Source organism: Metabacillus malikii (assembly GCF_030813355.1).
Classification (GTDB): Bacteria; Bacillota; Bacilli; order Bacillales; family Bacillaceae; genus Metabacillus; species Metabacillus malikii.
On sequence record NZ_JAUSUD010000014.1, the window covers coordinates 1 to 57,671 of the forward strand.

Annotated in this window: 52 protein-coding genes (1 of these 52 running past the window's edge); 40 read left to right on the plus strand and 12 right to left on the minus strand. The window is 35.3% G+C overall.

From position 1 onward, the window contains the following. Positions 1 to 598: 598 nt before the first annotated feature. From J2S19_RS13705 to J2S19_RS13715, 3 genes are read right to left on the minus strand one after another with little or no spacing between them, the layout of a single operon-like run. Positions 599 to 2,593 (minus strand): ABC transporter permease, encoded by a 1,995-nt coding sequence (locus tag J2S19_RS13705; protein ID WP_307342936.1) that lies wholly within the window; start codon positions 2,591 to 2,593, stop codon positions 599 to 601. Then, on the minus strand, positions 2,568 to 3,470 hold the full coding sequence (locus J2S19_RS13710) for an ABC transporter ATP-binding protein (protein ID WP_307342939.1): 903 nt from the start codon (positions 3,468 to 3,470) through the stop codon (positions 2,568 to 2,570). Before J2S19_RS13710 ends, J2S19_RS13705 begins: the two co-directional genes overlap by 26 nt. 26 nt (positions 3,471 to 3,496) lie before the next feature. Next, the gene (locus tag J2S19_RS13715) at positions 3,497 to 3,877 is read right to left on the minus strand and encodes a GntR family transcriptional regulator (protein ID WP_307342942.1); all 381 of its coding nucleotides are present in this window, start codon (positions 3,875 to 3,877) and stop codon (positions 3,497 to 3,499) included. A gap of 186 nt (positions 3,878 to 4,063) precedes the next feature. Here J2S19_RS13715 and J2S19_RS13720 point away from each other — a divergent pair, with 186 nt between their 5' ends. Next, positions 4,064 to 5,956, plus strand: a complete 1,893-nt coding sequence (locus J2S19_RS13720; RefSeq protein ID WP_307342945.1) for an ABC-F family ATP-binding cassette domain-containing protein — start codon at positions 4,064 to 4,066, stop codon at positions 5,954 to 5,956. 116 nt (positions 5,957 to 6,072) lie between these two features. On the opposite strand, the gene J2S19_RS13725 is transcribed toward J2S19_RS13720, so the two are convergent. Next, positions 6,073 to 6,762: a Pr6Pr family membrane protein gene (locus J2S19_RS13725; protein ID WP_307342948.1), complete on the minus strand. Its 690-nt coding sequence runs from the start codon at positions 6,760 to 6,762 to the stop codon at positions 6,073 to 6,075. A gap of 567 nt (positions 6,763 to 7,329) precedes the next feature. Between J2S19_RS13725 and J2S19_RS23840 the strand changes: the two genes are divergently transcribed. The 4 genes from J2S19_RS23840 to J2S19_RS13740 all read left to right on the plus strand — a co-directional run bounded on the left by J2S19_RS23840 (position 7,330) and on the right by J2S19_RS13740 (position 9,544). Continuing rightward, positions 7,330 to 7,770 carry a DUF421 domain-containing protein gene (locus tag J2S19_RS23840; RefSeq protein WP_503128647.1) on the plus strand — a complete coding sequence of 147 codons (441 nt, stop codon included), beginning with the start codon at positions 7,330 to 7,332 and terminating at the stop codon, positions 7,768 to 7,770. After that, positions 7,764 to 8,024, plus strand: coding sequence for a YetF domain-containing protein (locus J2S19_RS23845; RefSeq protein ID WP_503128648.1), 261 nt, complete (start codon positions 7,764 to 7,766; stop codon positions 8,022 to 8,024). The genes J2S19_RS23840 and J2S19_RS23845 overlap by 7 nt, the downstream gene beginning before the upstream one ends. Positions 8,025 to 8,259: 235 nt before the next feature. Next, positions 8,260 to 9,006 (plus strand): TerC family protein, encoded by a 747-nt coding sequence (locus tag J2S19_RS13735; protein ID WP_307342950.1) that lies wholly within the window; start codon positions 8,260 to 8,262, stop codon positions 9,004 to 9,006. A gap of 124 nt (positions 9,007 to 9,130) precedes the next feature. Beyond that, complete coding sequence (locus J2S19_RS13740; protein ID WP_307342953.1) at positions 9,131 to 9,544, plus strand: DUF4275 family protein; 414 nt, start codon at positions 9,131 to 9,133, stop codon at positions 9,542 to 9,544. Positions 9,545 to 9,651: 107 nt separating this feature from the next. On the opposite strand, the gene J2S19_RS13745 is transcribed toward J2S19_RS13740, so the two are convergent. Beyond that, entirely contained in the window at positions 9,652 to 10,920 is a 1,269-nt protein-coding gene (locus J2S19_RS13745) for an MDR family MFS transporter (protein ID WP_307342955.1), read from the minus strand. A gap of 207 nt (positions 10,921 to 11,127) precedes the next feature. Here J2S19_RS13745 and J2S19_RS13750 point away from each other — a divergent pair, with 207 nt between their 5' ends. Then, on the plus strand, positions 11,128 to 12,063 hold the full coding sequence (locus tag J2S19_RS13750; RefSeq protein WP_307342958.1) for an alpha/beta hydrolase: 936 nt from the start codon (positions 11,128 to 11,130) through the stop codon (positions 12,061 to 12,063). A gap of 88 nt (positions 12,064 to 12,151) precedes the next feature. On the opposite strand, the gene J2S19_RS13755 is transcribed toward J2S19_RS13750, so the two are convergent. The 3 genes from J2S19_RS13755 to J2S19_RS13765 all read right to left on the minus strand — a co-directional run bounded on the left by J2S19_RS13755 (position 12,152) and on the right by J2S19_RS13765 (position 14,044). After that, positions 12,152 to 12,310: a hypothetical protein gene (locus J2S19_RS13755; protein WP_307342961.1), complete on the minus strand. Its 159-nt coding sequence runs from the start codon at positions 12,308 to 12,310 to the stop codon at positions 12,152 to 12,154. 60 nt (positions 12,311 to 12,370) lie between these two features. Continuing rightward, positions 12,371 to 12,595: a DUF1128 domain-containing protein gene (locus J2S19_RS13760; RefSeq protein ID WP_307343279.1), complete on the minus strand. Its 225-nt coding sequence runs from the start codon at positions 12,593 to 12,595 to the stop codon at positions 12,371 to 12,373. 96 nt (positions 12,596 to 12,691) lie between these two features. Continuing rightward, the gene (locus J2S19_RS13765) at positions 12,692 to 14,044 is read right to left on the minus strand and encodes an alanine/glycine:cation symporter family protein (RefSeq protein WP_307342964.1); all 1,353 of its coding nucleotides are present in this window, start codon (positions 14,042 to 14,044) and stop codon (positions 12,692 to 12,694) included. A 300-nt stretch (positions 14,045 to 14,344) separates the two neighbouring features. On the opposite strand from J2S19_RS13765, the gene J2S19_RS13770 reads away from it, so the two are divergent. From J2S19_RS13770 to J2S19_RS13835, 14 genes are all read left to right on the plus strand, one after another. Further along, positions 14,345 to 14,815 carry a low molecular weight protein-tyrosine-phosphatase gene (locus J2S19_RS13770; RefSeq protein WP_307342967.1) on the plus strand — a complete coding sequence of 157 codons (471 nt, stop codon included), beginning with the start codon at positions 14,345 to 14,347 and terminating at the stop codon, positions 14,813 to 14,815. A gap of 13 nt (positions 14,816 to 14,828) precedes the next feature. Then, entirely contained in the window at positions 14,829 to 15,146 is a 318-nt protein-coding gene (locus J2S19_RS13775) for a YtxH domain-containing protein (protein WP_307342970.1), read from the plus strand. Positions 15,147 to 15,173: 27 nt separating this feature from the next. Beyond that, positions 15,174 to 15,986: a YihY/virulence factor BrkB family protein gene (locus J2S19_RS13780; protein WP_307342974.1), complete on the plus strand. Its 813-nt coding sequence runs from the start codon at positions 15,174 to 15,176 to the stop codon at positions 15,984 to 15,986. An 843-nt stretch (positions 15,987 to 16,829) separates the two neighbouring features. After that, positions 16,830 to 17,360 (plus strand): stage II sporulation protein M, encoded by a 531-nt coding sequence (locus tag J2S19_RS13785; protein ID WP_307342977.1) that lies wholly within the window; start codon positions 16,830 to 16,832, stop codon positions 17,358 to 17,360. A gap of 46 nt (positions 17,361 to 17,406) precedes the next feature. Further along, the gene (locus J2S19_RS13790; RefSeq protein ID WP_442405993.1) at positions 17,407 to 17,943 is read left to right on the plus strand and encodes an ABC transporter ATP-binding protein; all 537 of its coding nucleotides are present in this window, start codon (positions 17,407 to 17,409) and stop codon (positions 17,941 to 17,943) included. After that, entirely contained in the window at positions 17,921 to 19,207 is a 1,287-nt protein-coding gene (locus J2S19_RS13795; protein ID WP_307342983.1) for a hypothetical protein, read from the plus strand. The genes J2S19_RS13790 and J2S19_RS13795 overlap by 23 nt, the downstream gene beginning before the upstream one ends. A 41-nt stretch (positions 19,208 to 19,248) precedes the next feature. Then, positions 19,249 to 19,737 carry a hypothetical protein gene (locus J2S19_RS13800; protein WP_307342985.1) on the plus strand — a complete coding sequence of 163 codons (489 nt, stop codon included), beginning with the start codon at positions 19,249 to 19,251 and terminating at the stop codon, positions 19,735 to 19,737. Between the two features lie 100 nt (positions 19,738 to 19,837). Then, positions 19,838 to 20,173, plus strand: a complete 336-nt coding sequence (locus J2S19_RS13805) for a hypothetical protein (RefSeq protein ID WP_307342988.1) — start codon at positions 19,838 to 19,840, stop codon at positions 20,171 to 20,173. 22 nt (positions 20,174 to 20,195) lie between these two features. Then, positions 20,196 to 20,693 carry a hypothetical protein gene (locus J2S19_RS13810; RefSeq protein ID WP_307342991.1) on the plus strand — a complete coding sequence of 166 codons (498 nt, stop codon included), beginning with the start codon at positions 20,196 to 20,198 and terminating at the stop codon, positions 20,691 to 20,693. An 18-nt stretch (positions 20,694 to 20,711) separates the two neighbouring features. Continuing rightward, positions 20,712 to 22,082, plus strand: a complete 1,371-nt coding sequence (locus tag J2S19_RS13815) for a V-type ATP synthase subunit I domain-containing protein (RefSeq protein WP_307342994.1) — start codon at positions 20,712 to 20,714, stop codon at positions 22,080 to 22,082. Then, positions 22,083 to 22,754, plus strand: coding sequence for an ABC transporter ATP-binding protein (locus J2S19_RS13820; RefSeq protein ID WP_307342997.1), 672 nt, complete (start codon positions 22,083 to 22,085; stop codon positions 22,752 to 22,754). Next, on the plus strand, positions 22,738 to 23,865 hold the full coding sequence (locus tag J2S19_RS13825) for an ABC transporter permease (protein ID WP_307343000.1): 1,128 nt from the start codon (positions 22,738 to 22,740) through the stop codon (positions 23,863 to 23,865). Before J2S19_RS13820 ends, J2S19_RS13825 begins: the two co-directional genes overlap by 17 nt. A 38-nt stretch (positions 23,866 to 23,903) precedes the next feature. Further along, on the plus strand, positions 23,904 to 24,146 hold the full coding sequence (locus J2S19_RS13830) for a hypothetical protein (protein ID WP_307343003.1): 243 nt from the start codon (positions 23,904 to 23,906) through the stop codon (positions 24,144 to 24,146). 609 nt (positions 24,147 to 24,755) lie between these two features. Next, positions 24,756 to 25,550 (plus strand): YfkD famly protein, encoded by a 795-nt coding sequence (locus J2S19_RS13835; RefSeq protein WP_307343006.1) that lies wholly within the window; start codon positions 24,756 to 24,758, stop codon positions 25,548 to 25,550. A gap of 80 nt (positions 25,551 to 25,630) precedes the next feature. Here the strand turns inward: J2S19_RS13835 and yfkAB are convergent, their stop codons facing one another. Next, positions 25,631 to 26,752 (minus strand): radical SAM/CxCxxxxC motif protein YfkAB, encoded by a 1,122-nt coding sequence (gene yfkAB, locus J2S19_RS13840; RefSeq protein ID WP_307343009.1) that lies wholly within the window; start codon positions 26,750 to 26,752, stop codon positions 25,631 to 25,633. A 153-nt stretch (positions 26,753 to 26,905) separates the two neighbouring features. Here yfkAB and J2S19_RS13845 point away from each other — a divergent pair, with 153 nt between their 5' ends. From J2S19_RS13845 to J2S19_RS13900, 12 genes are all read left to right on the plus strand, one after another. Continuing rightward, positions 26,906 to 27,103, plus strand: a complete 198-nt coding sequence (locus J2S19_RS13845; protein WP_307343012.1) for an SE1561 family protein — start codon at positions 26,906 to 26,908, stop codon at positions 27,101 to 27,103. A 186-nt stretch (positions 27,104 to 27,289) separates the two neighbouring features. Further along, positions 27,290 to 28,828 (plus strand): fumarate hydratase, encoded by a 1,539-nt coding sequence (locus tag J2S19_RS13850; protein WP_307343015.1) that lies wholly within the window; start codon positions 27,290 to 27,292, stop codon positions 28,826 to 28,828. Between the two features lie 414 nt (positions 28,829 to 29,242). After that, on the plus strand, positions 29,243 to 32,296 hold the full coding sequence (locus tag J2S19_RS13855; RefSeq protein WP_307343018.1) for an efflux RND transporter permease subunit: 3,054 nt from the start codon (positions 29,243 to 29,245) through the stop codon (positions 32,294 to 32,296). A 149-nt stretch (positions 32,297 to 32,445) separates the two neighbouring features. After that, positions 32,446 to 33,246: a delta-lactam-biosynthetic de-N-acetylase gene (gene pdaA, locus J2S19_RS13860; RefSeq protein ID WP_370875150.1), complete on the plus strand. Its 801-nt coding sequence runs from the start codon at positions 32,446 to 32,448 to the stop codon at positions 33,244 to 33,246. A gap of 328 nt (positions 33,247 to 33,574) precedes the next feature. Next, positions 33,575 to 34,441, plus strand: a complete 867-nt coding sequence (locus J2S19_RS13865; RefSeq protein ID WP_307343021.1) for a DNA-3-methyladenine glycosylase family protein — start codon at positions 33,575 to 33,577, stop codon at positions 34,439 to 34,441. Positions 34,442 to 34,887: 446 nt separating this feature from the next. Continuing rightward, positions 34,888 to 38,139: an arabinan endo-1,5-alpha-L-arabinosidase AbnB gene (gene abnB, locus J2S19_RS13870; protein WP_307343024.1), complete on the plus strand. Its 3,252-nt coding sequence runs from the start codon at positions 34,888 to 34,890 to the stop codon at positions 38,137 to 38,139. A 142-nt stretch (positions 38,140 to 38,281) separates the two neighbouring features. Further along, positions 38,282 to 39,673: a 23S rRNA (uracil(1939)-C(5))-methyltransferase RlmD gene (gene rlmD / locus J2S19_RS13875; protein ID WP_307343028.1), complete on the plus strand. Its 1,392-nt coding sequence runs from the start codon at positions 38,282 to 38,284 to the stop codon at positions 39,671 to 39,673. Between the two features lie 61 nt (positions 39,674 to 39,734). Further along, on the plus strand, positions 39,735 to 41,333 hold the full coding sequence (locus J2S19_RS13880; RefSeq protein ID WP_307343031.1) for a xylulokinase: 1,599 nt from the start codon (positions 39,735 to 39,737) through the stop codon (positions 41,331 to 41,333). A gap of 343 nt (positions 41,334 to 41,676) precedes the next feature. Further along, positions 41,677 to 42,591, plus strand: a complete 915-nt coding sequence (locus J2S19_RS13885; RefSeq protein ID WP_307343034.1) for a sensor domain-containing diguanylate cyclase — start codon at positions 41,677 to 41,679, stop codon at positions 42,589 to 42,591. Positions 42,592 to 42,873: 282 nt separating this feature from the next. Continuing rightward, positions 42,874 to 43,995, plus strand: coding sequence for an SGNH/GDSL hydrolase family protein (locus tag J2S19_RS13890; protein ID WP_307343037.1), 1,122 nt, complete (start codon positions 42,874 to 42,876; stop codon positions 43,993 to 43,995). A 157-nt stretch (positions 43,996 to 44,152) separates the two neighbouring features. Then, a complete protein-coding gene (locus J2S19_RS13895; protein WP_307343041.1) occupies positions 44,153 to 44,869 on the plus strand; it encodes a hypothetical protein in 717 nt (238 codons plus the stop codon). 1 nt (position 44,870) lies between these two features. Next, entirely contained in the window at positions 44,871 to 45,560 is a 690-nt protein-coding gene (locus tag J2S19_RS13900) for a hypothetical protein (RefSeq protein ID WP_307343043.1), read from the plus strand. An 869-nt stretch (positions 45,561 to 46,429) separates the two neighbouring features. On the opposite strand, the gene J2S19_RS13905 is transcribed toward J2S19_RS13900, so the two are convergent. Further along, on the minus strand, positions 46,430 to 47,335 hold the full coding sequence (locus J2S19_RS13905) for a nuclease-related domain-containing protein (protein WP_307343046.1): 906 nt from the start codon (positions 47,333 to 47,335) through the stop codon (positions 46,430 to 46,432). A gap of 122 nt (positions 47,336 to 47,457) precedes the next feature. On the opposite strand from J2S19_RS13905, the gene J2S19_RS13910 reads away from it, so the two are divergent. From J2S19_RS13910 to J2S19_RS13930, 5 genes are all read left to right on the plus strand, one after another. After that, positions 47,458 to 48,396: a coiled-coil domain-containing protein gene (locus J2S19_RS13910; RefSeq protein ID WP_307343049.1), complete on the plus strand. Its 939-nt coding sequence runs from the start codon at positions 47,458 to 47,460 to the stop codon at positions 48,394 to 48,396. A 183-nt stretch (positions 48,397 to 48,579) separates the two neighbouring features. Beyond that, entirely contained in the window at positions 48,580 to 49,425 is an 846-nt protein-coding gene (locus J2S19_RS13915; protein WP_307343051.1) for an NAD-dependent epimerase/dehydratase family protein, read from the plus strand. Positions 49,426 to 49,842: 417 nt separating this feature from the next. Further along, positions 49,843 to 50,313 (plus strand): MarR family winged helix-turn-helix transcriptional regulator, encoded by a 471-nt coding sequence (locus J2S19_RS13920; protein ID WP_307343053.1) that lies wholly within the window; start codon positions 49,843 to 49,845, stop codon positions 50,311 to 50,313. 19 nt (positions 50,314 to 50,332) lie between these two features. Beyond that, entirely contained in the window at positions 50,333 to 52,057 is a 1,725-nt protein-coding gene (locus J2S19_RS13925; protein WP_307343057.1) for an ABC transporter ATP-binding protein, read from the plus strand. Further along, complete coding sequence (locus tag J2S19_RS13930) at positions 52,054 to 53,919, plus strand: ABC transporter ATP-binding protein (protein ID WP_307343060.1); 1,866 nt, start codon at positions 52,054 to 52,056, stop codon at positions 53,917 to 53,919. Before J2S19_RS13925 ends, J2S19_RS13930 begins: the two co-directional genes overlap by 4 nt. Before the next feature lie 194 nt (positions 53,920 to 54,113). Here the strand turns inward: J2S19_RS13930 and J2S19_RS13935 are convergent, their stop codons facing one another. Together J2S19_RS13935 and J2S19_RS13940 are read right to left on the minus strand one after the other, a co-directional pair. Next, positions 54,114 to 54,410, minus strand: coding sequence for a hypothetical protein (locus tag J2S19_RS13935; RefSeq protein WP_307343064.1), 297 nt, complete (start codon positions 54,408 to 54,410; stop codon positions 54,114 to 54,116). A gap of 304 nt (positions 54,411 to 54,714) precedes the next feature. Further along, positions 54,715 to 54,846: a DUF4023 domain-containing protein gene (locus tag J2S19_RS13940; RefSeq protein WP_307343067.1), complete on the minus strand. Its 132-nt coding sequence runs from the start codon at positions 54,844 to 54,846 to the stop codon at positions 54,715 to 54,717. Positions 54,847 to 55,426: 580 nt separating this feature from the next. Here J2S19_RS13940 and J2S19_RS13945 point away from each other — a divergent pair. The 3 genes from J2S19_RS13945 to J2S19_RS13955 form a co-directional block, all read left to right on the plus strand. Continuing rightward, positions 55,427 to 56,134: a response regulator transcription factor gene (locus J2S19_RS13945; RefSeq protein ID WP_307343070.1), complete on the plus strand. Its 708-nt coding sequence runs from the start codon at positions 55,427 to 55,429 to the stop codon at positions 56,132 to 56,134. Then, positions 56,131 to 57,132, plus strand: coding sequence for a sensor histidine kinase (locus J2S19_RS13950; protein WP_307343073.1), 1,002 nt, complete (start codon positions 56,131 to 56,133; stop codon positions 57,130 to 57,132). The genes J2S19_RS13945 and J2S19_RS13950 overlap by 4 nt, the downstream gene beginning before the upstream one ends. A gap of 87 nt (positions 57,133 to 57,219) precedes the next feature. Next, a protein-coding gene (locus J2S19_RS13955) for an ABC transporter ATP-binding protein (RefSeq protein WP_307343077.1) crosses the window boundary here: on the plus strand, positions 57,220 to 57,671 show its 5' portion. It continues 313 nt past the right edge of the window; 452 of the gene's 765 nt are visible here — the first part of the coding sequence; the start codon lies at positions 57,220 to 57,222; its stop codon lies beyond the right edge, outside the window.

Here is a 57,671-nt window from a genome sequence, read left to right on the forward strand (position 1 = left end):
AAGACCAAAAAGTATGATGAAAAAGAAAGAAATGTCCTTCATGGCAAGGATGAAGACCAAAAAGTATAATGAAGAAGAAAGAAATGTCCTTCATGAACAGGTATGAAGACTAAGATGTTGGAAGGAGTGTCCTTAATAGAAATTCATAGGGTGATGCCGAAAAATAAGACAGGCCCTACCGAAAACCGGCTCACAACAAAGGGAACCCAAAAACTAGGTTAATCCTAAAACATCCCTCACTCACCAAATTGTACATTCTTATTTAGTCGAAAATGTACATACTTATCTTGACATCAATAAAAACTTCTTAATAGTTGATGAAACCTAAAATAAGCAAGCCTTTAGAGAAAACTGTCATCCTAGTTGAGATGAAACCGAAATGAGAAAGTCTTCCGCAAAAATCTCCATAGGCGCCTACTAAGAGAACCCTCCACAATTAATAAAAGTCCTAAACATCAAAAGTTAACAAATATGCACTGGCTTTAAAGTGAAACTAAAAAACCCGCAAGCTCACCACAATGGTGAACTTACGGATTAGGCAGACAAGTAATTTTGAAATTTGTTTATCTACATTTATGATGTCAAAGCAGAATTAAAATTACTTAAACAATGCTTTTATTTCATCAGAGATATATTTATCCTCCACTGTTACATACCAATACGTATTATTTGCAAGAGTGAATTTAATATAATATTGTCCGTCAACGTCATAGTCTATTGAATATTCTAACAGTTTATCAATACTTTCTTGAGCAGTAATTGTATGAATTTCTTCACCTTGGTGAAAAAATTCTTCTAATGAATACACATCGATTTCTTGATGATTTTTCACTCGGGTAATCTCTGCCTTCTCAATGTGTTGAGGCTGGACATGGGCATGTTTAATATGCTCTTTTTTTGCTATCCACTCATCAATGCGTTTAAATGATCTTTTCCAATCGATTGCTGCTGTATAATAGGGTGTTTCGGAATTTTCATAATGTATATCGAAATAGCCCCATCTGCCTGTTGATGAGATGAGATCGTCAATTGTTTGTGATAATAATTCTTCGTTTAAAATTTCAATTAGTTCCTTCAGTTCTGTTTCATCGGTTATTGTAAATGGTTTACCGAAAGGGTCATATGGTGTAAAAGTGATTGACCTAAGTTTTTTCTGTAGCTGCTTATACTCTGGTAAATTCATTTTGTATTCTTTTGATTCTATAATCGGTTTTAATTGGTCTTTTAACAAATGGAATGGAACAAAATATTCTCTCGTAAAGCTATTGCCGTCTTTTAGTCGGTAGGTAATGACCATTTCTTGAGCATGTACATACTCATCATATTTTGATTCACTCAGCATATCTTTTTCTGCAATCAAATATTCATGAAGATTACGTACATCTTGAATATACATTTTTGAATCTGAGTAGATAAGTGGAAAACTATCATAATCATTCAAATTGCTAATTTCGTACTTATCTCCGATGTAGACTTCACTTATTTGATCCATATCAGGAAGTTTTTTCTCATACTGAAACACGTCATTACGAATTGACACAAGGATGAATAACATGATAATACTATATCCGATAAAACCGATAAATGAGCGGTAATGGAAGATACGCCATGTCTTTTGGAGAATCATTTCAGCAATTACATAGCCGAGAAGTCCGGCACTAATGTAGCCAAATGTAATCCATCCCCAATCATTAGAAGTGGTGCTAGAAAAATAAGAACCTCCTAAAAGCATGCTGCAAAACGTTACACCGTATTTAAATAACGGTTTTAAAATTGGAAAAACAATGACATCTGTTGCTCTCTCTAAATGTCTAGCTTTATATAAAAGAATGCCGCAGATGAAAAAGACAATCGTAAGAATTAAATATATTGTCGTTTCAAGTAATGAAAATGGAACTGCAATCTCTTCCTGAAGGTTTAAGTGAATAAACTGATGGAAAATCGATAAATATTCAATCTTTTTTTCTATAAAGGCTGTTGAAAATCCATAGAGCAGAAAAGATAGATTATAGATAATTACTGTTACAAGACCAACAGGTAGAAATAGAGCTATATATGTTAAGATGGCATGAGCACTTGACATACCAGTCATCATCCCGATAACAACTGTTATACTAAAAAGAAGTGAGGTCAGGATGAGATATATAATCGTCCAGGACAAAAGTTCAGATATTGTCAAAATGGAATCGAATCTCTCCACCGTGGCAGTTGCAAAATATGTTGTCAGTGCTGTAATTATGACTGGGATGAAAAGCAGTAATAGACCACTCATAAAGTGATTGAAAAATATTTTTTCTCTCCGAATCGGTAAACTGTGTATCATATCGACAGAAGATTCAGTGTGCATATACCTATATAAAAGCAAGCCAGCTGCAATCGGAATTGTAAAAAGAAATAATGCTTGAAGCTCAGTATTAAAATAGAAATAATTTGCGAAATCCTTGTAAATTACGTAGTCACTTGATGCGATTTGCAATATTTCTAATGGAATCGCAAACAATAAACATAGTAAATAAATGATGCCGATCCAACCATGCTGTCTGAAATTTTGTTGGATAATGGCGATACTAAAGAAGGATTTTTTCGATTTCATATCCGATATCCTCCATTTCGTAAATGAAAATTTCTTCTAATGTCAACGGTAGTAAATCAAAAAGAAGTAATTCAGTTGATTGGATGATTTTCCTTATCTTCTCTTCATTTCCTTTTACAATTAGTAATAGGATACTGCCACGTTTTTCTTGGTGTAAAATGTGTAACTGGTTTAAAAGATGTTCCTCATGTGTAGGGTCAGATAGGGCGATTTGTATTTTGTGTGTATCGGTCTTTAAATCGTCTATTTCCTTTTCGATAATAATTTGTCCATCGTGCATGATCCCAACATGGTCACATAAATCTTCAATTTCACGCAGGTTATGTGATGAAACGAGTACTGTCATTTCACGTTCGGCTACATCTTGAAACAAGAGGTTTTTAATTTTCTTCCTCATTACAGGGTCTAGTCCATCAATCGGTTCGTCTAAAATAAGGACATCAGGCAATGTTGATAGAGCTAGCCAAAATGCAACCTGTCGTTTCATTCCTTTTGATAAGCGATGCACTTTACGATTCACATCAATAGAAAAGGCATTCGCTAATTGATTGAATCGCTCTTGGTTCCAATTAGGATAATATTTTCTGTATTGTGAAGCCATTTGTGCAACAGTAGCTTGTGGGAAGAAGTATATAACATCAGGTATAAAAATAACTCTTTCCTTAATCGCTACATTCTCATATGACGGTTGTTGGTCAATTTTAATCGTACCTTTATCAGGACGATTAATACCTGCAATCATTTTAAGTAATGATGTTTTTCCGGCTCCATTCGAACCTAAGAGACCGTAAATGGATCCTTTTGTAACAGATAGTGATAATTCATTAACTGCTTTATGTTTGTTATATGCTTTACTAACGGAATGAACTTCAATCATACGTTTATCCCCTTTTTTTAGTGATACTATTTTTCAAAGTTGTTTCTGCGTTGTGCTTCATCAAAAAGAACAAACAAGTCTTCTTTTGTTAATCCTAAATAGATTGCTTCAGCAATAAGCTTCTGGAGTTCATCTTTCAGTTGCGCCAGCTGTTGCTCATTTGGCATGAACTCTATTCTGGCAACATAATTTCCCTTTCCTTTTATTGAATAGACATAACCTTGTCTTTCGAGCTCGCGGTATGCTCGTTGAATCGTATTTGGATTAACGGTAAGCTGACTAGAAAGCATTCGTACTGATGGCAATTGCTCATCTGGCTTTAAGATTTGACTGATAATAAGCTCTTTAATTTTGTCAACTAGTTGCTCGTATATGGGTTTCCTGCTTCTAACGTCTAGCTGAAACATGAGTAACCCCCTTTGTATTAACTGTATTAATATTATTAGTACAGTGAAATCTTATCTGAATTATCCGGAAAAAGCAATACATTTCGTATATGGAAGATGAATTTTTTGGTAAGCATGCTTTTCATAGCATTGTGTACCATAAATGATTTACAATAGGTACATACTTTAAAGAAGGATTGGATGTTAATGAGTATTTTACAGGTGGAGAATTTATATAAAACATATGGTGAAAAAGTTCTGTTTGACCATATCTCCTTTACGATAGAAGAAAAGCAACGAGTTGGTTTAATCGGTGTGAACGGAACTGGAAAGTCAACATTATTAAAAGTAATCGCAGGATTAGATTCTGCAGATGAAGGGGAAATAACCCATGCCAATTCGTTACATATTGAATATTTACCACAAGAACCTGAATTAACAAATGGATTAACTGTATTAGACCAGATTTATTATGGTGAAGCCCAAATAATGAAGGTAATGAGAGAATATGAACTTGCATTGGCGAACTTAGAACAACAGCCAGAAAATGAACGGTATTTGAAGCAGTTAATCTCGATGCAGCAAAAGATGGATGAACATGATGCATGGGAGGCAAATACAGTAGCAAAAACAGTTTTAACAAAGCTAGGAATTACTGACTTCACTAAGCTGGTCGACCATTTATCTGGTGGTCAAAAGAAACGTGTTGCAATTGCTAAAGCATTAATTCAACCGGCAGATATCCTCATTTTAGATGAGCCAACAAACCATCTAGATAATAATACGATTGAATGGTTAGAGAGTTACTTAGCAAGCTATCGGGGTTCAATTATTCTCATTACACATGACCGTTATTTTTTGAACCGTGTTACAAACCAAATATTTGAACTGGACCATGGACAGCTCTATACGTATTCAGGTAATTATGAAGTTTTCTTAGAGAAAAAAGCTGAAAGAGAAATAAATGCAGAGCAATCTGAACTGAAACGTCAAAATTTACTAAGACGAGAGCTTGCATGGATTAGACGTGGGGCAAAGGCACGATCAACTAAGCAAAAGGCGAGAATAGACCGCTTTGAAGAGTTAAATGAACAGAAAGGTCCTGTAATTAAAAAGGATTTAGATTTTGCGATCGGTTCTACTCGGTTAGGTAAAAAGGTCATTGAGCTAAAAAATATTTCAAAATCTTTAGATGGTAAATTATTGATAGGAGATTTTAGCTATTTGGTTACACCTGGTGAAAGGCTTGGTATTATAGGACCTAATGGGAGTGGGAAATCGACACTATTAAATATGATTGCTGGTCGTATACCAGTTGATAATGGAACAATCGAAATTGGTGAAACAGTAAAAATTGGATTTTATACACAAAACCATGAAGAGATGGATGGGAATCTTAAAGTCATTGAATACATTAAAGAGACAGCTGAAATTGTTCATACAATTGATGGAACGATTATTACAGCGGAGCAAATGCTCGAACGCTTTTTATTCCCTCGCTCACAGCAATGGACTTATATCCGCAAGCTTTCAGGTGGGGAGCGAAGAAGACTCTACTTATTAAAAGTGTTGATGGAAGAGCCGAATGTTCTTTTCTTAGATGAGCCAACAAATGATCTTGATACTCAAACACTAAGTGTTTTAGAAGATTATTTGGATCAGTTTCCTGGTGTAGTATTAACGGTGTCACATGATAGGTATTTCCTAGATAGAGTCGTTGATCATTTAATTGTATTTGAATCTGCTGGGAAACTAAGCCGATTTCAAGGCAGTTACTCCGATTATATGGAAGCAAAACAACAGCAAGACCTTATACAGGAAAGAGAAATACCTAAGGAGAAAACTACTTATAAAAAGGAAAAGAAAAAAAGACTTAGCTATAAGGAACAGCAGGAATGGGACGGGATTGAGGATGTAATTGCCCGGCTTGAGGACAAAATGGTTCACCTTGAACAGGAAATCGCAGCAGCAGGAAGTGATTTTGCAAAGGTACAAGAGTTATACAAAGAACAAGAAGAAACCAAAAAAAGGCTGGAAGAAACAATGGAACGATGGGAAGAACTATCACTATTAATAGAGGAAATTGAGGAAGGAAATTAGTAAAGAAAAAGGGCCACCTCCTGTTTAACACTCATATGTAGTGTTTTCGGAGGCTGACCCTATTTTTAACTTATTTGCAAACTAATCAGGACTAGCAGACAATACAGGAATGCCTATTAAACAACACGATTTTTATCTTGATTTAAATGAATGTAATATTTATTTTTGAAGTAAAGATATAAGCGATTAAGCGTTACTAATATGAGCCCTAGCATAATGAAAACAACGGTAAACGAGATGATGAACAATGTAACATTACCGTAGTTTCCAACTCCTACCGGTAGTTTTCCGTTAGGGTTTAAAAAGAAATACGGATAAAAACCATCAAACGCACCCCTCAATAATGAAACAAAGCAATAGAGAACAGGATAAATAATCCAAGTAAGAATTGAGATATATTTATATCTTTTTTTTGTTTCAAATACTATCCAATTAAAGAAAGTCAGCATTGGTATTAAATAGTGTAGTGTGTAGTTAGTGATAATTCTAACTCCTGAATATTCACCACCACTAGCAAGTAAAAAATGATAGGTGAGAATACCAACAGACATATAAATAATTGAACAATTTTTTAAAAAATCTAAAAAAGGAAATTCATCTTTCTTTGAAAAGGATGTTATGAAGCTGATTAAAAAACTGAATGAAACAATAAGATTTGCATGTATTGTAAATTTTGTTGTAGAAGCTAAGGGGTTAGGGGAATAAATGATATGTAGTATAACACTGATGAAACCTATTAAAAAGATAAATAAATGAAAGATTGTTTTCATTTTTCGGATAAATGTATGTTTATTCCTTTTAGGCATTAGAAGTTCTCCTTACATTATTAAACTTAAATTACAAATAGTTACAATAATCAATTAAATTATAATATATCATCGATATAATTTAAATAATTTTCTGGAAAATATCGAAGGAGTAATTACCAATTATACTTGGGTTAATATTGAATAAAACGCTCAGAGATTTTTTCTCTCGAGCGTTTTTAATTGAGTTTCTAACTACCACTTGGTACAAAGTTTGTCTGACTTTGTGGTTTCCCTTGAACTATGGTCGTTTCGTGTTTTTCCATGTCCTCAGTTAAAAGTAATTGAACATGGCTGGAATACCTATTGCTAGAAATTGTATTAATCCATTGGAAAAATTCCTGTTCTCGGGTCTGGTGTAACATTGGGTTTAATGCAGTAACAGGGTGTCCATAAGGCGTAATAATGGGAAGTATTAAGGTAATATACATAGCTATTCACCCCTTTTTCATAGTGTATTCGACCAGTAAATAAATGCTCTTTTTACTTTATTAATAAGCTCATTAATAAAACAAGATGGATTTGCAAATAATCATCATAACAAATAGTAGAAGTGGGTGAATTTATATGGGATTAATGGAGTTAATGTTAAGAGTTGCAATTGGTTTTTTTGTATTATTTACACTTGCTAGAATAATGGGAAGAAAAGAAATTAGCCAAATGACTTTCTTTAATTTTGTATCTGCTATTGCCATAGGTTCTATCACCGCAAACTTGGTAGTGAGCCGAAATTTATCTATTCGAAATGGAGTGTTAGCTTTAGTCGGATGGGCTGCATTTACACTAATAATGGATGTTATTGATATAAAATCGAAAAGAGCTCGTATTATTACAACTGGAGACCCGATTATTGTTATAAAAGAAGGGAAAATTGTTGAGAGAGCACTAAAGAAAAGTCGCTTAGATTTAGATGCATTAAACACAATGCTAAGACAAAAGAATATTTTTGCTGTTGCTGATGTAGATTATGCAATTTTCGAAACAAACGGAAACTTTCAGTCATGCTAAAGGAACAAAAAGCACCTGCTACAAAAGGGGATATTAGCACTGTAATGACAAAGAAAGTGTTTCCGATTGCGACGCAAGTAATCTCGGATGGACAAGTAATCGAAAAAAATCTTGAAAAGCTAAATCTTGATAAAGACTGGTTAAATAAACGGCTTCAACAAGTGGGAGTTCAATCAAGTCAGAATGTATTTTTTGCTGAAGTACAGCAAGATGGTTCACTTTACGTCGATAGCAAAGATAATTTGCTACATTAGTTCAAAGAAAAAAGGATTTTGATATTTAGTATCGAATTATAAGTAGGCCCATTTTTTTGTATAAAAGGAAACATTATGACGGAATAGCAGTGATTTTTAATGAAGAGAATCTTATATTTACTAATGAGAGTTACGTAATCGTGGCATAATACTTACATATTCATACACTTTTATCCGATTACAATGGTGCTAAATGATTTTATAGATTATCAGCTAGTCAAAATAGGAGGCAAATATGGAAGCATCAATTTTATTAGAATATGGCTGGGTACTATTGATCTTAATCCTTTTAGAAGGACTACTATCTGCAGATAATGCACTAGTACTAGCAATCATGGCAAAACATTTACCAGAGGAACAACAAAAAAAGGCGATTAATATTGGTTTATTGCTTGCATTTATTTTTAGAATCGGTGCAATTTTTATCATTTCGTTCTTATTTCATGTTTGGCAAGTTCAAGCAATCGGAGCAGCATACTTAATTTTTATTGCTGTGAAGCATTTAACAAAAAAACATGATGATAGTAAACCGAAAAAGGTACGAAGCTATCGTATGACAGTTGCACAAATTGCATTAGCTGATATCGCTTTTGCAATTGATTCGATTTTAGCAGCTGTTGCACTTGTGATTGCTCTGCCTGATACACCGCTCGGAGATATCGGTGGTATGGACGGTGCAAAATTTACGGTTATCGTGATTGGAGCTATCGCGGGTCTGATCGTGATACGATTTGCTGCAGGATTATTCGTTAAACTGTTAACAACACGCCCAAGCTTGGAAAAAGCAGCGATGTTAATCGTTGGTTGGGTTGGGGTAAAGCTATTAATGCATACTCTTGCACACCCGGCAGTTCATATTATTTCTCATGATTTTGTAGAGGGAATCGTATGGAAATCAATTTTCTGGTCAGTAATGTTACTTATCGCTGTAGGTGGCTGGTTTCTATCAAAGGAACCTGACAAAATGAATGATGCTAGTTAACGAAAAAGAACAGTGGCTTATCACTGTTCTTTTTCTTAGGTTTTTTCGTATTAATCCATACTCAAAAACCATACGATTAGAAATGAAAAGGTGAAAAAAATAACAGCTAAAAAAGGAGAATGTATTGAAAAAATATAAAGAATTAAAGGTCGTTTCTATTCCTAAGTGGGGACCATATCTTCGTGAGCAATGGATTCAAAGCTTTGCAGGCCATTTAACCAAGCCAGAACAAAAAGCAATTAACTTGGATGAGTTTTTGTGGCATTTATGCAGTTGGAGAAAAGTGGACTGTGTAGAGGGGGAAAATGCACTAGAAGCATTTCAGAAACAGGCAAAAACGAAATGTACAATCTTTTTTCAACATAAAGATGAAGCATATCTAATTGAGAAGGCTCGGACAATTACTGTAAATCACCTGCCATACGACCCGTCCCATATAAGTGATGGAGATTTATATGTGATGGACTGGGATAGGCGATGGACCTTTATGATGACACATGAATCACAATGTGGTCCTTATTTTATTTCGTTAGATTAGGATTTGAAAATACAAATAGGTGTTGTGTTATAACTATTAGGGGTCAGACCCCTCAAGTAGATTTGATTTCAAACTATAAGTTTTTTGTTGGAGGGGTCAGACCCCAGTTAACTAGCTTCTCTATATGTGATCACATGTTTTTCTGCTTTTTTTAACATCACATGATAAATAAGTCCGCTTATAAATGCGAATATGCCTAAAATAAAAAACGTCAATGTGTAGCCAAACCATAACGACATTGGTATTGCTATAGGTGCTATCGTGCGGCCAATCGTATGCCGCAAACTTGCTGCTGCAAAGTATTGTCCACGCATATGTTCAGGTGATATTTTTGAAACAAACGTTTGTTGAATACCAGCCGTCATGAGCTCCGCAAAAGTAAATAGGCCCATTGCAATAAGCATAATCCATACCGATGAAGAAAGACCAAATGAAATCATTGCAATTCCATATACAATGGATGAAATGACAAAGACATTCTTTTCTTTATACTTACTCATCCATTTCGTCACGATAATTGTGAGTAGTGCGACAAGTAAGCCGTTTTCAGAGAGAACCACTCCAAATACTTGCTCTCCAGTTAGTGTAAGAGACCAATTACCAAAGTCGAAAATCTTCTGATGATGGATCATTTCGGTAATATAAACAGGAATAAGCATATCAAGTTGCATGAAGGTAACCCCAACGAGTATACCAGCAATAATAAACAAGAAAAACGTCTGATCTTTAAAAATAATATGATACTCTTTTACTTGTTTCGTAATAATTGTGTACCATTTATCGGAACCAGTATGCTGCTGTTCTGGGGCTGTTTCCCTTGTATGCTTGACTAATAATAATGATAATAGTAAACAAACAACACCAGAAACCAACAATACTTCAAATGGATAACGTACATAAAAAATCGCACCTAATATTGGACCAACAACAACGGCAATGTTTATAGATGTATAAAAAATGGCGAATACACCACTTCGTTCTTTTTCATCGACAACATCTGTTACCATTGCTTGTGAAGCTGGCCAATAAAATGCACCAAATACACCTGCTAACGAAAAGAAAATAAACCCTAAGAGTGGCATCGAAAGCCAAGGTGAATCTGTCCATGCAAATAATATGAACGATAGTCCCTGACCAATTGAAGCAATAACCATCATCGTTTTACGTCCGTATCGGTCCGCAAAATATCCTCCCATAAGGTTCGCTAAAACGGAAAAAATCTGAGAGAAAATAAGTAAAAGTCCAGCAAGCTCTTTCCCGAAAGCTTCCGCAAAGTAAATTGTAAGAAACGGAAAAAACATCCAAAAAGTAATGTTCATTAACGTTTCACCAAGTAAACGAATTTTGAGGTTAGTATCCCAATCTCGTATTCTCATCGTTGCACACCTCAATCTTGTATTCTACCGAAATAAATCATACTCTTTAGAACTAGGAAAAACAATAGCATAATCTGGTGGGTGTTAGATGTAATACCCCTATCAGGTTGGAAATGTATAAATATCTAGAAAAATAAATCAAGCCTTCATTCACAATAATCATGTATTGATAATACGATATAAAAAAGCCTAGAAGGAGTGAGTATGTTGCCACAATGGCTTATTGTATCGTTAATTGTAGTTATTAGCGGAAGTATATTAATCAGTGTCATAACTAGTTGGCTGCTCCTTTCACCTAAACGTGTTAAATATGAGAAAACATATAAACTAGGGATTAAAAGGGGAGAAATCGATGAAGGTTTCTTTAGCAAATTACGGAAGGAAGAGCTTTTTATACAATCTTATTATGGATATGATATACATGGCATGTTTTTTCCTGTAGAAAAGGGAAAAAAGGTTGTAATTATCGCACACGGTATTACATGGTCATTATTTGGGAGCTTTAAATATGTAAAGATGTTTCAAAGAAGAGGATTCCATGTATTATTATGTGACCATAGATACCATGGATTAAGTGGTGGTTCATATACGTCTTACGGCTATTATGAAAAGGATGATTTAAAGGCATGGATTGACTATCTAGAGGATAGGTTTGGCGATGATGTGTTTATTGGCTTGCTTGGCGAATCATTAGGAGCTGCTTCAGCGTTAGAGGTTTGTAAACGTGACCCTCGTGTGAAGTTTTGCGTTGCTGATTGTTCGTTCAGTGATTTCCAATCGTTATTGAAGGTAAGGATGAAAATGGATTTAAAGATTTGTATACATCCACTTATTCATTTAGTTGGCTTCTTAATTAAATTGAAGCATGGCTGGAGTTTCCCGGATATTTCTCCAATTAAAGGATTAGAGAAAACGAACACTCCGATCCTGTTTATACATGGGAAAGAAGATACATTTATCCCATTGGAAATGAGTTTAGACATGTTCCGAAGAAAAGCAGGTAAGAAAAAGCTTTACCTTGTACCAAAGGCTGGCCATGCAGAAGCATTTAATACAGATCCAATAGGGTATGAAAAGAGAGTGTTAGAGTTTATTAGAGATATCGAAGAGCTGTTCGAGGGGAGAGATCGACCATCCTATTAATGGTAATCTTAATTTGACACACTATCTAAAAAAGTAAAAAGAAAAAGGGGAGTAGCCGTTCCTCCCCATCATGAATTTCATCATTTTATTATTTCTCAAGTAAATCATCTTCATCATCATTAGGAAGCGGGTCGATTTGAGAGGAGTCATTAGTGTTTAGCGAATCATTCAATAAAAAGATTATGAGTAAAATAGTAATAGCAAGTGTTCCAATTAAAAAAACAGTGAAAAGTCCTATTTTAATCATATAAAAACCTCCTTCTTATCAAAAAGATATGTTGATAAGAGAGAGGTCAGAATCAATCAATTATGCTTTTCGTAAATTTCCTAGCTCTTCTGCAATAGCTTGCATTTCATTTGGGCTAAATGATTGCTTTTTCATTACGTGTTCGTATATATCTTTAAGTTCTTCATACATATCTTCATTAAAATGTGTAGATTTAATTGCACCAAAGTTTAACATCCGAAGCTTTTCTTTAATTTGGTCAACCATATATTCAACATTTTCAGCAGATTTCTCCGTTAGATTCATCATATCATCATTCCTTTCTTGTCCCTTAAAGTAATTATTGTTATTGTAACATGAAAAATGTCGATACATTCAAAACATTCGAATCTGTTTACGACGTTATGCTTTTTCCTTTTCACGTTTTTCCTGCTTGACAACTTCGAGGAACTTTTTCGTTTCAGCAACTACTATCCCGGATAAACCAATTAATCCAATTAAGTTAGGAAAGGCCATTAATCCATTCATAACATCTGCAATTCCCCATACAATATCAATCGTTGTAATGGAACCTAAAAAGACAGCTATCACAAAGGCATACCGATAATATTTCACAACTGATTCACTAAATAGGTAAGAAAAACATTTTTCGCCATAATAAGACCAGCCGAGAATTGTTGAATAAGCGAAAAATAACATACCAATCGCAACGATGATGGAGCCAATCGGACCTAGAAATTGTTCGAATGTTAAAGAAGTAAGTGCTGTACCTTCAACATTACTTGTATATAACTCACCCATTACTATAGTAATACCAGTTATTGAACAAATAACAATTGTGTCAATAAAGACTTGTGTCATCGAAACTAATGCTTGTCGACCAGGATAATCAGTTTTTGCAGCAGCAGCGGCAATTGGTGCAGAACCTAAACCAGCTTCATTCGAGAAAACACCACGGGCAACCCCCCATCGAATAACGGCGCCTAAAGCACCACCAGCAACGGCTTCACCTGTAAAGGCATCTGATAAAATAAGTACTACCGCATCAGGTACAAGATTAATATTCGAGATGATAACAATGAGTCCTGCAATTAAGTAAAATAAGGCCATAATCGGGACGAAAATTGCTGTTACTCGTCCAATTGATTTAATCCCACCTAAAATAACAAGGGCGGTAAAGATAGTAATGATAATACCGGTAACAATCGTTGGGACAGAGAAAGTAGATTTCATAACACCAGAAACTGAATTTGATTGAACCATATTTCCGATACCGAATGCTGCAATAGCACCAAATATGGCAAATAAGACACCTAGCCACTTCTGCTTAAGACCATGTTCTAAATAATACATAGGCCCGCCAGACATTTCCCCATTCTTATCTTTCACTCGATATTTGACAGCTAATATTGCTTCAGCATATTTCGTTGCCATTCCGACTAGTGCAGTAATCCACATCCAAAAAACAGCACCAGGTCCACCCATAAGCACAGCTGTAGCAACGCCGACGATATTCCCTGTACCTACTGTTGCTGCTAAAGCAGTCATTAATGCTTGGAAATGTGAAATATCACCTTCAGACCTGTTATCTTGTTTTTTTGAAAAGGCAAGCTTTAAAGAGTATGGCAACATGCGAAATTGGAGCAGCCCTAAACGAAAAGTTAAATATAAACCGGTCCCTACAAGTAAGATAAGCAAAGGCGGACCCCAAATAAAGCTACTGACTTTACCAATCACTGCTTCTAATGTTTTCATAACATCCCCCTAATGTTAAATTGTGACCACATGTCTGTAATGTCCTATTCGTCACTTATATGAAAAGTATTCGGATAAATATTTTTAAATGTCAAAAATTTTAGCTATTTTTTACAATTATAGAAGCAAAACTGCTAATATTAATTAACCTAGTAGCACTAACAATCAGTACTATATGTAATTAAATAGTTTGTATGTAATAAGGTGTTGTAAATTGTTAATATTGCTCCGTGACAATTGTCAGAACGTGAAAGAAATCTTATGATAGGTAGTAATGAAGAGAAATTAGGAGGGAATTATATGGTAAAAGTATTGTTTGTATGTTTAGGGAATATTTGTAGGTCACCAATGGCAGAGGCGGTTATGAGACATTTAATTGCTGAGGAGGGGCTTGAGGATAAGATTACAGTAGACTCTGCTGGAACAGGGGATTGGCATATTGGAAAGCCTCCACACCAGGGGACTCGAGAAATTTTAACGAAAAATCAAATCTCATATGAGGGGCAAACCGCACGTCAATTGCTCGAACAAGATATTTCATCTTTTGATTATATCATTGGAATGGATGCTGAAAACATTGGGAATATTAAGCGACTAGCAGGAGATTTTCCGACAAATCATATTAAACGATTATTGGATTATGCAAAAGAATTCTCTACAAGTGATGTCCCTGACCCATACTATACTGGGAATTTTGATGAAGTATATGAGATGGTAACGGAAGGATGCAGGAATCTGCTTTCGGAAATTAAACATGAGTATCAACTATAAGAGGGGATAGCCTATGAGTAACGAAAATAAATTACTAAAAGGAATGGTTATTGGGGCAATCGTAGGAGCGGCGGTCTCAATGTTTGATAAGAATACCCGTCAGGCTGTGTTGCAATCTAGTAAATCTATGTGTTCATCTTTAACGCAATATGTGAAACAACCAACTAAGCTTACTACAGATGTCAAGCGGAAGGTCGACACAGTAAGAGATACAGTCCAAGAAGTTTCAGATGATTTAGCCTTTATAAATGAAAAGGTAAATGAATTAAAAGAATCATCCCCACATGTTATACATATGCTACAAGAAACAAAGGACAAACTGATTCCATAACTGAAACGTTACGTGGAGGTAGATGTCTTGGCTTTTATAAAGGAAATGATTAATCGCTTTTTACATGATGAAGTAGCAGGATTATCAGCACAGCTTGCATACTTTTTCTTACTATCTCTATTTCCATTTTTGTTATTTCTCATCACGCTTATTGGTTATTTACCAATATCTCAACAAGATGTGCTTGGTACGATAAGCGAATTTGCCCCAGGGGAATCTGTAAAAATCATTGAAGAATCACTTGATCAAATTATTAAACAAAAAAATGGTGGATTACTGTCCTTCGGGATTGTTGCTACGTTATGGTCTGCATCAAATGGAATCAATGCAATCGTGCGTGCGTTTAATAAAGCTTATGATGTGAAAGAAACAAGGTCTTTTTTCGCTTCAAGACTTATGGCGATTTTCTTAACGATTGCAATGGTGTTTGTCATCGTCGTAGCTTTATTGTTACCTGTCTTTGGTCGAGAAATTGGTATTTTTATTTCCTCACATTTTGGTTTGTCAAAAGAATTTTTGACGGTATGGAATACTCTTAGATGGTTTTTAAGCGCGATTATTTTATTCATCGTATTTGTAGCATTATACTTTTTCGCTCCTAACAAACGCCTCCATATAAAAGATGGGGTGCCAGGAGCATTTGCAGCAACATTAGGCTGGATTTTAGTCTCATTAGCCTTCTCATATTATGTAGGTCATATAGCAAATTACAGTGCAACATATGGGAGTATCGGTGGGATAATCGTCCTTATGATTTGGTTCTATTTATCGGGAATGATTATTATACTATGCGGAGAATTAAATGCAATGCTATATGATAGAAAGAAGAAAAGTAAATGAAGACATGAAGAGGTTGACTTAGATGTTAAAGTGTTTGAATCCAAAAACAATGATGTGATGTTGTTGGAGGTCAAACACTTATAAGTTAGCTTCTTTTTGCTGAATTCATAAATAAGTAATGTTCTTCCTTTAGGTGACTTACGGATTAATTTAATTAATTAGTTGTAGCTTTTTAGAGCGGGGAGAGGAAGTCAAGTCTAGTCTGTCGGGTATTGTTAGTATGGTAGGAACAAATTAAAATAAGTAAACTACATCCATACACAATGGTCTGTTAATCGAAATTAACCAGTTGTATTGAAACAAATTCCAACTTTGCAAAAGGCAATTCATATATTATTTACAATCTTTACATAAAATTTTAACTTGAATAGAAAGAACTAAATACTCAAGATAGAGGATACTTCCTTAGGGTAAATGGGGCCATGTATTTGTTTTTTGTTTAGCTAACAACTCCTAAATGAAAGTGGAATTTTAATAGGAAAAAAGAATGTAAGTCACGATATATCCTAATTTTACCTTTTTGTTAAAGACGAGGTTATCAATAAAGCATTTAGTATACAGGTACTATAGAACATTTATAATACCTTTTGTATAATACAAGTATAAACAAAATATTGGTTAATAATACAATATTTCACATATTCATCTACGCTGTGAAATGATTTCTGGATACACTCCGTAAAGAAATCAACCCTAAACGACAAATGAGTAAGAAGCAACAATGATTACAAAAGTTCACATCTACTCAGATGAATTGTATGAGGTTCCAGGAAATCTTTCTGTTTGGAAGGTGAGAACCGGAACTGAGGGTAACATAGAAGAAGGGAGAAGAAGGTAGTAAATATGGTATTAAGAGAAATCATTTCTTTTCATTTTGTCATTGCAGTTTTCTTTACAATTCTAGGATATATTTCTTACTCGTTACTTGTAGAGAATAATATCATGGAAATAAATTTACTTATTAATGATTATCAGAATGTCATGTCCGAAAAGGAGAAGGCAGGATTTATGATGATTTTCATTAATAATATCACCTTTTTCTCACTTGTTTGTGTGTTACCAATTCTAAATTTCATCTATTTAAGCGTACAATTTTTTAATATTGGTACATATATCTACCAAATTAAAAGTTTGGCTTTTCTTCAGCAATTTACACTACTTTACAGACATTCCATCTTTGAGATTCTCGCATTAATGATAGCAATTTATATTAGTTACTCCTTAATACAAATGTCAAACACATACTTGAAATCAACAGATATCGACTTTCCTTATCGAAAAAGATTTAAACAATTAGCTTTTGCATATGTTGTAATACTAGTTTTAACTTTTGTTGGAGCACTGTTGGAGGGAAATGTTCATGTACTCATTTAATCATGTCACTTTTAAATACACAGATTATATATTAAAAGACTTTAGCATGAACATTGACAGCAAAAAAATAGGGATTATTGGAGAGAATGGTATAGGGAAAACGACAATGCTTAAGCTAATGAGCGGTCAATTAGTCCCTCAATCAGGCCAAATAGCTCTCAGTGGGGACACCTATTTTGTTCATTTTGATTTGTTTAAATATAAAAAATTTACTCTCCGGGACATGCTAGATTTATGTATGCATCTAGAATCATTCAATTGTACAGATTATATGGATTATGTAAAAGCATTACATATTACATCATACATGGATGTTCCAATCGGAAAGCTCTCTAAAGGCACGATAAAAAAAGTTGCATTATTGTTTGGCTTTTTATCAGTCCATCCAATTCTATTAATAGATGAACCATTTGAATCTTTAGATAAAGCTTCAAATAAAAATATTATTCGATTATTTAATGAAGAAGAAAGAGGGCTGGTGATTGTAAGTCATGATCTCGATATGCTTCAACAATCCGTAGATAAAATATATCACTTAAATAATAAGGGATTGACTATTAGTGAAAATGACGTATTACTATAAATTTGCTTCCATTTTATTAAAGCGAAAGAGCAAAAACTATCCAAAAGAAATAATAATAGGAATCATCGTTTCAGCTTTACTTATGATGGTTTACACTACAGAACCTTTATGGGGTAACTTAGTCGTACTATTCTATTGTGGTTTGTTACTTATTACAAGTATGGTAGATAATGAAACTTTTTTTGGTTATCAAGATTTAGAATTATTCGATTTAAAAAATAATACACTTCCATTTAAAATCACGTATATAGTGCAAAGAATTTTACTTGATATGTATTTGACTAATACGATTATCGTAGTAAGTGTCTTTATCTACATAGCAGTTAAATCTAGTTTACCAACGGGACTATTCTTTTTGACCATTGTTACAATAAGCCATCTTCTAATGCCTAGTGCTAATTATTGGGCTTATAAGGTCGGTGAACAGGGAGTTATTCTATCTGTAGCCTTTTTCGTCATCCTATTAGTTTCAGTAATCGTCGGTTGCATTCATAATATAGCTCACTTAGGTTGGTTATTTAGCGGCACTAGTTATATTCATTCACTACTACTTATCCTGTTTACGTTACTATCTGTTATTATCCTTGATATTATCAGTGGTTTTTATAGAAGTAAGACAGATTCAAAATTGAATACAAGAAAATTTTTCTTGTGGCTAAAAAAACTTAATGTCTTCTTATTTAAGGACTATGTATTATTTTATAAAAATATCCTACTTAATCTAGTTATGATTTTTACATTATATAGCCTTCTAATTATTGGTACAGAGGATAAATTAATTCCATTTATGTCTGCCTTTATTATTGGGAGTAGTAGTATCTTTGCGATGAAAAGTAAAAAAAAATATACGTTACTTTCTCATGACCCTTTTTTTGATGAAACGAGGTTGAAACGTGATGCAAAGTATATACGTATAACAAAAATGATGACGATATTGAGCGGTGCTGTTATAAAAATATCAGTTTCTCTTGGCATATTAGTTTATCATAAAATATTCGATGGTAGAGTACTTGCCTCATTAGCTATCCTTATGATACTAGGTTCAATTATTGAATTTATAGTTGTATATCGGAATCATTTATCCTCAACAATTATGAATAAGTTTCTAGTATATACAGCAGTGCTCATTTTTGGCATCACAGCGTATTTTAATAATTATTACACATTGCTATGGATCTATTTATTTGTCCTACTTATCTACTGCTTTTTATCAGCAGTTAGTATTTTACGAAAGGACTTGCCGAAAACTATCGTAAATCATTAATAAGTCCTCGGCTAATCATTTTGAAGAAAGAAGTGAACTATATGAAGTCTATCAATCTTACACAGAAGCTATTATTAATTATTTATTTAATTGCTGCAGTCGTTCTAGGTTCACTGACAGCTGATGAAGATTTTATCGCAGTGTTTGATGGTAGCCAAATATACTTATGGTACTCGTTATTAACGTTGTATTACGGTGTCTTAATGTTAATAACAGTTTGGATTGTATCATATTTAACGTTACTATCTTATAAATTAGCCAATAAGCAAACGTTTGACCGAAAAAGGGTAATGTTGAAGTCAATGTGGTTGTTAATTATCACCTTTTATGCACATATGATTGTTCTATATATTAACCATTATATATATAGTGGAAGTGAGATTCTTTTAATATTTATCATACCTGCTGTCATTGTAATTATTTCAATCGTCAAAGATATAAACATACAAGGCTTTAAAAAAGTTGTGGCGATTATCCCGCTTAGTATCTATATTGGCTTCGATGCACTATCAATCTATTTAATGATTTAGTGATGATATTAGCCGGTTTGGGGAAATGAGGATAATGAACATTCCTAATAACTCAACTTATCAACTTAGTAAAATATCGGAGAGAGAAAGGAAGATTTACATGGATAAAAAAACTAGACAAGCACTAGAAGCGATTGAGAAAGTCAAGTCACCAGGAGATGTCGTATATGAAGTATTTCGAACCGAAAAGAAATCAGGAATGTTTCAGTTTTTAAATATATTATTTGAATCAATTCCGTCAGCATCTTCTTCGCTTATGAACGATAAGGTCATGTATTTACTTGCTTCTGAAAAAAGTGGAAAAATACTTGAAATTGAAAATGGAGTTATAAGGAATACAACAGAAGTACCGAATTGGACAAGTGACCAGAAAGATAAATTTAAAAAAGTGACGATTGATAATCACGTTTATAAGAAGTTTAAAAAGATACTGTAATACAGATGGAAGGATGTAAAAGATGCGTAAAGTAAAGAGTTTATTGATACCAACATTCATTTTACTTTTTGTTGCGATAGCAGGATGTTCATCAGATGAAAAGGCATCGGAGCCAAAAAGTAATGATAGTTCAAAATCAAGTAGTGAATTACCAATTGAAGAAATTGAGAAGAGGTTTAATGAAAAGGAGTTTAGCAAAAAGTATCCTGACTACCAAGTTAATTTCGAGCAAGAGTCAGGTATGGAGTCGGTTTATATAACAAACCACGACCCAAAAGACTTAGCGAACTTACCTGACTATCAAGAATTAATTGAGTATGGGTATGTAAGTCTAGAATCAGATGATATGGTTTATGCTATTGATATTTTTCTAAAAGACACTGAAAGTTATTATTCTGCTGAATATAATGCAGAAACGAAAGAATTAATAACAGAAGATGGTGATTGGACTCCAGAGGGGGACCTAGAAAAGTTTGTTTCAGAACGACTAGAAATGATCGATTATGTGTTGCAAAAATAGTTAAAGGTGGATAAGTCCGTGTCGAAGTATAAGATGATAGCATATTTACCTTGTTTCTTAATCATTTTAAGTACGGGCCTATTGTCTGCCTGTGTGAATAAGGAAGTGGCAAATGGTGTCGAACAATATGAACTTAAGGAAGAAGAAATAAAATATAAAGGCTATTTATCACCAACACAGACAAAGATTATTGATGTTGAAGAGTCGAAGTTAATAGTGAAGAATGGGAATCAAGTTAAAGAAGGCGAAGTACTAACAGAAATGGACGAGAAAGTAGAGAAAGAAGTTCAAGCATTAATTGAAAAGCGAAAGAAAGTCGAAGGAGAAATCGCGCAGCTAGATAAGAATATTTCAGAAATAAAAAAAGGTAACTATTCCGTTAGTCCTGAATTATCTTCTGAAGTTGAAGGTATGCAAGAATCACTTCATTCACAAGATTATATTGTCGAAGAATTGGAATTAAATCTTGAAGAAATTAACTATAATTATAAAGCAGAAAAAGAAAATCTTAACAGAAGTCTTAACGAAAACAACAATGAATTAACTAATTTAAAACATGAACTTGAAACGTTAAGAGCTAATAGGATAGAAGCAAGTGAAACTGAACATGAAGCAATTATGACAATTGAAAGTGAAATAAAATCGCTAGAACAAGAGAATGAGGAGATAAAGGAAAATCTCCAGACATTAGAACAAACCTATAAATTCAATGAGGCAAGAACGAAACAGTCTTTACAAAATAGTAAAGAAAGTAAAGGATTATATGAGAAAAAGTATCAAAATATCAAATCGGGGAACACGAATGATCCTTCAGTTAAAGCCGTTATCTTGCAACTTGAAGAAGAAAAGAAGTCAAAACAAGATAGTATAGAAGAATTAAATAAAACAATTGCTTCATATGAAGAAGAGTCAATGGATGTCGCACCGTTTGATGGTCAGATTTCTATAACATCAACAGGACAGGTTGCAATTCACAGTAATGTATATCAGTTTGTGTTTAATGCGACGGAAAGACAGATTGAAGAAGTACAGAATTTGAAGCCGTTACACTTAAAATATCAATCGGAAGTTGTTGGTGAACTAACCTATCAAACAATGGCATATAATGAGGAATTATCTACACAGGGTCAAACTCCGATATATAAAATGTTGTATGACATTAAGCCGACTTCAAAGTATAAGCCAATCTATCATGCTACTGCTTATATGGTTCATACAAGTGAAATACATATACCTCAGGAGTATGTAGGCACTGATGAAGATAACAAACATTTTGTTCTTATTAACGGTAAGAAAAAGAATGTAAAAGTTGAGAAAGTGGAAGATGATTATTTACTTATCGAAGGTGCCGAAGCAGGAGACGTAATTGAAAAGGTAGTTGATGGGTAAGTGATTCAATTAAAAGAAGTATTTAAGACATATACAGGTCGTAACTATAAAGTAAATGCGTTAAATGGCATTGATATTACAATACCAAACGCTCAATACGTTTCTTTAGTAGGCAAGAGTGGTTCTGGTAAATCATCATTAATTAAAATAATTGGTTTGTTAGATTTTGATTATAGAGGAGAATATATCTTCCAGGAAAAAAGACTTGAACAACATTTCAATGACCAAATTATTTCAAATTACCGAAAAAGAATAGGGTATGTTTTTCAAGATTTTCAATTGATTGATCGTTATACTGTCCAAAAGAATATTGAAATTGCTAGTGTCATCAAATTAGGCAAGCTCGATACAGTTGCTGTAGAAAACAGCTTGAGAAAAGTTGGAATGTTAGAAAAAAAGGATAGTTACCCAGATGAGCTAAGTGGGGGACAAAAGCAGCGAGTTGCTATTGCAAGGGCAATGGTTTCAAACCCTGAAATAATTATTGCAGATGAACCGACAGGAGCGGTAGATGAAGCGAATACGAAGGGAATTCTTAAACTCCTTGAAGAAATTCATGATACCTTCAATACGACGATCATAATCGTAACTCATGATAAAGATGTTGCTTTATCAGCTCAACGGATAATTGAGTTAAGAGACGGTAGGGTAAAAAGTGATATATTTTGTTAAAAATTTAAAAGAATCCTTTCGATATAACCGATTCCGAACAGTATTAACAGGTTTAGGTGTATTTATCGGAATAGCTGCTGTAATTATCATTATGACAATTTCAAATAGCTTTTCTAATAATCTAGTTAATAAGTATGTCAATAATACGACAATTGGCTTGATTAGTAGTGCTGACAGCCTTGTTGATATGGAAAGTGTTATGAACGATGGTGATATAAAAGATAATTTGGAAATCGTTAGAAACCTTCCAGGTGTTAAAGAATTCAAGGAAGCGTATACAGAAGAAACTGTCGATGTATATTTCGAAGATACAGATGATTTTAAAGAAAACGTTGTCGCTGAATTTAGAAATATTGGCGTTATTGAAGGAGAATCATTTCAGGAACGTTCAGGAAATGTTGTAATCGTCAAAGATAATGAAGAATTTGATAAAAAATATACAATTGGCGATACACTTTATGTAAATAATGAAAGCTACGAAATTATCGGAATAACAGATGAAATTGGTAATACGAACCCGAGCCTTTATCTTCCGGAAGATTTAAGGTCAGAAATTGATGTAAGTGCTAGTTCAATCAGCAGTACATTTAACCTAACTCTAGAAGATGGATATGAGCTTGAAAGTGTGAGTAAACAAGTATTAGAAATGTTGAATAACGGCTTAGATGATGATGTGAAATTCATTGATTATTCAGAGGAAACTAGTAAAGCAATTAAGGAGTCTATTGGTAGTATTTCAATATTTCTCGTATTAATCGGTGCAATATCACTTGTTGTAGCAGGAATAAATGTAATCAACATTATGTATATTTCAACATTGGAAAAAATGAATGAGGTAGCTATCTATCGTGCGATGGGTATGAAGAAAACAACAGTTATAAGTTTGTTTTTAATGGAGTCTCTCATATTGGTTATTGTATTTGCATTGTTAGGTTATTTTGTTGGTTTATTGATAGCGGGAGTTATCTTAACGTTTATGGATATCCCGATGGTGTTTTCAATATGGCATGTACTTCTCGTCCTGTTTATAAGTATGCTTTTAGGTATTGGAGGAGGTATCAAGCCAGCCATAAATGCTGCAAATTCAAATCCAGCAACACTACTAAAATGACGACGAAATAGCTACACACTTGAAAGGAGGTGATAAAGATGAAAGCAGGTTACCTAGTAGGGAAATGGGTACAAAACAAATTAAAATCATGGTCTCAACAAAGTGTAATTAACTATTTAGCAGCATCAGTTGGAAAAACAGCAGCTAAGAAAATCGTTAGTAGAGTAGTAGCAGTTGGGGCTACAGCAGCAGCAACTTATATTGCTGGATTGCTTGGAGCAAGTGGTACTGTAGCAGGTCCTATCGGTGTTATCGTAGGTGCAGCAACTGGATGGCTCTAAAATTATTCATCTAATTTCAGAAGTAGTAAAATGAAAATGGGAGGATACCTTGTGACAGCAAGGTGTCTTCCTTTTTGTTTTAGAGCCATCAGTTATATAGATTATAATAATCAACTGGAAAATTTTCAAGTTCGAAGATGATAAAATAATTCCTTCATCATACATACCTGAAATTAGTATATGCAATATCATTTGCCTATATACGTTTATATCTAATAAATTTTCCGCTCACATCTAATCCTTTTCAAAACATCTATCCAAGATAGAAGCTTATGAAGCTTGAATGATTTGGGGTTAAAATCAACCACTTTGTTTAATCAGAAGATATAATATGTAGAAAAAAGAGGCACCGTGCAATTGCACAGTGCCTGAATGATTGTTTGTAGGACGAAACAAATGACTAGAGAAATTGGTAACGCTTGCAAAATGAGCGTAACAAGTTTACCTAGGGACTCATTTCATAACTTAATTTTACTAGTATTTGTATAACTTGTAAATGAGTAATGTTGATTTGTATGGAGGAAAATATCTAATGCGATGTAAAAAATTTGGATAAACAAATTTAAACTAGAAAACACTACAGATAGTATCTTGAAAGGAGTATGCAGGATGAAAAAAAAATTGTTCCTGACCATTATTATGGTGTTGAGCTTAATCTGTTCACAATCAGCTTTGGCTAAAGGTCAACAACAAAAGCCGAAAATACCTGATACTGTAATGGAAATTTCCAAAGAAAATACGTATCCGAATCCAACCCAAGACTTACCATATCTACAACCTAGTGAGCTCTCTCAAGCATTAATTGATACATCAACGGTACCAATAGAGAACCCTGATTTGATTCGTATCCTCAATGAAACATCAATTTCAGATGCTCCATTAGCATTTGGCTATCGTGCAACGATTTATTTGGGTGAATGGGCCCTGAACTACGAATCAACAGAGACAGCAACAAATTGGGAATATCAAAAAATTAATACAAACTTTAATGATAACCGTGGAGGTAAGTCACCTATTCAAATGCATTATAAGCAGGAAGCACAGAAATCGATTAAAGGTGGATTGACTGCGAAGGTACCTGAAGCTGAGCATGTGAAGAAAATGATGCTATTGAAGGCAATGAAAAAAACAAATTTACCACTATCATTTGAAACAATTATAGGAGCAGGAACAAAAACAGAGCAAATCTATAATGTTCCAAGGAAAAAGCTTGGTTATCTTTATGCATATGCACCAGCGGTAAATGAAAAAGGGAAAGTCACATATGGCGAAGTATATTTAGTATTAAAAGGGAACAAGAAAAGTATTGTCGTAAAAAATGTTACGTCACAAGGGATTGGAGCATGGATACCATTACAGGATCATGTAACATTTGGCTTTGTTACAACAGACCAACCAAAATAAATCTATAAAAAAATCAGTGTAGCCAACACTGATTTTTTTATAAAGGGAAACAATGTCGTGGTTGGAGTATGTTCAAATAGCTATAAATTTGCTTTTCGATTAGTAAAGTCCACATCTTCATAATAGCTGTTTTTCACTAAAATATTGGGTCCTAAGCATTGTACAGATGGACAATGACAATTCATTGTATTAGCTAATTTTGAAGCGGTCCAGTTATCATAAGCAGATTGCAACGTGTTTTCCTTAATATTACCTAGCGGTGGTGCATCGCCAAAATCAGTTACAATGATGCTTCCATCAAAAATATTAACATTTAATCGTGACCTGCCATCAGGATCATTTCTTACAGTTACATTTTGACTTCGACGTAATCGATTTATTAGCGCTAAATCCTCCTCATTATCACTACATGCATAGAAGGGTAATGTACCAAATAACATCCAAACGTTTTCGTCACGGATATCTAACAGATGGTGAATTGCTGAACGAATGTCTGTTAATGATAATGTTTCCAATGAGCTAGCAAAGTCACTTGGGTACATCGGATGTATTTCATGTCGCTGACACTGCATTTCATCAACAATTTGTTTATGTATCTTTTCGATATATGGCAAAGTTCTTTTATTTAACATTGTTTCTGCGGAGACAATGACACCAGCATTAACGAGAGCGCGGCTGTTCTCTATCATACGTTCAAATAACCTTGCCCTTTGCTCAAAACTTGGTTTACGCTCCATCATCGCAAAGCCAACTTCAACAAAATTTTCGACAGTTCCCCAGTTATGTGAAATGTGAAGAACATCTAAATAAGGAATAATTTTTTCGTACCTTTTTAAATCTAGGGTTAGATTTGAATTAATTTGTGTACGAACCCCTCTTTCATGGGCATACTTTAATAAAGGGACAACATAATTGTCCACTGATTTTAATGAAAGCATCGGCTCTCCGCCAGTAATACTTATTGAACGAAGCATTGGGACTTCTTCAAGTCGTTTTAATAAGAGCTCTATTGGAAGTGCTTGTGGATCCTTAGGCTGTAATGTGTAACCTACGGCACAGTGTTCGCATCTCATATTGCATAAAGTAGTTGTCGTAAATTCAATATTTGTTAACTCCATCTTCCCATATTGTTGCACATCTAAGTATGCTTCCCATGGGTCATATGAAGTTGTGATAGGTCGTAATGTGTTTGTTGCATTCATAATAAGGAACTCCTTTGTTTTAACGAATGGGTATTTACCCCATGTACATTCTAACATGAACACACATTCTAATCATCAGTTGTAATTTGTAGTAGGATATTGTTTATATGTCTAAGTTAGGCTAGGATAATAGTATTTGAGAGGAGTGAACGTATGGGAAATGCTGTACACGATAAAGATTCACAACTATCATATTTAAAGAACCGTTTAAATATGTTCTTAGAGGTACTTGATTCAATGGACCCTGAATCAACAGATGTAGAGGATATTGACAGATTATTAAATATGTTAGACGAATTAGAGTTTAAGCAAGAGCAATTTAAAAAAGATTGGAACCTTAAAAGAGTATGACCTTGAGTCTACTCCTTTTTTACTGAGATTAAACATGTATTTTTGCGGTATTGATATAAGGGGTGTCTTCTTGAAAGCGCTTGTTATATTGCTTTTCAAGAAATAGGTGAAGGAGTATAATAAAATTGAAGAAATAGACCGTAATTTTTTTAAAAAAATGAAAAGACAATTAAGGGGAGAATCGAGATGGAGAACTTTTACGAAAGCATGTACAAACTAATTGTAGAAACATCTACAAATCTACCTAAAGATGTACGTAGAGCAATTGCTGCAGCCAAGCTTAAAGAAAGTGCTGGGACTCGATCGGCGATGTCACTTGCAACAATAACAAATAACATCAAAATGGCTGACGATAATATTTCACCAATTTGCCAAGATACAGGCTTACCTACATTCAAACTCAAAGTCCCAGTTGGGGCCAATCAAATAAAGATGATAGAAGAAATTAAACGAGCAATCTCCCAAGCGACGAAAGATGGAAAGCTGCGTCCGAATTCAGTTGATTCAATTACCGGAGATAATAGTGGTGACAATCTTGGTGAGGGTACACCTGTTATTAAATTTGAACAATGGGAAAAAGATTATATAGATGCACGCCTTATCTTAAAAGGTGGAGGCTGTGAAAATAAAAATATCCAATACAGTTTACCGTGTGAACTTGAAGGACTAGGAAGAGCCGGCCGTGACTTAGATGGGATTCGTAAATGTATAATGCACTCCGTTTATCAAGCACAAGGTCAAGGCTGTAGTGCAGGATTTATCGGTGTTGGAATAGGCGGCGACCGTACGAGCGGCTATGAATTAGCAAAGGAACAGCTGTTTAGACGTGTTGATGATGTGAATGAACACGAGGATTTAAAGAAGCTAGAAGAATATGTGTTAGAGCATGCAAATGAATTAGGTATTGGTACAATGGGCTTCGGTGGAGAAACAACATTACTTGGCTGTAAAATCGGTGTCATAAATCGTATCCCAGCTAGTTTCTTTGTATCTGTAGCCTATAATTGTTGGGCATACAGACGTCTAGGTGTCTATTTAAACCCTGAAACTGGTGCGATAAATGAATGGTTGTACCAAGATGGAGATGAAATTGATTTTGGTCAAGATGAAGTAGCAGCAGCTGAAGAACAAACGAAGCAAACACGTGAAGTTGTTCTGGAGGCACCTATTTCTGAAGAACAAATTAGAAGTCTTAAAGTAGGAGACGTTGTTCGGATAAATGGAATGATGTATACAGGAAGGGATGCCATTCATAAGTACCTTTCAGAAAATGACTCACCTGTTGATTTGAACGGCCAAATTATTTATCATTGTGGACCTGTTATGATGAAGGATAAAGATGGTCAATACCATGTAAAGGCAGCAGGACCAACGACTAGTATTCGTGAAGAGCCATACCAAGGCGATATTATGAAACGATTTGGAATACGTGCCGTAATTGGAAAAGGTGGCATGGGTCCTAAAACACTTCAAGCATTGCAAGAGCATGGTGGTGTTTATTTAAATGCTATTGGTGGTGCTGCGCAATATTATGCAGACTGTATTAAATCAGTAGAAGGGGTTGACCTTATGCAATTCGGCATCCCAGAAGCAATGTGGCATTTAAAAGTCGAAGGGTTCACTGCAGTTGTCACGATGGATGCACATGGTAATAGCCTCCATGCTGATGTAGATAAATCATCACTTGAGAAGCTTTCGAAATTTAAAGACCCTGTTTTTAAATAAGTAATATGAAAGTACCTTTAGTACAGGAGTAGTAGATTCTATATTAACAGTGATATTAGGTTTGTTACAAAGCGGAATGCAATACAAACATTTATACACAATAAGCGACTGAAGCAACTTCTCGTGAGGTTGCTTTTTTATTTTAACTTGTTTTCGTAAACATAGTTGCTTGAGTTTTCTACAATCTACAATTAAGACTTAAATAAACATTTGTTTAAAATTGGAAACCGAATTTGTTATATAAAGAGATAATTAGAGAAAGTAATTTTCTATCTATTAAAATAGCTCATACCCATCAATAAATGTAAAAATCTTGTAAAAAAGTACTTGATTTCAAAATAATAAGGTATAATTGTAAAGTGTTCCAAAAAATGGGCAACCAATAAAAAGATAGCAATGTGGAGGAGAAACGATTTGTTAAAGTTTATTTTGAAAAGGAAAATCTTAGTTGGGTTAGTGGCGGTTCTCGTTCTGTTAGTTGGAAGTTACTCAATGCTAAATGTTGATAAAGAGTTAATGCCATCCTTTGAGATGGACATGGCTTATGTTGAAGTCCGTGCTGGTGATATGGCAGCAATTGAAGTTGAACGGACAATTACAACACCATTAGAACAGAGTATTCAAGGTATTGAAGGTGTAGAAGAAGTAACATCAACTACTGCTGTTGGTCATAGTAGTTTAATGGTGATGATTGAAGAAGGAAAAGGAAATGAAGTCTCAAATGAAATAGACTCCATTACACATTCGACGACATCAGACATAGCTGGTATAGATGAAGTGATCTCAGGTCAAGTCGGGAGTACTAGTGAGAGTTACGAGTTTTTTATGGACATCTCAAATGGTGATATGAATGAGATGACAGCATTTGCTCAAGATATTTTAGAGCCAAGACTGGAAGAGCTAAAAGAGGTTCGTGATGTATCTTTAGCGGGTATTCAGGAACATGAAATGATTGTGAGCTTCAAGAGGGATGAAATTGCAAAAAGAGGTTTAGATGTCATGCAAATCCAAACAATCATTCAACAGTCAAATAGTGAGGCAACACTTGGTGAATTTAGTGATGAAAAGGATGCACCTTCCCTACGGTGGGATACAAAGCTTGAATCCAAGCAGGAAATAGAAAATCTTCAAATTCCAACTGATTCAGGATTTATCTCGTTAAAGGATGTTGCAGATATAAGCTTACAACCATTAAAAAGCTCTTCAACTGTCTGGAAGAATGGAACGAAAGACTTCATCTTTGTTCAAATTGGACGTGTACCCGATGTAACACAAATCGATATGGCTGATGCAGTCCGTCAAGAAGTAGAAAAAATTGAAGATGAGGGCTTAGTAAAAGGCTTTGAGTTAAACGAAATGGTTGCTCAAGCAGATTATGTGCAAGAATCAATCGATGGTGTAACAAATAACATTTTAATCGGAGGAATTATCGCAATTGTGATTTTACTCCTATTCCTACGTAATGTTCGGGCAACTCTAATCGTAGGGATTTCAATTCCGACATCCATTTTACTAACGTTCATTAGTATGTGGCTTCTAAATTATAGCTTCAATATTTTAACACTAATAGGGCTAGGGCTAGGGATCGGAATGATGGTTGATTCGTCAATCGTAATTTTAGAATCAATTTACCGTAAAAAAGAACAAGGATTAAAAGGGATGCAAGCTGTACTTAAAGGAACAGAGGAAGTAGCAACAGCAGTTATTGCGTCAATGCTAACGACAATCGTGGTCTTCCTACCAATTGGCTTAATGGGTGGCGAAATGGGAGAGTTTATGATCCTGCTTTCGGTTGTAGTAGCAGCAACATTGATTAGTTCGGTCATTGTTTCATTTACTGTTATCCCTTCTTTATCTGAGAAGTTTTTGAAGTTAGGAAAGAAAAAACATGTTAAAGAAAATGGGTTTTTCATTAAAGGATATAGTAAACTTGTCGGTTGGGTTGTAAAGAAGAAACGAAACAGCATTGCGATATTGATATTATTTGGCGTCATCTTTGTGAGCTCATTATTATTAGTGCCAAAAATTCCAATGACTGTAATGCCAGATGTCTTTAATCGGTATACAGAGGTACTAATCGATCTTGAAACAGGTATCTCCGCTTCAGAAAAAGAAGAGGTTATACAAAAATTAGATGAAACATTATCAGAGGTTGATGATGTTGAAACGAATTATATTATGGATAATGGTGGAATAGTCTATGCGATTATTAATATGACAAAGGGAGATGACATTACAAAAGAACAAAAAGATGTCAACGAAGATATTTTAAGTTCATTGCGAGACCTACAAGATGAATACCCAATTGAAGGTGTTCAAGGTGCAATGGATGCAGGCAGCGGCTATCCAGTACAAGTAAATATTACAGGTGAAAGCTATGAACAACTACAATCGCTCGCTGCAAATTTTGTATCTGAGTTGGAAAAGGTTGAAGGAATCGTTGGTATTTCAAATTCTGTTGAAAAAACATCAGTAGAGCAAGTGATTGAATTGAAGGAAGCTGAAATTGAAAAGGCGGGCTTGTCACCTGTACAAATCAGACAGTTTATCGAACAAAGCTATATGAATGAAATTGTTGGTGAGGTTTCGAACAATGATAAAAAAGTTCCACTACGATTAAAGTGGGATAAAGAAATGAATAAGCAGGAAACATTACTAAATGAAACAATTCCAACAAATGATGGCGATAAAAAATTATCTGCATTTGTTGAATTAAAAAGTGTTGAAGCCCCTAATGAAATTTCACATAGTGATGGAGAACGTTATGTGACAATATCAGCTGATATTAAAGATGCAGATTTAGGAACAATAAACAGAGAAGTAACAAAGGTAATTGATAATTTTGAAACGCCAACTGGTTATGATGTTGAAGTTGCCGGTGATATTGAAGAACAGCAGGAATTAATGCAAGATATGATTTTAATCCTGGGGATTGCTATCTTCCTTGTTTACTTAGTAATGGCTGTTCAATTCAATCATCTGGCACATCCAATTATTGTTATGTCAATCATTCCTATGACAATTGTTGGTGTTATTCTAGGGTTATTTATTACACAACATGAGCTTAATATGATGTCGGGTGTAGGTGTTATCATGTTAATAGGGATTGTATTAAATAATGCTATCCTTTTAATTGACCGTATTAATCAATTACGCAAGGAAGGCTATGAAGCAAATGTTGCTGTAGTAGAAGCTGGAAAAAATCGAATTCGTCCGATCTTCATGACAACATTAACGACTGTGGGCGGTATGCTCCCATTAGCACTTGCTTCTGGAACTTCAGGTAATTATCAAGCACCCATGGCGACTGCGATTATTTCAGGCTTGCTATTCGCTACATTTATTACATTGTTACTCATACCTGCTGTCTATCGTATATTCCATGCGCTTGGTAATGGACTTACCGGAAAAGGTAAACGAAAACGGAACAAAAATGCTGAAAACCTCTCTGAAGAAATCGCTAGTTAAGAGAATTTAAGGATGAACATTGGTATAGATTCTCCATGCTGAGAAATTAGACCAAATGTTTCATCCTCTTTTTTAGTACCTTTTTCCAGTATGGAATTCTTCTCATAATCAACACTATGAACAGAGATTAAAAATGAGGAGAGAATACGATGAAAAAGTGGTTCATGATTTTCAGCTTAATTTGTTTTGTTTTATTAGCAACAACGCCAGTTAATGCAATCTCTAATAATCCAATACACTGGGGCTTTAAGAAAAGTAAGAATCATCAACCAGCATCTGCCGGGAAAGAGCTTGATGAAATACTAAGTAAATACGGATCATTTTATTTAGGTGATACTTCTAAAAAGGAAATTTATTTAACGTTCGATAACGGCTATGAAAACGGCTATACGAGTAAAGTACTGGATGTATTGAAAAAAAGAAAAGTACCGGCCACCTTTTTCGTAACTGGTCATTATATAGAAAGTGAACCTAATTTAGTAAAACGGATGGTAAATGAAGGACATATCGTTGGTAATCATTCTTGGTATCATCCAGATTTAACAACACAAAACGATGAGAAATTAAAAGAAGAGCTTGAGTCAGTTCGCTTAAAGGTAGAGGAATTAACAGGCCAAAAAGGGATGAATTATTTAAGACCACCACGTGGTATATTTAGCGAACGTGTCTTAGCTGAAGCAAAAGAGCTCGGATATACAAGTGTTTTTTGGTCGCTTGCATTTGTTGATTGGAAAATCGATACACAAAAGGGGTGGAGATATTCGTATGACAACATCATGAAGCAAATACACCCAGGTGCAATCCTTCTCCTCCACACTGTATCAAAAGATAATGCTGAGGCGCTCGACAACGCGATTGTTGAATTAGAAAAACAAGGCTACAAATTCAAAAGTCTTGATGATTTAATGGTGGATAAGATGTTGAAACAACGAGAACTATTAGGTAACTAAAAGGGTTAAGAAATAAAATTTTAATCAAACGTAAAGCCTGAGAATGTCTAGATAGAATACATTCTTAGGCTTTTATTTTGATTAAAAACCATTCCATAAAATGAAAGAAGCCATTTATATTATGTATAATAAAATGGGATCTTATCTCCCCATGGATGTGCTAGGAAAAATCAATCTTATGCATGTTTTATTTCGAGGATCAGATTCCTAGCCTAGCTACCCCGAGATAGACAGAGCAATACAAAAGGAGACAAAACAGGCCTATAACGACAACTAAGTAATAAGCTTCAAAAAACTATAAAATTACATGAAGAAAGGACAGGAGTACATGTGGAAAGAAACGATTGAGGTAAACGGTCCCTATCATTTTAAACAAGTAATTAGTCGATTGTCGCTGGACCCTTTAAATCATGTCAACGATAAAGAGCGAATTGTAAACGTCCCACTGCTAATGAATCGAAAACGAAATGTAATTGGGGTTAAAGCTGTAGGTACAACGGAACTACCTAAGTTTGAGCTATCAGGTCATGATGAAAATGTAAAAGAGCAAGCAATTGCCGAAATTAGACGAATATTTCAATGGGATTTTTCCATGAAAACAGTTGTTAAGCATTTCGAAAATACAAACTTAGCTGAAATATTTAAAGAACATCGCGGAACACCATTAGTTCTAGAATTTGACCTCTACCGTTGCCTAATGAAGTGTATTATCCATCAACAATTAAATGTCACCTTTGCACATACGTTAACTGAAAGATTTGTTAAGGAATTTGGCAAAGCTGTTGATGGAGTTTGGTTTTATCCGGAACCGGAAGTAGTGGCAAATATATCTGTAGACCAATTAAGGAATTTGCAATTTAGCCAACGAAAGGCGGAGTATATCATTGATACGTCACGCCTAATTTCTGAAGGACAATTGGATTTATCTAAGCTTTATCAATTAAGTAATGAGGAGATTATTGAAAAGTTAGTAAAAATTAGAGGGATAGGTCCTTGGACAGCACAAAATTTATTGTTATCAGGATTGGGAAGAAAAAACCTTTTTCCTAAAGCTGACATTGGTATACAAAAGGCGATACAAAAACATTTTAATCTTGATAAGAAACCTACAAGTGAAGAAATGGACTATTATAGTCAAAGTTGGAGCCCGTATTTGAGTTATGCAACTTTGTATTTATGGAGAAGTATTGAGTAGACGAAAAGCCGATGCAGGAATAGTCCATCATTTTAATGATAGTTGTACGTATATGTAACTAATGAATACATACAAGTGGCGTATTTTTTTTGAAAAATCTATTGACATGTACGAACGTGTATAATACGATTATTAATGGTTAGGATAAGCGCTTACATCACTTTGAGTTTTAAACATCTTGGACATCCTTTTTGCAAAACATACTAGTAATGTGAATTTTACCTAACCGGATTGGCAGGAACGAAACGGAGATATTGCTTAGTAGGTCGCATATCATAGGGATTTCGCGGTTTTTTTTGTATAGGATGTTAATAAATAGATAAGTAGATTCCATACAATTATAAATCATCGTCTTTTTTGTTTGTACGGACATCCCTTTTATTGTCAATGCGAATACATACTTAAGTAAACACTACGTTTCCTAAAAAAGGAGGGGTATTCAAGCAATGAAAAAGAAACTATCTCGAAGGTTGTTAGCTATTTTCTTGACTCTTGTACTAATCGTTCCAAATTTAGCATTCGCCGCTGAATCAAATGGGCAAACTGCTGAAACAGAAGCACCTGTTTTTAAAGATGTATCTGTACATGATCCATCAGTAATTAAGACTGGTGATACGTATTATGTGTTTGGCTCCCATTTAGCAGCAGCAAAAACAAAGGATTTTATGCAGTGGGATGAAGTAGCAAACATTGTAAGCCCTGATAACCCATTATTTGAAAATGTTGTTGAGGAATTGAAGGAATCATTTGATTGGGCAGAATCTGATACATTATGGGCTGCTGATGTCATTGAACTTAATGGCAAATTTTATATGTATTATAACGCATGTAAAGGGGACTCCCCACGTTCTGCAATGGGGATTGCAGTTTCTGACAATATTGAAGGTCCATATAAAGACAAAGGGATTTTCTTAAAGTCAGGTATGTGGGATCAAGAAAGTCCGGATGGAACTATTTACGATGCGAGGGAACATCCGAATGCTGTTGACCCAGACGTATTTTTTGATAAAGATGGGAAGCTATGGATGATGTATGGCTCATATTCAGGTGGGATTTTCATTATGCAAATGAACCCTGAAACAGGTGAACCATTACCTGATCAAGGCTACGGGAAAAAGCTTTTAGGTGGAAACCATAGCAGAATTGAAGGAGCATACGTTCAATATAGTAAAGAAACAGACTATTACTATATGTATCTATCTTTCGGTGGTCTTGATGCAGTAGGCGGTTATAATATGCGTGTTGTCCGTTCAAAAAATCCGGATGGACCATATGTTGATGCACAAGGTCATGACATGATTAATGTAAAAGCAAATCCTGAATTACCTATCTTTGACGATGCTTCAATAGAGCCTTACGGGGTTAAGTTAATGGGCAGTCACCTATTTAAAAGAGAAGTCGGTGAACCAGGGACTGGAATTGGTACAGGATACGTTTCACCAGGACATAACTCTGTCTACTATGATGAAGCAACAGATGAGCAATATTTAATCTTCCATGCTAGATTCCCACAAAAAGGCGAGATGCACCAAGTTCGTGTTCATAAAATGTATATGAATGAAGATGGATGGCCAGTCGTATCACCACATCGCTATGCTGGAGAATCATTAGAAAAAGTCGATGCTGAAGAAATTAGTGGAGACTATAAGTTTATCAATCACGGAAAAGATATTTCAGCTGATATAAAAGAATCTGTATTAATCACATTAAATGCAGATAACACAATATCTGGAAATGCAACAGGGGAATGGTCGTTTGATGGTGAGAACAAAGCAACAATCGAAGTTGGTGGAAAAATATATAAAGGTGTGTTCAACCGTCAATGGGATCAAACAACTGAAACATATGTCATGACATTTTCGGCATTATCAGATGAAGGTGTAGCAGTTTGGGGAAGCAAAACTGTCACACAAACAGATGAGGAAATTATCGAATCTGTAAAAAATGAATTGTCCCTCGGTGATACGAGTAAAGTCATTAGTAATTTAACATTACCAACAAAGGGATCACGTGATACTCAAATTACGTGGACATCTTCGAATAGTGAAATTGTTTCTGAGGAAGGCAAAGTAATACGCCCAATCGGTACAGAAAGTGTCACCGTAACCTTAACTGCAACAATTACAAAAGGTAATATCGTTGACACGAAAACATTCGAGATTACAGTTTTACCACAAAAAGAAGGTAAATTAGTAGCTCGCTATACTTTTGATGGAAATTTAAGTGATAGCACAGAAAATGTTGCTGATGGAACAATTACAGGAAACCGGATTGATAATACAGGTGGTACTAGTTCATTTGAAGAAGGTAAACTTGGACAAGCAGCTGTATTTAATGGTGAGACAGGTATTCGTTTACCAGATGGATTAATCTCAAGTAATAAATACTCAGTTTCATTATGGTTAAATCCTGAAGAATTAACAGAGTTCACAACAACGTTCTTTGGTGCAAGCAGTAACACAAAATGGCTTAGTCTTTTACCAAAAGGTCATGGTGGCGTAGCAAATGATACGATGCTTTGGTCTGGTGAAGCTTGGTATGATGCAGGCACAGGAATGAAAATACCAGTTGATGAGTGGTCACATGTTGCATTTACCGTTGACAACGGTAGTCTTCAAATCTATGTAAACGGTGAAGAGAAGTTTGCAGGCAAAGGCTTCCCTGACGTATTTACTACAGAAAATGGTGTCTTCGGCTTAGGTGTTAACTATTGGGATGTTCCTTATAAAGGCTTAATGGACGACCTTCTAGTATATGATGCACAAGTATTAACAGCTGAAGAAATTAAAGCCTACTATGAGACAGGTGAAGTTCCGGTATATCCAGAAGTAGAGGAACCAGGAACAGAAGAACCGGGAACAGATGAGCCAGGAACGGATGAGCCAGGAACGGAAGAACCAGGAACGGAAGAGCCAGGAACGGAAGAGCCAGGTACAGAACATCCAGGTTCAAAAGGGACTATTGATAACATTGATGCATTAATTAAGAAAGCTAATCTATACACATCAACAGTAGAAGCATCTGCCTTTACAATAAGTAAAGAAGTTATTGAATCACTGCCAGAAAATAGTTATCTTCAATTAACGAATGGTGCTGCAACTGCAAAAATTCCAGTTTCTCTATTAAAAACTGGTGAGAACATTCAATTTAGTTTTGGAGAAGATTTAGCAAATGAATATAGTTTTGAAGATGCAAAACCAGTTGGTGAAGTATTAGATTTTACAATTACAAGTGGTGATGAAGTAATTGAAGAGTTTGGAGACACACCAATCACTTTAACGTTCTCAATTAATGCCGATGAGGATACTAACCTAGACAATGTTGTGGTTCTGTACATTAATGAACAGAAACAATATGAAAAGGTCGAAACAAAACAAGTAGACATAGAAAATAAAACAATATCAGTTGATGTTGAACACTTCAGTATCTATGGTGCTTATGAAGTAGCAGATAGAGACAATGGAACACCTGCAGATAATGAAACACCAGGAAATACGGATACAATAGAACAGCCAAAAGAAAATAAACCAGTAACAGATGTCAAGGCAGACCCTGTTGAAGATGGACAATCTCAGGCTGGAAAGAAGTTACCAAACACAGCAACAAGAAGTTACAATATGCTATTAATCGGTGCATTCGTGCTGATTGCCGGAGCAGCAATATTTATCTATGTGAGAAGAAAAGCAAGTGTAGAATAAAAAAAAGTGAATGAGGCTAACTAAAAAGTTGGTCTCATTTTCATCTATATTATATAGATAAGATAGCGTAACTAGCTTTTAAGGAGGAGAATTAGTATGATTAAAGGATGAATGTAAGTGAAGAAACGGAGAGTATATAGCTATGAAGGAAACAGGGAAAAAACGCTCAATTAAAATAGAAGAAGGCCAAACTTTTCCATTATCGATTAAACGATTAGGTATAAATGGTGAGGGAGTTGGTTATTTCAAACGGCAAGTTGTCTTCGTTCCAGGGGCTCTACCTGGTGAAGAGGTACTTGTTGAAGCAACAAAAATCCAACCAAAATTTGCTGAAGGTAAGGTTAAAAAAATACGGAAGCAGTCTCCTTTTCGTGTAAAGCCCCCATGTCCAATCTATGAAGAGTGTGGAGGATGTCAGCTTCAGCATTTAGCATATGAGCAACAGCTTAAAGAAAAGCGTGACATTGTGATACAGTCGCTTGAACGGCACACAAAGCTACAACTTCATAAGCTGGATATTCGTAAAACAATTGGAATGGATGAACCTTGGAATTACCGTAATAAAAGCCAATTCCAAGTCGGTCAGCAAAAAAATGGTCAGGTAATTGCAGGGCTTTATGGATTAGATTCACATCGTCTCATCCCGATCCAAAACTGTATGGTCCAGCATGATTTAACAAACAAAGTTTCAGAAGGGGTTAGACAAATACTAGAAGATTTGCAAATACCTATCTATGACGAACGGAAACGAAAAGGAATTGTTCGAACAATCGTGACACGTGCTGGCTTTAGTTCAGGTGAAGTTCAAGTTGTTTTAATTACAACTCAAAAAGAAGTCCCACGTAAAAAATTATTAATGGCGGAAATTCAAGAACGGTTACCTGAGGTCACATCACTCGTTCAAAATATTAATGGGAACAAAACGTCATTAATCTTCGGTGAAAAAACGATTCATCTAAGAGGTGAAGAGGTTATTCAAGAAACCCTCGGAGACTTAAGTTTTGAATTATCAGCACGAGCATTTTTTCAATTAAATCCTATTCAAACAGTTAAGTTATATGACGAAGTGAAAGAAGCTGCAGGTCTAACTGGTAAGGAAAAAATCGCAGATGCATACTGTGGAGTCGGTACAATCGGAATGTGGTTAGCAAGTGGAGCAAGTGAAGTGCGTGGCATGGATACAATTGAATCAGCGATTATAGATGCGAATGAAAATGCTAGGAAACACGGCATATTAAACGCAACATACGTTACAGGAACAGCCGAGCATTGGTTGCCAAAATGGGTGAACGAAGGTTGGCGTCCAGACGTTATTGTCGTTGATCCTCCTCGGACTGGCTGTGACAAAAAACTATTAGATGCAATCATTCAAGTGAAGCCTAAAAAGTTCGTATATGTATCTTGTAACCCTTCAACATTAGCGAAAGATATCGACTACTTATCAAAAGACTATCAGGTGGAATATATTCAACCAGTTGACATGTTTCCTCATACAGCACATGTAGAAGCTGTTGCAAAGCTAGTAAAAAAATAATAAGAACAATAGTCTATGAATAAAATTGAGGGTATAAATATATTTCTTTGGAGGGACTACGATGAGTATCGAGGTAAAAAATGCAATCGTAAATGGAAAAACGGCACTAGGAATTGAACTTGGATCGACTAGAATTAAGGCTGTATTAATTGGTGAAAACAATGAGCCAATTGCATCCGGCAGTCATGATTGGGAAAATAGCTATGTGAATAACGTCTGGACATATAGTATAGAAGAGGTTTGGAAAGGAATCCAAACTAGTTATCAAGCAATGGCCAATGACGTGAAACAACAATACGGAGTCACATTACAAACAATTGGTTCAATTGGATTTAGTGCAATGATGCACGGATACATGGCATTCGATCAATCTGGAGAGCTTTTAGTTCCGTTCCGTACATGGCGTAATAACATTACCGGTCAAGCTTCAAAAGCACTGACTGAATTATTTAACTATCATATACCGCAAAGATGGAGTATTGCTCATTTATATCAAGCGATTTTAAATCAAGAAAACCACGTTGCGAATATTAGCTTTCAAACAACGTTAGCTGGTTATGTTCATTGGAAGTTAACAGGTGAAAAAGTGTTAGGAGTAGGCGAAGCATCAGGTGTCTTCCCAATCGATTTAAATACTAAGAGCTACAATGAAACAATGATTAATCAATTTAATGAATTAGTAGCACCAAATCGTTTACCATGGAAATTAGAAGACATTTTACCAAAAGTACTAGTTGCTGGTGAGCAAGCAGGTGTTCTAACAGAAGAAGGTGCAAAACTTCTCGATGTATCTGGTGAATTGAAAGCTGGAATCCCACTATGTCCTCCAGAAGGAGATGCAGGAACAGGAATGGTTGCTACAAACAGTGTTGCAAAACGTACTGGTAATGTATCAGCAGGAACTTCAGTCTTCGCAATGGTTGTACTTGAGAAAGAACTTTCAAAAGTGTACCCTGAAATCGACCTTGTGACAACACCGACTGGTAATCTTGTCGCAATGGCACATTCAAACAACTGTTCATCTGACTTAAATGCATGGGTAGGATTATTTGGAGAGTTCTCAAAAGCTATGGGCATAGATGTTGACATGAATAAACTATATGGCACTCTTTATAATCTAGCATTAAAGGGTGATCCTGACGCAGGCGGCCTACTTGCTTACGGTTACCTATCTGGTGAACATATTACTCACTTTGAAGAAGGGCGTCCACTATTTGTTCGATCATCTGACAGCAATTTCAATCTTCCAAACTTCATGAGAGTACACCTATTTACGGCTTTAGGTGCGATGAAGCTTGGTATGGACATACTTCTTAAAGAAGAAAACGTTAAACTAGATGAAATTTTAGGACACGGTGGATTATTTAAAACAGAAGGTGTTGGTCAAAGCATCATGGCGGCAGCCTTAAATACACCAGTATCTGTAATGGAAACAGCTGGTGAAGGTGGAGCATGGGGAATCGCACTACTCGCTTCATATTTAATTAACAAAGAAGAAAACGAAACACTAGAGCAATTCTTAAGCGGAAAAATTTTCGCTGACCAAGCAGGTAAAACAATGTCTCCTGATCCAAAAGACGTTGAAGGCTTTGAGCAATTTATGGAACGCTATAAAAATGGCCTACCGATTGAAAGAGCAGCAATTGATTATTTAAAATAATAGGTGAAAAATACGACAGGGTCCTGATTTTATCCTGTCGTATTTTTATAATGTAATTGTTTGTTATAAATTGGTCGATGAGAAGTCAATTAATTAATAGGTAATTAAGATAAGACTGAAAACTATGAACTTCTTGGCCGGTAATATTAAGAAGTGAACGCTGATGCTATTTTTAATATTATATGTAAAAAAAAGTTGAGGCTACTTGTTGACAGTACCTTTGCATATAGGATTAAGAGCTCGGAATTGTGATATGAATAATTGTATTAGTTGGTTGAGTAAGGTTAAACTGCTATAATATAGTGATAGATTCATTTTTACATTTTCGTAAGAGAGGTCTTTTATGGCATATAAAGCAGCGACTGAATTATTAGAATTAGTTAACTTAACGATTGACGGCAAGATGTTATTCGTGGGTCAAACAACTGAGGAAGTTTTCACTATTTTAAAAACACTAAATGCCAGTGAAACAGATATTAATTTATCCGAAATGCAATCGATGTCGATGGATATTAGACAATCCTTTTGTCAACAAATCTTCTTTGGCGGCCGAACTCCATTAATTATTAATGACACGCAAACACATCATTTCACAAGTCATCTACCTCTAACCTCGTTATTAAACATAGGTTCATATATAGGAGTCCCAATTTTTTACCAGGATGGAGAAATGTTCGGCACCTTATGCGCGGTTGATTCAAAAAAGTCAAATTTTACTGAAAAGGATATTGAAATATTCGAGAAATTTTCTAACCTTTTTTCTTACGTAATAGAACTGGAGAAAAAAGTTAATATTGACCACCTTACTCAGCTTTATAATCGAGGTTTTTTATTTGATAGTTTTGAATATATATCAGATGAAGGTGCAATCATGCTCATTGATTTAGATGGGTTTAAACAAGTGAATGATGTTTATGGACATGATATTGGTGATTTAGTATTAATTGAAGTAGGTAGTAGATTAAAAAAGGCTTTTAAAGAATTCAATTTACCTATTAGGTTAGGGGGAGATGAATTTGTTATCCTCGTTCCAAACTTAACAGAAAAAAACCTAATAGAAACATTAGCAAATCAAGCCTTAGAATGTTTACAAGATTGGAGCACCTTTAACTATCCTATTGAGTTAACTGCTAGCGTAGGGTTGACAACTTTCAACAAGCAGAATAATGAGTTACAAAGCCTAATTAAAAGAGCTGATAAAGCGATGTATAAGATAAAACAAAATGGAAAAAACAACTTTAAATTTGCTGAGGAATAAGAAGTAGAGACCATATATCAGGAATTCTCTTACATAATTTGTAACTATTAGTGGACAGTTTTGAGGGATAAATTAGAATATTTCTACGGTATGTTAGTGACTTTTACCTAATATACCGTTTTTGTTATGATTGAAAATTATAGATAAGAGGTCATGGTAAAACTTACATATCGAGATGATAGACAAAGCATCAGTTACGCTGTACTGAGAATGGATATGACTGAGAAACAGAAATTCAGTATTATTATAGAGTCTAATTACATAATAGGAGTGGAAATTAACATGGAAAAGGATATCACAATTAAACCATTATCCGAAATCGACTATCTAAAAATCCACGGACGAACGACCGGGGACCTTTCACCTTTAACCTTGTTTTGGACAGCAAGTGGTATCGAACTGAATGCAAAAGGAGCTGAACTCTGGATTGAGGTTGAAGTTGATTATGAACAATATGAGCCTTGGATTAGTATTGTTATAAATTCGACACCTGTTGGAAGACAAATGCTAACAAAAGGAAGGTACTGGGTTTGTATTTTTAGAGGGATGAATGAGAACGTTATCAAGAATGTACATATTTTAAAAGATGTCCAGGCTATGAATAGTGACCCAAGCCATTTACTACAAATACATGCTGTAAAGTTTGATGGCGAATTTCTACCTGTCGAAGAAAAGAAATATAAAATTGAATTTATTGGGGATAGCATCACTTCTGGTGAAGGTGCGATTGGTGCCAAACAAGAGGAAGATTGGATATCGATGTGGTTTAGTGCAATTGATAATTACGCGGTACTAACAGCAAATGCTTTACAAGCAGACTATCGAATTCTTTCGCAAAGTGGCTGGGGGATCTTAACAAGTTGGGACAACAACCCAAACTATAATATCCCAGATTACTATGAGAAAGTGTGCGGTTTGTTAACAGGTGAGAAAAATGAGTTGATTGGGGCCTTCCGAGAAAATGATTTTGACGCTTGGCAACCTGATATCGTTGTTGTCAACCTCGGCACAAATGATGGAGGAGCTTTCTATTCACCAGAATGGAAGGATGAAGAGACTGGCAAAGTTTACAAACAACGATTAAACAACGATGGTACATTTCATGAAGATGATGTGCTAGCATTTGAAACAGCAGCTGTGCAATTTTTAAACAAACTTCGTCAATATAATAAGAATGCACAAATTATTTGGGCATATGGAATGCTCGGAACTCCGATGATGCCAGCAATTTATCGAGCAGTCGACCAATATAAGAAGAACTCAGGCGACCAAAATGTATCAATAATCCAGCTTCCTAATATGACGGAGGAAACAGTTGGTGCAAGAGCACATCCAGGAAAGCTAGCTCATAAAAGGGCAGCAGCAGAATTAGCAGAATATCTTAAACAATTTTTATACAAATAAATTATCATGCTGACTCAGGCGAAAGAGAGAATACTCGATTAACTTGAGTTCATTTTATTTAGTAGGGAATTAAATCCAATATTTTTATCCTTAATAAATACTTAATATGAAATTCCCATTATAGTATTAGTAATAACTATAACGTAGGAGTGAATGTGTGGGGATGAATGGTCAAGCAGGATTTACATTAAATATTATAGATTTCATAACCGTTATTATTAATTGGTCAATTATACTCTTTATGGCCAGTCGAATATACAAAAAACAAGATATAAAACCAATGAAAAGGAAGGTATTGCTCGTTTGTATCATTGGACTTTTCTCTTTTTCTCTACATTTGAATGATTTGCAGTTACAAATAGCAATATTGCCACTAGGTGTTTGGCTTTTATTTCTATATCTTAAGAAAAAAGAAGGGAGATGGCAAAGATACCGCCAATATGCATGGTTAGGTTTTTGTGCGAATTACCTCTTTCTAGCTTTTGCACTCATCTCACTACCTATTAACAATATGTTCTTTTCAAAAGAAAATCCTGGAACTTTTCTTGCGAATATCCAATCTGCATCCGTTCACACTATCCATCCATCAGGAGAAAGCATCACCCTAGACAAGGAAAAATTGCGAACTCAACTTTCGTCAATGAAACAAGAAGGTTTTTTTAGTTCGGAATGGTATTCTGAAACATATATTGACGAATCAAACAAACGGGATGAGCGTTTTCCTTATGAACTTATCGATGCATCAGCAAAATGGGGAAGTGGTATTGTCGCAACAATCTATATAGAGGATGACGGAAGAGGCCTATTGGTAACGACCTCAGATGACCAAGTGTATTTTCGCTCTGCTGAACCCTTTATCGAAGAGGTGAATTAATGTGAGGCAAAAAAAATTACTCTTCGCCATATTAGGAATTGTAATAGGCATCGGCATCATTTTAATCTACTTTTCAAAGCCAGCTCCATTTCTTACTCACCAGCAGTTAGTTAAACAAATAAATGAAAACATCCCAGACGCCAATCCCGAGACCATTCAAGACACGATTTTTATCGATGACAGTCATGTATTTGCTCCATTTATTACTGAAAAAAATGAGTATGGAATCAGTTTATGGGAATGGCAGCACGGGAGCTGGGCACCTATTAGAATTACTACAAGTGGTGAACCAACAGTTTGGAAAATAAAGCATAATAACCTCTCAACCTATCGAATCGTTTGGAATTATCACCCTAAAGACCAAATCCAATCATTCGCTATATTTTACATAAGAGAAAGAGGGTTCTCTTCCTCATCCAACAAAGAAATCTACTTACCAAGAATTGAACTAAGCCATAACATTACAGTCGATGAAGGTTCATATGGACTCCGTGAAATCCCTGAATTTTGGCTGCCTATAATGGATGGGGTTAAGGAAAATATTTCTTATGGATTTATGACATATAATGCTGATGATCATATTATATTCCCTGAAGAAACACTACACGGAATTGGTTATTCTTACGGTGAAAATTATGAGGATGTTAGATTATTAGATGAAAATGAGATAGACGGTGTTGTTGGGGAGTGATCGTGATCATTATAGTTAGTAGTAAGGTTGAAATGTCCTTCATCAAAGCGATGAAGACCAAAAGTAAAAAAGAGTAGATTAGAAATGTCCTTCATCAATTCGATGAAGACCAAAATAGAAAAAGAGTAGATTAGAAATGTCCTTCATCAATTCGATGAAGGACAAAAATAAAAAAGAGTAGATTAGAAATGTCCTTCATCAATTCGATGAAGACCAAAACAGAAAAAGAGTAGATTAGAAATGTCCTTCATCAATTCGATGAAGACCAAAATAGAAAAAGAGTAGATTAGAAATGTCCTTCATCAACTCGATGAAGACCAAAATAGAAAAAGAGCAGCCGAGAAATGTTCTTCATCAAAGCGATGAAGGACAAAAATAAAAAAGAACAGATTAGAAATGTCCTTCATCAATTCGATGAAGACCAAAACAGAAAAAGAGTAGATTAGAAATGTCCTTCATCAATTCGATGAAGACCAAAATAGAAAAAGAGTAGATTAGAAATGTCCTTCATCAACTCGATGAAGACCAAAATAGAAAAAGAGCAGCCGAGAAATGTTCTTCATCAAAGCGATGAAGGACAAAAATAAAAAAGAACAGATTAGAAATGTCCTTCATCAACTCGATGAATACCAAAACAGAAAAAGAGTAGATTAGAAATGTCCTTCATCAACTCGATGAAGGACAAAATAAAAAAAGAACAGCCGAGAAATGTCCTTCATCAAGGTAATGATAAACTCATGTTCAAATAAATGCATCTGTTTCCATAAAAAAAGACCGAACAATGCTATTACCATCATTCGGTCAAAAGTATTAAACTCATAAATAAAAACAACTTTTAAACATTATCCTATTCTTTGACTAATTGTTCATTACTCATAATACATCCATTGGTGAACACCGAATTTTTTATAATTATTTTGTAGGATATACCTAATTCTTTTTTTTGAATCAATAATCTTACACCACTCATAAATCACATTTGTCGTAACCTTTTCATTTGGAAAAAGAAGTTTGAACTCGTGTACACTTCTCAACACCGCATTTATTACCTTTTCTTGAACACCGCAGTTTTGACAGATACATTTTTGTCCGATAGTAATCATATGGAGTGACCCGCAGGCAGTGCATGTAATCCCCTTCTTCAGTTTGTCATAGTCATAGTTTGGTAAGTTATTAAAAGGAGAATCTTTTAAATGTAAAGAAAGTAATTTGTTTGCGAGTGTGCGATGCTTTTGGTTCATTTTTGAGGATTTGGAATCAAGGGTGCTTATAAATCTTTGTAATTGTGTTGGTAAGATAAATGGTTTGTTCAGAGGTGCCTGGTAAAGAGTAAACGTGGGGTTAATAAAAATAACGTATGCCTTAATGGATAGGTTATATCCAAGGCCTTGTATTAACTGACGTAAAAGCAGTTCACTTTTACTCAATTGGTTTAGTGGGTTTGTTATTTCAGTTTTTGGTTGTTTGTATAACCTGTCAGATTCATAATAGTAATCTCCTTCATAGTTTTTTATTTCAAACATGTAGATAGTGTCTGATAGGATGGTTAAAGAATCAATTTGAAATAGTGTGTGATTTTGTTTGAATAGTAAGTCATTTAAGATGATGGATTCTCCTTCAATTGTATTTATCATGGAGTCAAATAGTGTTTCACCCTCAAATCCTTTACTAATGTTAAGATAATATTGCCTCTCCTTTTCAGATAATTCGCTGCGATTGTTCAATGATTTCAAGATGAGCAGCTCGGTCGATTCAACGCGTTCCTTGTAAATCATCTTCTACTCCTTTCATAATTTTTCCTACAATTCAATTATATTGAATCATGTCGAGTAATCAATCATGAAACCTTTTCAAAAATAAAACGTATAAAAATGTAATAGGATTTAGGGGGATATTCATGTTTTCAGAAATTAATGAGCAGCTCATAGAAATTCAAGGTCATTTACGGAAAAAGGATAAATATGAGGCACAGTTAGAGGATTATAAAGATGAACTTGAGGCAATTGAACATAGACTAGCTCAATTAGAAAGTAGGTTACAGTCCGAACAGGAGGATGTAGAAAAGTTAGAACGGTTTAGCCTGACAAACTTATTTGCAACTTTATCTGGAAAAAAGGATGAAAAGCTATCGGTAGAAAAACAGGAATATTTAGCTGCTAAGCATAAGTTGGAGGAAGCGAAAAAAACGCGGGTTGAAATTGATGATGCAATGATTCTTATAAGTGAGAAGCTTATTCAACTAGAAAATGCGGAGTATCGATACCAACAACTTCTCAAGCAAAAAGAAGAGATGATAAAGACGAGTTCGACTCCATATACTGAGAAGATTTTTGAATTAAGCTCACTTGAAGGAAGACTTCAAGCATATATAATCGAACTCGATGAAGCAATTAACGCTGGTCAGAATGTGAAAAATTCACTTCAAAAAGCGATTACATCCCTAGAAAAGGCAGAAAATTGGGGGACGTGGGATATGCTAGGTGGTGGGACAATTACTGGAATGGTCAAGCATCAGCATATTGATGAGGCAGAAAAATCACTTCACCAAGCACAGACAAGAATGCGACAATTTCAAAAAGAATTATTGGATGTACAAGAAACTGCACAAATTGAAGTGAATATTTCTGATATGCTCAAATTTGCCGATTTCTTCTTTGATGGGTTTATCGCAGATTATATGGTGCAAGGAAAAATTAATCGTTCACTAGAGCAAGCGAAACAACAAAATGAGCGGGTTCATACGATTGTTCAAGGTTTAGAAAATCAATATGATGAAAAAAATCGTGAACTTAAGAGAATTCAACAAGAAAAACAACACATTATTGAGAAGTTATAATGAAATGAAGGGCTGTTCATACCATACTGGGAGTTTGTTATGAGCAGTTTATTTGCTTTTAATTAATATTCGTCTAAACTTAGTTTATATGGTAAACAAACTAACTTGATTGTTTACCATTATTGTTTTCAAAAAATGTAACCGGTTTATTCAAAAAAATGGTTGTCAATTACGGAGGTAATTATGAAAAAAGTTGTCGTAACAGGTGGTAGCGGTCTTTTAGGTCGAGAGGTCATCAATGAATTTTTAGAAAATGGTTATCACGTTGTGAATGCTGATTTAAAACATCCAAATGATGCCTTATGTGAGACAGTGATAACTGATTTAACAAATTTAGGTGAAGTTTATGGTGTATTAGCGGGTGCTGATGCTGTTGTACATTTAGCCGCAATACCGGTCGCATACTCACATCCGAATGAAGTAACATTCAAAAATAATGTAATGTCTACTTACAATATTTTAGAAGCAGCAGGCACTTTAGGAATTAAGAAAGCCGTCATTTCATCTAGTGAGTCATCATATGGAATATGCTTTGCAAAGCGACCAATCGTTCCGCAATATGTGCCAATTGATGAAGAACATCCACAATTACCAGAAGAAAGCTATGGTTTATCTAAAATCGTCAATGAAAAGACAGCCGATATGATCCATCATCGAACAGGGATGCAAGTTGTTTCTCTACGACTTGGCAATGTGGTAACACCCGAGATGTATAAAAACTTCCCAAGATTCATCCATAATCCTGAAGAAAGAAAAACGATTTTATGGAGCTATATCGATGCAAGGGATGCAGCAACGGCTTATCGTCTTGCGGTCGAGACTGACGGACTTGGTTCAGTCGCTTTAAATATCGGAGCAGATGATACGAGTATGGATATTGAAAGTAAACAATTAATGGAAACAGTTTATCCAACCGTAAAAGAGTTTCGTAAGGAAATAACAGGTTTTGATGCTCTCTTAAACAATGAAAAAGCTAAACAATTATTAAAGTGGCAGCCGGTTCATAAATGGAGAGAATATGTAAAATAAGTAGAACGTATAGGACAGAAGGAGAAAGCTCCTTCTGTCCTATTTACTGTTTCTTATTCTAATAAGCAATAATTCAATAGGCTTTACCATTAAGCACTTACTTTCGTTATAATTGCTTCAATATATAAATGTCATTTGCGATAGTTTGATTAAAATCGGCCAATATTATCGATAAAGCGGGTACCCATCGACAGGAGAGTGCAGCTTTCCAATACTGGTTTCTAAATCTATAACAGTTGCTACTAGGGTAGCAATGTAGAGCTTCTCAAGTATTCCTCTTACACACTTGTTTTCCACTTTGAGATTTCACCCATAATATGGGGAAAATAAATGCGCATCTTCATTGACTATTTCATGATAGAAGTATAAAGTTCAAGTATAAACTGTTCGTTAGTGAACAATTAGATGGTGAGGATGGTGAATCAACAGATGGATTATGATAATCCTGTCATGATACGCTCTGTCGCATTATTACGGTCGTTTTATGATGTGCATAAAAATATGATGCGATTAGTTCAAAATACAGCATTAGAAAATGGATTAACCGTTCCGCAGTATATTTCATTAATAACTATTTCAATGCAAAAGGAAATGACACAGAAGAAAGTTGGGGAGGAAACATTTCTGCCAAAAAGTACGTTAAGTCAAGCAGTCAATGATTTAGTCCAATTAGGTTTATTAACTCGTCAGCAAGTTGAAGGGAATCGTCGGGAAATGCTGTTGATGATTACAGAAAAGGGGAGTAGGTTATTAAACGATATTCACCTACAAGCAGGAGGTGTTCAGGAAGCATTTCAACATGCAACCGAATCTTTGTCAGATCAACAATACACTGAATTAATTCAATTACATCAACAAATTGCAGAATACTTAGAAATCAAAGACTAATCATAAGGGGGTACAAAAGTTGATTAAACTATTAAAAGAGTTGAAGTTTTATAAATGGATGATTATAGCGATTTTTGCTCTTATTTTTTTGCAATCGATGGCAGAGCTTTTTTTACCGACCTTAATGGCTGATATCGTTGATAAAGGTGTAGTTTTAGGTGATACACCATTTATTTGGAGAACCGGTGGGATCATGCTTTTAGTCTCTGCACTTGGTGCCATTGCTTCAGTTATTGCTAGTTACTACTCTGCTAGAGCTGCAATGGGATTAGGGAGAGATATCCGAAAGAAAGTCTTTTATCATGTTGATAAATTTAGCCTCCAAGAATTTGATGAAGTCGGGACTGCATCACTCATTACGAGAACGACGAATGATATTACTCAAGTTCAGCAAGTTGTGATTATGATGCTGCGGATGGTCATTAGTGCCCCGATTATGTTAGTCGGCGGGATTATTATGGCGGTGTCAAAGGATGCAAAATTATCATTAGTTATTTTAGTGACAATGCCTGTTTTAGTTGGTGCAATTTTACTTATCTTTAAAAAAGGGATGCCGCTATTCCAAACAGTACAGAAACGGTTGGATAAGTTAAACTTAGTGTTTCGGGAAAATTTAACAGGGATTCGGGTCATCCGTGCCTTTAATCGCGAAACAAGTGAAAAGGTGCGTTTAAAACAAGCAAACAAGGAATTAACAGATGTATCTATTAAGGTAAACAAAGTGATGGCTTTTATGATGCCGGTTATGATGCTAGTCATGAATTTGACTGTTGTTGCAATTATTTGGTTCGGTGGATTACGAATTGATAATGGTGCAATGCAAATTGGTGATTTAATGGCATTTATCCAATATGTCATGCAAATCATGTTCGCATTAGTCATGGCGTCGATGATGTTTGTGATGATTCCAAGAGCTGCCGTTTCAGCGAAAAGGATTAATGAAGTGTTAGAAATGACACCATCTTTTAAAGATGAAGGGACGAAGCAAGCAAATATTGAACATGGCACATTAGAATTTGACAATGTTACATTTAGTTACCCAGGAGCAGAAGAGCCTGCATTAACAAATATTTCATTCCGTGCAAACAAAGGTGAGATAACTGCAATCATAGGTGGAACAGGATCTGGAAAATCAACGTTAGTGAACCTTGTACCACGTTTTTATGAAGTGTCCAGCGGTATGATTCGTGTCAACGGAGTAGACATTCGCGAAGTTCCACAAGAAGAGCTTCGTTCTAAAATTGGTTTCGTTCCACAGAAAGCAATGCTTTTTACTGGGACTATAGCAGATAACATCCGTTTGGGTAAGGAAGATGCTACAGATGAGGAAATTGCACATGCTGCCAAAATCGCTCAAGCTGAAGATTTTATTTCAAAAATGGCAGAAGGGTATCAATCGGAAATTGAACAAGGCGGTTCGAACCTTTCAGGTGGGCAAAAACAGAGGCTTTCAATTGCAAGGGCTCTTGTTCGCAAGCCAGATCTTTATATATTTGACGATAGCTTTTCAGCATTAGATTTTAAAACAGACGCTAGACTTCGTGCTGCCTTAAAGGACGAAACAAAGGATGCTACGGTGCTTTTAGTTGCTCAACGTGTTAGTACTGTAGTTGATGCTGACCGTATTATCGTATTAGATCATGGTCAGATAGCAGGAATTGGGACTCATGAAGAGTTACTGGAAATGAATGATGTTTACAAGGAAATCGTTGAATCTCAGCTAACAGAGGAGGAAATTGCATGAGTAAGCATAACAATTCTCACGGCAGTCGTCCTCCGGGTCATGGGCACGGTCACGGTGGTGGTCCGATGGCGATGATGGGGCAAAAGCCAAAAAACTTCAAAGCCACTTTAAAACGTTTGTTAGGTTATTTAAAACCTCGTCGTAATACGTTAATCGCGGTGTTTATTGCGGCAATTTTAAGTACCGTTTTTATGATTGTTGGTCCTAAAATAATGGGAAATGCGATTACAGTACTTTTTGAAGGAGCCTACGGTAAGCTGCAAGGTGTACCAGATGCAAAAATTGACTTTGAGAAAATAGGTCAAATACTCCTTACACTTGCTGGTCTGTATGTAATAAGTAGTTTATTTAGCTACTTGCAACAATATTTGATGTCTTCTGTTGCACAGAATACTGTTTATGACTTAAGGGAAGATGTAAATGAAAAGCTTGAGAAATTGCCATTAAAATATTTTGATGGAAGATCGAATGGTGAAACACTCAGTCGTGTCACCAATGATATCGATACAATCGGCAGTACACTTCAGCAGAGTTTAACACAATTTATTACATCAATCGTGACGATCGTTGGTATTATCATTATGATGCTGTTTATTAGTCCTCTATTGACATTAATTACAGTTCTCAGTCTGCCTATTTCACTCTTTGCGATTCAGCCAATATTAGCCCGTTCGCAAAAGTACTTTGCTGACCAGCAAAAAACACTAGGTGATTTGAACGGGCATATTGAGGAAATGTATACAGGGCATCAAGTTGTCAAAGCGTTTGGTTATGAGAAAAAAGCAGGAGAAATGTTTGATGAAGTTAACGAGAAATTATATGAATCCGGTAGTAAAGCACAATTTATATCAGGAATTATCATGCCAATTATGTTCTTCATCGGAAATCTTAGCTATGTCGTCATAAGTGTCGTCGGCGGAATACTCGTTACGCAACGAGCAATTACAATCGGAGATATCCAAGCGTTTATCACGTATTCAAAGCAATTTACTCAGCCAATTACACAAACAGCAAATATTGCAAACATTATACAATCAACAGTTGCTGCAGCAGAACGAGTATTTGAATTGCTTGATGAGGAAGAGGAACAAAAGGAAGTGAATGTAGCAAGCTTACAAAGAGCGAAAGGGTCAGTTGAATTTGAACATGTCGATTTTGGTTATGGTGAGGACCTACTCATTAAAGATATGAATATCCAAGTATCCCCAGGCCAAACTGTTGCGATTGTCGGACCAACAGGCGCTGGAAAAACAACGTTAATTAACCTTTTAATGCGCTTTTATGAGTTAAATGGCGGAAAGATTAAAATTGATGGTCTAGACACAAGAGAAATGTCACGTTCTGACTTAAGGAAAAGTTTCGGAATGGTACTACAAGATACATGGTTGTTCAACGGGACAATAAAAGAAAACTTAGCATATGGAAAAGAAGACGCAAAAGATGAGGAAATCTTTGAAGCCGCACGGATTGCCCATGCCGATCACTTCATCAGAACGTTACCTGACGGATATGAGACAGTCCTAAATGAAGAGGCGTCCAATATTTCACAAGGTCAAAAACAATTATTAACAATTGCTAGAGCTGTTCTAGCTAATCCGCCAATTATGATTTTGGATGAAGCAACATCAAGTGTTGATACGAGAACAGAGGTCTTTATCCAGCAAGCAATGAACCGCTTATTAGAAGGTAGAACGAGCTTCGTTATTGCACACCGACTCTCGACAATCCGTGATGCTGACCTCATCCTCGTTATGGACCAAGGCAGTGTTATCGAGCAAGGCACACATGAGCAATTACTCGAACAAAATGGTTTCTATGCTGACTTATACAATAGTCAATTTTCAGAGCAAGCAGTTGGATAATATTCGAAAGCTATCTTTTTAGGTAGCTTTCTTTTTTAGTACAGTTTAACTGCTATTATCACTCCTTAAGGTAGCTGCTGTACATCATGTGGGCTCTTAAGCTAGAAGATGATGAGAATCTGAGTTATATCTGTATCAAAAATTAGATAGAAATAGACCTTTCAATTGCTCGTTAATATGCATAGATTAAAAAACTACTTCCAACCACGATATTTATCATACTCTTCTCCTGGTTTCAAAAAATGGAACCCTTTCACCTTAATAAAAATGAAATGACTAACTAAACCGACTAGTGGCAAGCCTATAATCCAAATCCAAGTCCAAAATACTCCTATAAACAGATTGCTAATGATTGTTAATCCAATATATCCGCAATATCTTAATGCAAGCACATACCAAGGATCCTTCCTGACGAATTGATAAAACATGAGCCTGCCAATTAAGAGAACACAGGCAGATACAATTATTTGAACATAAAGCATTGTAGTCACCTTCACCTTCCTATTTTAAGAGTTGCCTTAACTACAAAAAGTTTACTTTATACAAATTAATTGTAATATATTTACTCTTGGCGTTCAAGATGAAAGATTGCATTTTGTTTTTGTTGGGTGACTTAATAATGTGAACAGTAATAAGGGTGGGAATATAGCTATAATTCGAGGCAATAGTAAAGAGGTTGACTCAAATTTTTCAGTTATATCCGTTGCTACACACTGATGATAGAGAGGATTCTTTATCATACATTGTGTTTACGGGGAGATATTTTTGAGTCAACCTCATTTTTGTTCATGCAAATTATTTATTTGTACTATGTTGTTTATTAGGAAGCTTTCGGTTTGCTTGTGCTTTACCTTGGCGCTTTTCATTTTGCTCAGCTTTTCTTTGTCTTTCATGTAGCTCTTCTACGAATTCATGTGTATTATCCATCATAACCCTCCTCGTACTTTTTCTCATTGTTAAGTTTTCCTATGGTCAATTTTTAATACAGAAATGTAAATGGTAATTAATTTTGGCTCTTTTCTAAAAGATTGTCGCTTTTTGCACTAACCTTTTTAAGGGTTTGTTGGAGCTGACCTGAGAGACTCCTGCGGGATGCGTGGAGAGGTGAGACGTGAGCAGGCGTTTACGCTGAAGAGAACGAAAATCGTAGGCGGCTTGCCCATCGACGTACAAACTGGGGGGCATCGACTAACACCAAAGGAATCACGATGAGCCGAATGGCGAATCGATGATGACTTATCGTAGGGAGGTGACCTGAAGTTTGATAAAGGGTAGCCGCAAGGAGCTATGAGGCTCACCACCCACCCCGCTACCCGTGAGTACTGCAAGAGGAGACAAACCCTAAACGACAACTCAGTTAAAAGCAACAATGTTTACGAAAACAGCCATACTTTTATTTCTTCAAGTGTGAAACACCACCAATGTAGGCAAAGTGTTTTTAGAATGTACGTTATTTTATTACGACATTTTTTATGTCATAATTTGCATATGAAGAGGAGTGAACTAGGTGCATAGCATATTAATTATTGAAGATGACCCAAAAATTGCAGAGCATTTGCAGACCTATATAAAAAAATACAGTTATGATGTAAACGTCGTTACAGTCTTTGAAAGAGTTATGGATGAATTTCGTACATATAAACCGGACCTTGTATTATTAGATATAAATCTTCCTAGCTTTGATGGGTATTATTGGTGTCGTCAAATTAGGAAAGAATCGATATGCCCGGTTATCTTTATTTCTGCACGAGTTGGAGAGATGGACCAAGTGATGGCGTTAGAAAATGGCGGAGATGACTTTATTACAAAGCCGTTTCACCCTGAAATTGTCATGGCGAAAATAAGGAGTCACCTGCGCAGAGCTTATGGAGAATATGCGATACAAGCGGATGAACGGAAGTTAGAAAGGGAAGGTTTAATTTTATTTCTGGAACGACTTGAACTAGTGTTTCAAACGAAGACTGTTACATTATCTAAAAATGAAGCAGATATTATTGAAAGCCTAATGGAACGGTATCCTCGTGTTGCTGGTCGCGAAGATCTCCTCGAAAAGATTTGGGATGACCAAGCATATGTGGATGATAATACTTTAAATGTGAACATTACGAGAGTACGAAAGAAATTTGAAGCACTTGGTATAAAAGGTGCCGTCGAAACAGTTAGAGGTGCAGGGTATCGCCTTCATGTATCGTGGCAGGAGGTGGATGATTCATGAGGTTATTTATAAGGGAGCATATGTTATTAATTGTAGTGCAAATACTACAATTTTTTCTTGTTTTATCAATTTATTGGCTTGATGGATACCACAGATTAATGCCTGCACTGTATTCCGTATTCCTAGGACTGCTCCTGCTTAGTGGCTACCTTATCTTTAATTATTACAGCAGACGAAAGTTTTATGCCAGGCTGAGTCATAAATTGAATACTTTAGACCAATCTTTGCAAAAGTCAGATCTTACCCCTGTTTCAGAAGCACTTGATACCCTGTTAAAAGAGCAATATCAGCTTTATCAGAAACGGATAAAAACTCTGGAGGCAACACAAGAGGAGCATCTTAAGTTTATGAATCAGTGGGTACATCAAATGAAGACCCCATTATCGGTGATTGAACTGATCGCACAGAATCTTGATGAACCTGATTCCTCGAATGTTCGGGAAGAGACAGAACGAATGAAGGTTGGTTTAAATACGATTCTTTATATGGCGAGGCTTCGTACGATTGAGCAAGATTTTCATATTAAGCCTGTGTTATTGTCGAAAGTGATCAGTGAAGTTAATAAAGAAAATAAACGTTTTTTTATACGTAATCAAGTATATCCAACAATGTTAGAAAGCCGGGAAGGAATTACAGTTGAAACAGATGAAAAGTGGTTGTACTTTATTCTCTCTCAACTAGTTAACAATGCCGTAAAGTATTCAAAGGATAAAAGTAAGAAAATCATTATATCTTTATATGAAGTAGCTGGTGAAGCTTGTATAGAAGTGAAGGACTTTGGTGTAGGCATTCCTGAAACGGATAAGCGCCGTGTATTCGAGCCTTTCTACACTGGAGAAAATGGGAGGAAATTTCGCGAATCAACAGGGATGGGGCTTTATTTAACAAAAGAAGCAATTGACCAATTAGGTCACCGAATTGAGCTTGAATCATCAGTTAATGAAGGGTCCACATTCCGTATTGTGTTTAGTAAGACTCAAAACCTTACAGCCTTGTAAGGAAACTGAAAGATAGATCGATTTTGTGAAGTGCAGTATCGGTATATACTAATCACAAGTTAGTAAGTTATGAAGGGAGAACTTGTGATGCTAAGTGTAAAACAAGTAAGTAAAATATATGAAGGTAAAATTGCCTACAGAGCATTAACAGACATTGACTTAACGATTAATACTGGTGAATTTGTTGGAATTATGGGACCTTCAGGTAGTGGGAAAACGACACTATTAAACTTGATTGCGACAATTGATGAGCCAACTACAGGCGAAGTTCTAATCGATGAAAGAAATCCTCATAAATTAAAGAAGGATGCACTAGCGAAATTTAGGAGACGAGAATTAGGCTTTGTGTTTCAGGATTTTAATTTACTTCATACATTAACAGTTGAAGAAAATATCGTTCTTCCCCTTACGCTAGAAGGGAAAAAAGTAAAGGAAATGAAAGAAAAGGCTAACATGATTGCGAAAAAATTAGGGATTACAGACATTATGAAAAAGCGCACCTATGAAATATCTGGAGGACAAGCACAAAGGGCAGCTGT

Bases quoted from the DNA above. Each gene is read 5' to 3' on its own strand.
- J2S19_RS13705 (WP_307342936.1), bottom strand. From the start codon at position 2,593: ATGAAATCGAAAAAATCCTTCTTTAGTATCGCCATTATCCAACAAAAT.
- J2S19_RS13710 (WP_307342939.1), bottom strand. From the start codon at position 3,470: ATGATTGAAGTTCATTCCGTTAGTAAAGCATATAACAAACATAAAGCA.
- J2S19_RS13715 (WP_307342942.1), bottom strand. From the start codon at position 3,877: ATGTTTCAGCTAGACGTTAGAAGCAGGAAACCCATATACGAGCAACTA.
- J2S19_RS13720 (WP_307342945.1), top strand. From the start codon at position 4,064: ATGAGTATTTTACAGGTGGAGAATTTATATAAAACATATGGTGAAAAA.
- J2S19_RS13725 (WP_307342948.1), bottom strand. From the start codon at position 6,762: ATGCCTAAAAGGAATAAACATACATTTATCCGAAAAATGAAAACAATC.
- J2S19_RS23840 (WP_503128647.1), top strand. From the start codon at position 7,330: ATGGGATTAATGGAGTTAATGTTAAGAGTTGCAATTGGTTTTTTTGTA.
- J2S19_RS23845 (WP_503128648.1), top strand. From the start codon at position 7,764: ATGCTAAAGGAACAAAAAGCACCTGCTACAAAAGGGGATATTAGCACT.
- J2S19_RS13735 (WP_307342950.1), top strand. From the start codon at position 8,260: ATGGAAGCATCAATTTTATTAGAATATGGCTGGGTACTATTGATCTTA.
- J2S19_RS13745 (WP_307342955.1), bottom strand. From the start codon at position 10,920: ATGAGAATACGAGATTGGGATACTAACCTCAAAATTCGTTTACTTGGT.
- J2S19_RS13755 (WP_307342961.1), bottom strand. From the start codon at position 12,310: ATGATTAAAATAGGACTTTTCACTGTTTTTTTAATTGGAACACTTGCT.
- J2S19_RS13760 (WP_307343279.1), bottom strand. From the start codon at position 12,595: ATGAATCTAACGGAGAAATCTGCTGAAAATGTTGAATATATGGTTGAC.
- J2S19_RS13765 (WP_307342964.1), bottom strand. From the start codon at position 14,044: ATGAAAACATTAGAAGCAGTGATTGGTAAAGTCAGTAGCTTTATTTGG.
- J2S19_RS13770 (WP_307342967.1), top strand. From the start codon at position 14,345: ATGGTAAAAGTATTGTTTGTATGTTTAGGGAATATTTGTAGGTCACCA.
- J2S19_RS13775 (WP_307342970.1), top strand. From the start codon at position 14,829: ATGAGTAACGAAAATAAATTACTAAAAGGAATGGTTATTGGGGCAATC.
- J2S19_RS13785 (WP_307342977.1), top strand. From the start codon at position 16,830: ATGGTATTAAGAGAAATCATTTCTTTTCATTTTGTCATTGCAGTTTTC.
- J2S19_RS13790 (WP_442405993.1), top strand. From the start codon at position 17,407: ATGAACATTGACAGCAAAAAAATAGGGATTATTGGAGAGAATGGTATA.
- J2S19_RS13800 (WP_307342985.1), top strand. From the start codon at position 19,249: ATGAAGTCTATCAATCTTACACAGAAGCTATTATTAATTATTTATTTA.
- J2S19_RS13805 (WP_307342988.1), top strand. From the start codon at position 19,838: ATGGATAAAAAAACTAGACAAGCACTAGAAGCGATTGAGAAAGTCAAG.
- J2S19_RS13810 (WP_307342991.1), top strand. From the start codon at position 20,196: ATGCGTAAAGTAAAGAGTTTATTGATACCAACATTCATTTTACTTTTT.
- J2S19_RS13830 (WP_307343003.1), top strand. From the start codon at position 23,904: ATGAAAGCAGGTTACCTAGTAGGGAAATGGGTACAAAACAAATTAAAA.
- J2S19_RS13835 (WP_307343006.1), top strand. From the start codon at position 24,756: ATGAAAAAAAAATTGTTCCTGACCATTATTATGGTGTTGAGCTTAATC.
- yfkAB (WP_307343009.1), bottom strand. From the start codon at position 26,752: ATGAATGCAACAAACACATTACGACCTATCACAACTTCATATGACCCA.
- J2S19_RS13845 (WP_307343012.1), top strand. From the start codon at position 26,906: ATGGGAAATGCTGTACACGATAAAGATTCACAACTATCATATTTAAAG.
- J2S19_RS13850 (WP_307343015.1), top strand. From the start codon at position 27,290: ATGGAGAACTTTTACGAAAGCATGTACAAACTAATTGTAGAAACATCT.
- pdaA (WP_370875150.1), top strand. From the start codon at position 32,446: ATGAAAAAGTGGTTCATGATTTTCAGCTTAATTTGTTTTGTTTTATTA.
- J2S19_RS13865 (WP_307343021.1), top strand. From the start codon at position 33,575: ATGTGGAAAGAAACGATTGAGGTAAACGGTCCCTATCATTTTAAACAA.
- abnB (WP_307343024.1), top strand. From the start codon at position 34,888: ATGAAAAAGAAACTATCTCGAAGGTTGTTAGCTATTTTCTTGACTCTT.
- rlmD (WP_307343028.1), top strand. From the start codon at position 38,282: ATGAAGGAAACAGGGAAAAAACGCTCAATTAAAATAGAAGAAGGCCAA.
- J2S19_RS13880 (WP_307343031.1), top strand. From the start codon at position 39,735: ATGAGTATCGAGGTAAAAAATGCAATCGTAAATGGAAAAACGGCACTA.
- J2S19_RS13885 (WP_307343034.1), top strand. From the start codon at position 41,677: ATGGCATATAAAGCAGCGACTGAATTATTAGAATTAGTTAACTTAACG.
- J2S19_RS13890 (WP_307343037.1), top strand. From the start codon at position 42,874: ATGGAAAAGGATATCACAATTAAACCATTATCCGAAATCGACTATCTA.
- J2S19_RS13905 (WP_307343046.1), bottom strand. From the start codon at position 47,335: ATGATTTACAAGGAACGCGTTGAATCGACCGAGCTGCTCATCTTGAAA.
- J2S19_RS13910 (WP_307343049.1), top strand. From the start codon at position 47,458: ATGTTTTCAGAAATTAATGAGCAGCTCATAGAAATTCAAGGTCATTTA.
- J2S19_RS13915 (WP_307343051.1), top strand. From the start codon at position 48,580: ATGAAAAAAGTTGTCGTAACAGGTGGTAGCGGTCTTTTAGGTCGAGAG.
- J2S19_RS13930 (WP_307343060.1), top strand. From the start codon at position 52,054: ATGAGTAAGCATAACAATTCTCACGGCAGTCGTCCTCCGGGTCATGGG.
- J2S19_RS13940 (WP_307343067.1), bottom strand. From the start codon at position 54,846: ATGGATAATACACATGAATTCGTAGAAGAGCTACATGAAAGACAAAGA.
- J2S19_RS13950 (WP_307343073.1), top strand. From the start codon at position 56,131: ATGAGGTTATTTATAAGGGAGCATATGTTATTAATTGTAGTGCAAATA.